This is a genomic window from Streptomyces sp. NPDC057682, from assembly GCF_042799575.1.
Classification (GTDB): Bacteria; Actinomycetota; Actinomycetes; order Streptomycetales; family Streptomycetaceae; genus Streptomyces.
Genome location: NZ_JBHVIN010000010.1, coordinates 1 through 56,670 on the forward strand (window position 1 = coordinate 1; position 56,670 = coordinate 56,670).

At 73.0% G+C, this 56,670-nt stretch carries 49 protein-coding genes and 2 pseudogenes (1 of these 51 only partly in view); 25 read left to right on the forward strand and 26 right to left on the reverse strand.

Going from position 1 to position 56,670, the window contains the following annotated elements:
- The first annotated feature begins 508 nt into the window (after nt 1–508).
- Nucleotides 509–2,896 carry a Helicase associated domain protein gene (locus ACFVDM_RS19530; RefSeq protein WP_383641041.1) on the forward strand — a complete coding sequence of 796 codons (2,388 nt, stop codon included), beginning with the start codon at nt 509–511 and terminating at the stop codon, nt 2,894–2,896.
- A gap of 69 nt (nt 2,897–2,965) precedes the next feature.
- Here ACFVDM_RS19530 and ACFVDM_RS19535 read toward each other — a convergent pair whose 3' ends face one another.
- Nucleotides 2,966–3,373, reverse strand: coding sequence for a Dabb family protein (locus tag ACFVDM_RS19535; protein ID WP_383641043.1), 408 nt, complete (start codon nt 3,371–3,373; stop codon nt 2,966–2,968).
- Between the two features lie 96 nt (nt 3,374–3,469).
- Between ACFVDM_RS19535 and ACFVDM_RS19540 the strand changes: the two genes are divergently transcribed.
- Nucleotides 3,470–4,120 carry a TetR/AcrR family transcriptional regulator gene (locus ACFVDM_RS19540; protein ID WP_383641045.1) on the forward strand — a complete coding sequence of 217 codons (651 nt, stop codon included), beginning with the start codon at nt 3,470–3,472 and terminating at the stop codon, nt 4,118–4,120.
- 110 nt (nt 4,121–4,230) lie between these two features.
- On the opposite strand, the gene ACFVDM_RS19545 is transcribed toward ACFVDM_RS19540, so the two are convergent.
- Nucleotides 4,231–5,097, reverse strand: a complete 867-nt coding sequence (locus ACFVDM_RS19545) for an aldo/keto reductase (protein WP_383641047.1) — start codon at nt 5,095–5,097, stop codon at nt 4,231–4,233.
- A 45-nt stretch (nt 5,098–5,142) separates the two neighbouring features.
- Between ACFVDM_RS19545 and ACFVDM_RS19550 the strand changes: the two genes are divergently transcribed.
- From ACFVDM_RS19550 to ACFVDM_RS19575, 6 genes and pseudogenes are all read left to right on the forward strand, one after another.
- Nucleotides 5,143–5,532 carry a MerR family transcriptional regulator gene (locus ACFVDM_RS19550; protein ID WP_383641050.1) on the forward strand — a complete coding sequence of 130 codons (390 nt, stop codon included), beginning with the start codon at nt 5,143–5,145 and terminating at the stop codon, nt 5,530–5,532.
- A 243-nt stretch (nt 5,533–5,775) separates the two neighbouring features.
- Nucleotides 5,776–6,786 carry a quinone oxidoreductase family protein gene (locus tag ACFVDM_RS19555; RefSeq protein WP_383641053.1) on the forward strand — a complete coding sequence of 337 codons (1,011 nt, stop codon included), beginning with the start codon at nt 5,776–5,778 and terminating at the stop codon, nt 6,784–6,786.
- Between the two features lie 261 nt (nt 6,787–7,047).
- Nucleotides 7,048–7,449, forward strand: a pseudogene (locus ACFVDM_RS19560) (DUF6233 domain-containing protein); the annotation flags it as partial.
- A 284-nt stretch (nt 7,450–7,733) separates the two neighbouring features.
- On the forward strand, nt 7,734–9,995 hold the full coding sequence (locus tag ACFVDM_RS19565) for an MMPL family transporter (RefSeq protein WP_383641056.1): 2,262 nt from the start codon (nt 7,734–7,736) through the stop codon (nt 9,993–9,995).
- A gap of 7 nt (nt 9,996–10,002) precedes the next feature.
- Complete coding sequence (locus ACFVDM_RS19570; protein ID WP_383641059.1) at nt 10,003–11,334, forward strand: histidine kinase; 1,332 nt, start codon at nt 10,003–10,005, stop codon at nt 11,332–11,334.
- Nucleotides 11,331–12,041: a response regulator gene (locus ACFVDM_RS19575; protein WP_383641062.1), complete on the forward strand. Its 711-nt coding sequence runs from the start codon at nt 11,331–11,333 to the stop codon at nt 12,039–12,041. Before ACFVDM_RS19570 ends, ACFVDM_RS19575 begins: the two co-directional genes overlap by 4 nt.
- Before the next feature lie 193 nt (nt 12,042–12,234).
- Here the strand turns inward: ACFVDM_RS19575 and ACFVDM_RS19580 are convergent, their stop codons facing one another.
- From ACFVDM_RS19580 to ACFVDM_RS19595, 4 genes are all read right to left on the reverse strand, one after another.
- Nucleotides 12,235–13,257 (reverse strand): zinc-binding dehydrogenase, encoded by a 1,023-nt coding sequence (locus tag ACFVDM_RS19580; RefSeq protein WP_383641065.1) that lies wholly within the window; start codon nt 13,255–13,257, stop codon nt 12,235–12,237.
- Between the two features lie 46 nt (nt 13,258–13,303).
- The gene (locus ACFVDM_RS19585; RefSeq protein ID WP_383641068.1) at nt 13,304–13,669 is read right to left on the reverse strand and encodes a MerR family transcriptional regulator; all 366 of its coding nucleotides are present in this window, start codon (nt 13,667–13,669) and stop codon (nt 13,304–13,306) included.
- Between the two features lie 247 nt (nt 13,670–13,916).
- The gene (locus tag ACFVDM_RS19590) at nt 13,917–15,119 is read right to left on the reverse strand and encodes an alpha/beta hydrolase family protein (RefSeq protein ID WP_383641071.1); all 1,203 of its coding nucleotides are present in this window, start codon (nt 15,117–15,119) and stop codon (nt 13,917–13,919) included.
- 523 nt (nt 15,120–15,642) lie between these two features.
- On the reverse strand, nt 15,643–16,104 hold the full coding sequence (locus tag ACFVDM_RS19595; protein ID WP_383641074.1) for a MarR family winged helix-turn-helix transcriptional regulator: 462 nt from the start codon (nt 16,102–16,104) through the stop codon (nt 15,643–15,645).
- Nucleotides 16,105–16,196: 92 nt separating this feature from the next.
- On the opposite strand from ACFVDM_RS19595, the gene ACFVDM_RS19600 reads away from it, so the two are divergent.
- The 6 genes from ACFVDM_RS19600 to ACFVDM_RS19625 all read left to right on the forward strand — a co-directional run bounded on the left by ACFVDM_RS19600 (nt 16,197) and on the right by ACFVDM_RS19625 (nt 19,584).
- Nucleotides 16,197–16,472, forward strand: a complete 276-nt coding sequence (locus tag ACFVDM_RS19600) for a hypothetical protein (RefSeq protein ID WP_383641077.1) — start codon at nt 16,197–16,199, stop codon at nt 16,470–16,472.
- 51 nt (nt 16,473–16,523) lie between these two features.
- Complete coding sequence (locus ACFVDM_RS19605; RefSeq protein WP_383641079.1) at nt 16,524–16,976, forward strand: SgcJ/EcaC family oxidoreductase; 453 nt, start codon at nt 16,524–16,526, stop codon at nt 16,974–16,976.
- A complete protein-coding gene (locus tag ACFVDM_RS19610) occupies nt 16,973–17,179 on the forward strand; it encodes a hypothetical protein (RefSeq protein ID WP_383641082.1) in 207 nt (68 codons plus the stop codon). Before ACFVDM_RS19605 ends, ACFVDM_RS19610 begins: the two co-directional genes overlap by 4 nt.
- A gap of 9 nt (nt 17,180–17,188) precedes the next feature.
- On the forward strand, nt 17,189–17,677 hold the full coding sequence (locus tag ACFVDM_RS19615) for an HIT family protein (protein ID WP_383641085.1): 489 nt from the start codon (nt 17,189–17,191) through the stop codon (nt 17,675–17,677).
- A gap of 123 nt (nt 17,678–17,800) precedes the next feature.
- The gene (locus ACFVDM_RS19620; protein WP_383641088.1) at nt 17,801–18,280 is read left to right on the forward strand and encodes a hypothetical protein; all 480 of its coding nucleotides are present in this window, start codon (nt 17,801–17,803) and stop codon (nt 18,278–18,280) included.
- Nucleotides 18,281–18,462: 182 nt separating this feature from the next.
- Nucleotides 18,463–19,584 carry an MFS transporter gene (locus tag ACFVDM_RS19625; protein WP_383641679.1) on the forward strand — a complete coding sequence of 374 codons (1,122 nt, stop codon included), beginning with the start codon at nt 18,463–18,465 and terminating at the stop codon, nt 19,582–19,584.
- 127 nt (nt 19,585–19,711) lie between these two features.
- Here ACFVDM_RS19625 and ACFVDM_RS19630 read toward each other — a convergent pair whose 3' ends face one another.
- Complete coding sequence (locus ACFVDM_RS19630) at nt 19,712–21,076, reverse strand: hypothetical protein (protein ID WP_383641091.1); 1,365 nt, start codon at nt 21,074–21,076, stop codon at nt 19,712–19,714.
- Nucleotides 21,077–21,195: 119 nt separating this feature from the next.
- Nucleotides 21,196–22,146, reverse strand: a complete 951-nt coding sequence (locus ACFVDM_RS19635; protein ID WP_383641095.1) for an NlpC/P60 family protein — start codon at nt 22,144–22,146, stop codon at nt 21,196–21,198.
- 394 nt (nt 22,147–22,540) lie between these two features.
- Between ACFVDM_RS19635 and ACFVDM_RS19640 the strand changes: the two genes are divergently transcribed.
- Nucleotides 22,541–22,975, forward strand: a complete 435-nt coding sequence (locus tag ACFVDM_RS19640; RefSeq protein ID WP_383641098.1) for a hypothetical protein — start codon at nt 22,541–22,543, stop codon at nt 22,973–22,975.
- Nucleotides 22,976–23,119: 144 nt separating this feature from the next.
- Complete coding sequence (locus ACFVDM_RS19645; protein ID WP_383641101.1) at nt 23,120–23,989, forward strand: hypothetical protein; 870 nt, start codon at nt 23,120–23,122, stop codon at nt 23,987–23,989.
- 83 nt (nt 23,990–24,072) lie between these two features.
- Here ACFVDM_RS19645 and ACFVDM_RS19650 read toward each other — a convergent pair whose 3' ends face one another.
- Nucleotides 24,073–24,450, reverse strand: a complete 378-nt coding sequence (locus ACFVDM_RS19650) for a DUF5655 domain-containing protein (protein WP_383641104.1) — start codon at nt 24,448–24,450, stop codon at nt 24,073–24,075.
- Nucleotides 24,451–24,741: 291 nt separating this feature from the next.
- On the reverse strand, nt 24,742–25,170 hold the full coding sequence (locus tag ACFVDM_RS19655; protein WP_383641107.1) for a DUF5959 family protein: 429 nt from the start codon (nt 25,168–25,170) through the stop codon (nt 24,742–24,744).
- Between the two features lie 358 nt (nt 25,171–25,528).
- On the opposite strand from ACFVDM_RS19655, the gene ACFVDM_RS19660 reads away from it, so the two are divergent.
- Complete coding sequence (locus tag ACFVDM_RS19660) at nt 25,529–26,518, forward strand: LuxR C-terminal-related transcriptional regulator (protein ID WP_383641110.1); 990 nt, start codon at nt 25,529–25,531, stop codon at nt 26,516–26,518.
- 88 nt (nt 26,519–26,606) lie between these two features.
- Here the strand turns inward: ACFVDM_RS19660 and ACFVDM_RS19665 are convergent, their stop codons facing one another.
- A complete protein-coding gene (locus ACFVDM_RS19665) occupies nt 26,607–27,530 on the reverse strand; it encodes an aminoglycoside phosphotransferase family protein (protein ID WP_383641113.1) in 924 nt (307 codons plus the stop codon).
- 86 nt (nt 27,531–27,616) lie between these two features.
- A complete protein-coding gene (locus tag ACFVDM_RS19670; RefSeq protein WP_383641117.1) occupies nt 27,617–28,294 on the reverse strand; it encodes a 4'-phosphopantetheinyl transferase in 678 nt (225 codons plus the stop codon).
- An 810-nt stretch (nt 28,295–29,104) separates the two neighbouring features.
- Here ACFVDM_RS19670 and ACFVDM_RS19675 point away from each other — a divergent pair.
- The 8 genes and pseudogenes from ACFVDM_RS19675 to ACFVDM_RS19710 all read left to right on the forward strand — a co-directional run.
- Entirely contained in the window at nt 29,105–30,661 is a 1,557-nt protein-coding gene (locus ACFVDM_RS19675) for an amino acid adenylation domain-containing protein (protein WP_383641120.1), read from the forward strand.
- Nucleotides 30,658–30,969, forward strand: coding sequence for a hypothetical protein (locus tag ACFVDM_RS19680; RefSeq protein WP_383641123.1), 312 nt, complete (start codon nt 30,658–30,660; stop codon nt 30,967–30,969). Before ACFVDM_RS19675 ends, ACFVDM_RS19680 begins: the two co-directional genes overlap by 4 nt.
- 74 nt (nt 30,970–31,043) lie before the next feature.
- On the forward strand, nt 31,044–34,139 hold the full coding sequence (locus tag ACFVDM_RS19685) for a condensation domain-containing protein (RefSeq protein ID WP_383641126.1): 3,096 nt from the start codon (nt 31,044–31,046) through the stop codon (nt 34,137–34,139).
- Nucleotides 34,132–35,988 carry a condensation domain-containing protein gene (locus tag ACFVDM_RS19690; RefSeq protein WP_383641129.1) on the forward strand — a complete coding sequence of 619 codons (1,857 nt, stop codon included), beginning with the start codon at nt 34,132–34,134 and terminating at the stop codon, nt 35,986–35,988. Before ACFVDM_RS19685 ends, ACFVDM_RS19690 begins: the two co-directional genes overlap by 8 nt.
- Nucleotides 35,985–36,950 (forward strand): phosphopantetheine-binding protein, encoded by a 966-nt coding sequence (locus tag ACFVDM_RS19695; RefSeq protein WP_383641132.1) that lies wholly within the window; start codon nt 35,985–35,987, stop codon nt 36,948–36,950. Before ACFVDM_RS19690 ends, ACFVDM_RS19695 begins: the two co-directional genes overlap by 4 nt.
- Nucleotides 36,940–38,355, forward strand: coding sequence for a condensation domain-containing protein (locus ACFVDM_RS19700; protein ID WP_383641135.1), 1,416 nt, complete (start codon nt 36,940–36,942; stop codon nt 38,353–38,355). Before ACFVDM_RS19695 ends, ACFVDM_RS19700 begins: the two co-directional genes overlap by 11 nt.
- Nucleotides 38,355–39,383, forward strand: coding sequence for a Rieske 2Fe-2S domain-containing protein (locus ACFVDM_RS19705; RefSeq protein WP_383641138.1), 1,029 nt, complete (start codon nt 38,355–38,357; stop codon nt 39,381–39,383). Before ACFVDM_RS19700 ends, ACFVDM_RS19705 begins: the two co-directional genes overlap by 1 nt.
- A gap of 57 nt (nt 39,384–39,440) precedes the next feature.
- Nucleotides 39,441–40,148, forward strand: a pseudogene (locus ACFVDM_RS19710) (BTAD domain-containing putative transcriptional regulator); the annotation flags it as partial.
- Between the two features lie 188 nt (nt 40,149–40,336).
- Here the strand turns inward: ACFVDM_RS19710 and ACFVDM_RS19715 are convergent.
- The 14 genes in view from ACFVDM_RS19715 to ACFVDM_RS19780 are tightly spaced (each overlapping or abutting the next) and all read right to left on the reverse strand, a layout consistent with a single transcriptional unit that may run on beyond the window.
- Nucleotides 40,337–41,275: a nucleoside hydrolase gene (locus tag ACFVDM_RS19715; protein WP_383641141.1), complete on the reverse strand. Its 939-nt coding sequence runs from the start codon at nt 41,273–41,275 to the stop codon at nt 40,337–40,339.
- Nucleotides 41,272–42,090 (reverse strand): HAD family hydrolase, encoded by an 819-nt coding sequence (locus ACFVDM_RS19720; protein ID WP_383641144.1) that lies wholly within the window; start codon nt 42,088–42,090, stop codon nt 41,272–41,274. The genes ACFVDM_RS19715 and ACFVDM_RS19720 overlap by 4 nt, the downstream gene beginning before the upstream one ends.
- Nucleotides 42,087–45,056 (reverse strand): condensation domain-containing protein, encoded by a 2,970-nt coding sequence (locus ACFVDM_RS19725; RefSeq protein WP_383641147.1) that lies wholly within the window; start codon nt 45,054–45,056, stop codon nt 42,087–42,089. The genes ACFVDM_RS19720 and ACFVDM_RS19725 overlap by 4 nt, the downstream gene beginning before the upstream one ends.
- The gene (locus ACFVDM_RS19730; protein ID WP_383641150.1) at nt 45,053–46,576 is read right to left on the reverse strand and encodes a cation:proton antiporter; all 1,524 of its coding nucleotides are present in this window, start codon (nt 46,574–46,576) and stop codon (nt 45,053–45,055) included. The genes ACFVDM_RS19725 and ACFVDM_RS19730 overlap by 4 nt, the downstream gene beginning before the upstream one ends.
- Complete coding sequence (locus tag ACFVDM_RS19735; protein WP_383641153.1) at nt 46,573–47,838, reverse strand: DegT/DnrJ/EryC1/StrS family aminotransferase; 1,266 nt, start codon at nt 47,836–47,838, stop codon at nt 46,573–46,575. Before ACFVDM_RS19735 ends, ACFVDM_RS19730 begins: the two co-directional genes overlap by 4 nt.
- Nucleotides 47,835–48,719, reverse strand: coding sequence for an orotidine-5'-phosphate decarboxylase (gene pyrF, locus ACFVDM_RS19740; RefSeq protein ID WP_383641156.1), 885 nt, complete (start codon nt 48,717–48,719; stop codon nt 47,835–47,837). The genes ACFVDM_RS19735 and pyrF overlap by 4 nt, the downstream gene beginning before the upstream one ends.
- Nucleotides 48,716–49,357 carry a class I SAM-dependent methyltransferase gene (locus ACFVDM_RS19745; protein WP_383641159.1) on the reverse strand — a complete coding sequence of 214 codons (642 nt, stop codon included), beginning with the start codon at nt 49,355–49,357 and terminating at the stop codon, nt 48,716–48,718. The genes pyrF and ACFVDM_RS19745 overlap by 4 nt, the downstream gene beginning before the upstream one ends.
- Nucleotides 49,354–50,139, reverse strand: a complete 786-nt coding sequence (locus ACFVDM_RS19750) for a thioesterase II family protein (protein ID WP_383641162.1) — start codon at nt 50,137–50,139, stop codon at nt 49,354–49,356. The genes ACFVDM_RS19745 and ACFVDM_RS19750 overlap by 4 nt, the downstream gene beginning before the upstream one ends.
- A complete protein-coding gene (locus ACFVDM_RS19755; RefSeq protein WP_383641165.1) occupies nt 50,136–51,485 on the reverse strand; it encodes an MFS transporter in 1,350 nt (449 codons plus the stop codon). The genes ACFVDM_RS19750 and ACFVDM_RS19755 overlap by 4 nt, the downstream gene beginning before the upstream one ends.
- Nucleotides 51,485–52,306 (reverse strand): dienelactone hydrolase family protein, encoded by an 822-nt coding sequence (locus tag ACFVDM_RS19760; RefSeq protein WP_383641168.1) that lies wholly within the window; start codon nt 52,304–52,306, stop codon nt 51,485–51,487. Before ACFVDM_RS19760 ends, ACFVDM_RS19755 begins: the two co-directional genes overlap by 1 nt.
- Nucleotides 52,303–54,198 carry an AMP-binding protein gene (locus ACFVDM_RS19765; protein WP_383641171.1) on the reverse strand — a complete coding sequence of 632 codons (1,896 nt, stop codon included), beginning with the start codon at nt 54,196–54,198 and terminating at the stop codon, nt 52,303–52,305. The genes ACFVDM_RS19760 and ACFVDM_RS19765 overlap by 4 nt, the downstream gene beginning before the upstream one ends.
- On the reverse strand, nt 54,188–54,961 hold the full coding sequence (locus ACFVDM_RS19770) for a thioesterase II family protein (protein ID WP_383641174.1): 774 nt from the start codon (nt 54,959–54,961) through the stop codon (nt 54,188–54,190). Before ACFVDM_RS19770 ends, ACFVDM_RS19765 begins: the two co-directional genes overlap by 11 nt.
- Entirely contained in the window at nt 54,958–56,199 is a 1,242-nt protein-coding gene (locus ACFVDM_RS19775; protein ID WP_383641177.1) for a cytochrome P450, read from the reverse strand. The genes ACFVDM_RS19770 and ACFVDM_RS19775 overlap by 4 nt, the downstream gene beginning before the upstream one ends.
- Nucleotides 56,180–56,670, reverse strand: partial view of a cytochrome P450 gene (locus ACFVDM_RS19780; RefSeq protein WP_383641180.1) — the end only. It continues 808 nt past the right edge of the window; only the last 491 of its 1,299 coding nucleotides appear in the window; the start codon falls outside the window, past its right edge — the gene reads right to left on this strand; it ends in the stop codon at nt 56,180–56,182. Before ACFVDM_RS19780 ends, ACFVDM_RS19775 begins: the two co-directional genes overlap by 20 nt.

Below are 56,670 nucleotides of genomic sequence, written 5' to 3' on the forward strand. Positions count from 1 at the left end.
GAGCGGGCTATGCAGCGGCTTGCCGCTGCATAGAGACAGAATTCCGCAAGCGGAATTCTTAAAGGCGGGATAATTCGCGCAAGCGCGAATTATTGGCGATCGCGCTTGCGCGATCGCGTGGCTGGTTACGGAGCGGGTGCATCGTGGCGGGCTTGTGTCGGGTCTGGGATTCTCTGCCGCTGTATCTGGCTTGGATGTGACGGGCTGTCTCCTTGGCGGGGTGCCGGCCCAGGGGTGGTGACGGGCTCCGCTGCGCTCCCCCCGTACGCCTCTCCTGCTGTTGGATCTGTCTCTTCTGCGTCGTCTGATGTGTGGTCGGTTAATGCATACTCTGACAGACTGTGGACCGGGGTCGGTTTCCTGGGTGAATCGTCTTGGTGAGTGATGCATCGTATGTTGGTGTCTGTGTAGTATCTGGGTTTAGATGCTGTCCCCATAACGTATCTTTCACCAGGCCGGACTTTCCTTGCTGGCTGTGCTCTGCATTCCGCGAAAGGAGAACACGCAAGTGTCCGTGAGACTGCGTGAACACCAGGTTGAGGCTGTTGCTGCTGTCGTACGTGGTCTCGACGCCCCGCCGGGCGGAATCCCCGTCAACGGCCTGCGTGGACAGGTACATGCCGCGTGCGGTACGGGAAAAACCGTCATCGCAGCGGCATCGGCCAAACGGATTGCTCCCAAGGGACGAGTTCTCGTCCTGGTGCCGACGCTGGACCTTCTCACCCAAACGGTACGGGCATGGCGGGAGGTGGGGCACTCGGGACCCACGGTTGCGGTGTGCTCGCTCCACGACGATCCGGAGCTGTGGGATCTGAAGGTGCGCTCGACAACAAACCCCGTGCAGCTGGCTCTGTGGCACGGCTCGGGGCCGGTGACCATGTTTGGTACGTACGCCTCGCTCGGGGTCCTGGCGGAGGCTTTCGAGGGCGCCTACGGGCAGCGGCTCGACTCCTTGGACCTGACGGTGGTCGACGAGGCCCACCGGACATCCGGGTCGATAGGGAAGGCCTGGGCCGATGTTCATCATCAGGGCGTCATCCCCTCGCGCCGGCGGCTGTACTTGACAGCCACGCCGCGGATCTGGGAGGAGCAACCGAGCCGCGAAGTCGCCGAAGGGGTTCGTGATCCGCTGCCACGCGAGATGGCAGCGAGCATGGACGACGAAGCGGTGTTCGGACCTGTCCTCTACAAACTCAGCCTGGCATCGGCCGTGTCACGGAAGCTGCTGGCCCGGTACCAGATCATTGTTCTGGAACTCCAGGACCCCGTCGTCACCCCTCAGCGGCTCATGGGCGAGGACCGGCACACCGAGGAGGTCCGCGGGCAACGCCTCGGCGCCCTTCAGGCCGCACTCCTCCACACCATGGCGCAGCACGGGCTGCAGTCGTGCATCACGTTCCATCACCGGACGATGGAGGCGCAGGCCTTCGCGGAGGGTCTGGGGCGTGTTGCGGGACGGTTGCACGCGGATCGGCCCGAAGTCTACCCGTCTCGGGTCTGGGCGGACTGGCTGTGCGGCGAGCACGTCCCCGAGCGCCGGCGCGAGGTCCTGGACGGCTTCGGTGCTGCGAGCCGGCGGGCGGTCCTGTCGAACTGCCGCGTCCTGGGGGAAGGCGTCGACATCCGGGCCGTGGACTCGGTGGCTCTGCTGGATCCGAAGGGGGCGCCGCACGACATCGTCCAGGCCGTTGGGCGGGCGCTGCGGCAGAAGCCCGGGGAAGGGAAACTCGCTTCCCTGATCGTGCCCGTATTCCTCCAGCCCGGGGAGGGCCCGGAGGACATGTTCACCTCTGGTTCGTACCGTCCGTTGGTGAAGGTTCTTGAGGGCTTGCGGGCTCATGATGAAGAGGCGGTGGAATTGCTCGCGATTCCGCAGGAGCCGCAGAAGAACGTGGCCCAGCCGTCCCTGCTAATCGGTTCCGTCCCGGAGGAAGGTGAACAGGAATCCCGGTTGTTGCTGCGTTTCGCTGCTCCGAGGGATCCTGTGATGGTCGCGGAGTGGGTGTCGTTCAACGTCATCGACACCGAACGGCAGGACTGGGCACGCGGCTGGGCCAAGCTCAAGGAATACACGGAGCGGACCGGGGACGCCCGGGTGCCCTACGAACACCGGGAAGGCGCCTTCCCTCTCGGACAGTGGGTCGCCGAGCAGCGGCGGGCCTACGGGACGGGGCAGATGACCGGACAGCGCGCGGCCCGGTTGGAGACGCTCGGGATGATCTGGTCGGCGGCCGATGCACGGTTCCAGGAGAACCTCGCCGCCGCGAGGGTCTACTACCAGGAACACTGGACGCTGTGCGCCCCGAGGTCCGCAGCCGCGCTCGGAAAGCCGGTCGGGCAGTGGCTGTCCAACCTCCGCCGGCCGGGCGTACTGGACGGGCATCCGGAATGGGAGGCGGCCCTCCGGGCGGTGGATGCGGACTGGAACCCGTCGTGGGCGCCGGTCTGGCAGCGGCACTACGCCGTCGTGAGGGAAATGCTCGCCGAGGAAACCATCCTCGGCTATATCGAACCCGGGGTTACTGTCCACGGCATGGACATCGGGAAATGGCTCGACCGACAACGCCGGCCCGAGGTCTGGACGGCCCTGTCGGACGGGCAGCGCCAACGCCTGGAAGCCGTCGGCGTCGTACCCGTGGAAAGAGAGTTGGAAGCCTTCATGGAGGCGCCGGTACGGGCCCAGAACGGCTTCGACAAAGGCATTGCGGCACTGGGGCAGTACAAAGCCCGCACCGGTTCGGCGACCGTCCCCAGGGGACACATCGAAGTACTGCCCGACGGAACCGAGATCAAACTCGGAGTATGGATCATGAACCAGAAGACCCGCCGGAACAAACTCACCCCCGACAAACTCACCGCACTCGCCAACCACGGACTCGACTGGGCAACCGGATGACAGTGCCGGGACAACGGAGATTGCAGTTGTGGCCAGGTCCGCCGTCCCGGGCTTCGCATCAGCCGTCCGTCACCTCTCGGCAGAAATGCGCACGTCGGGGATGGAGTCGAGGAGTCGACCCCACTTCGGGTACCGCTCCACCTTCTCCAGATGTAGCGCCATGATCTTTTCACTGAGCCCGGGATCCAGGTCATCGGAGAACCGCACGGCCGAAAGCCGCGCGAGACGAGGAAGGATGAGGAAGTCACCCTCAAGATGGACCGGGTCGTGCATGTAGCGTTCCAGCGCCGCGAGGTCCACGACTCCCGCGCAGTAGGTGTGGGTGAACCCGTCCGAAGGGTCGCCGAGGTCCTGGCCCACCACTCCGAACGCGGCCGACTCCACTGTTGACGTGCGCCGCATGGCGGCCAGCACCTGTTCCTTCTCTTCCTCGGTGGTTCCGTCCCTGAAGCTGAAGCGCAGAGTGTTGACGATCACTGGATTCCCTCTCGTGGGGCGAGCGTCACGATTGAACCGATGGGTTCATTTTAGAGGTCCAGTCGGTACAGAACAAGGCGGCGGTACCCTGCGGAGGTGACAGCAGCTACCACTCCGTCCGGGCGGGCGGCGCCCCGGGGGCGTATCGACAAGCGGCAGGCGATCCTGGATGCCGCTTTCGCGGTCTTCGCGCGTCTGGGGTACGAGAACGCGGGTGTGCGGGAGATCGCCGACGAGGCGGGGGTCGCCAAGCTGACGGTCTACAACCACTTCAAGGACAAGGAGAACTTGTTCCGCCACACTGTCGAGTCGGCAGCCGACAGTGTGATGGCGGAGAACCTCGCCGTGGCCGAACGGTTGCGCAGTCCTGGTGACGATCTGCGCGCCGCCCTGAAGGACATGGCGTGCCAGGTGCTCCAGGTCTGTTGCAGCGAACGCGCCCGCGCTCTGAAGTGGCTGATGTACGCCCAGGTCGGGGGCTTTGTCGACCTGATCGAGACCGTCCAGAAACGCACCTACGGCCGGCTCGCCGAGGCGCTGGCGGACCGGCTGGCGCGCCTCTCGCTGGATGGCCGGCTGCGACCGTGCGACCCGGCCCTGGCCGCGGAGCAGTTCCTCACCCTGCTCACCGGACCGATGGATGCACGATCCAGACTCGGCACCCGCGCGGTCCCCGCCGCGGAGACGCACGCGGTGGCCGAGGCCGCGGTGGACACATTCCTGCGGGCCTACGGGCCGGCCTCCTGAACTGTGGCGAAACCTCGGACCGAGCGCCCACGCCGGGCACGGTGTGGGCGCTCGAACCGACCCGCGCCGTCGCCCGTTCGTGGCAGGCCAGCGGCCTTGCAATTCGCCGGTCAGACGGCCGGGTGCCAGCCGTCGAGCCGTGCGAGTTGTCCGGGGGACAGCTCCAGCCGGGACGCGGAGAGGTTCTCGATCAGATGCCCCTTTGAGGTCGTCCCGGGAATCGGCAGAACGTGCTCGCCACGGCTCAGCAGCCAGGCGAGCTGAACGCGGGTGCGGCTCGCACCCGTCTCCTCGGCTACGGCCTCCAGCGGCGACCCGGCGACCGTGTCACCGGCCGAGACCGGGAAGAACGGCACAAAGGCGATGCCCAGTTCCGCCGTGCGCCGGAGAACCGGATCGTGGTCACGCGCTCCGTAGTTGTAGAGGTTCTGGACCGCGGCCAGCGGCGCCGCCGCATGCGCACGTACAAGCGTGTCGACGTCCACCTCGGAAACACCGATGCGTTCGACCTTGCCTTCCTCCTGTGCCCTCCGCAACGCACCGACCTGCTCCTCGACCGGCACATCGGGGTCGACCCGGTGCAGATACAGGAGATCTATGGTGTCGGTACGCAGGCGACGCAAGCTCTCCTCGATCTGCTGGCGCAGGAAGGCGGGACGGCCGAGCGGCACCCACTCCGATGGGCTGGGGCGGGTCATCCCGACCTTGGTCGCGACCGTGACATCGGCACCCTTCAGAGCCTCGGCGAGCAACCGTTCGCCCTCGCCGAGCGCGTAGGCGGCGGCAGTGTCGAAGTGGTCGACCCCGAGGTCGACGGCGCGGTGCACAAAGTCGATCAGCTCGTCCCGGTCGGTGGGCTGCTCCCAGATCGGGGCACTGGCGCCCCTGCGGAGCTCGGGCGCGTCGGCGAATCGCATCGTGCCGAGACCGATACGGGAGACAGGAAGCGTGATGTTCAGTTTCTTGTTCGTGGTCATGGCGCCGACACTAGGAACTGACACCGATGTGAGGGGCAAGTGGATATGACGCAGGTCACAGAGATGCGTATCGGGGCGCTCTCCGAGGCGACCGGTGTCAGCGTGCGGCTCCTGCGGTACTACGAGGAGCAAGGCCTCCTCGCTCCGCGCCGCACCACGTCGGGCCAGCGGCTCTACGCGGCGAGCGATGTCACGACCGTCGGCCGTATCCGGCGGCTCCTTGACGCCGGCCTGGGCACCCGCACCATTCGTACCGTCCTCGGTTGCATCTGCGGCGGGGAAGGGGACGTCGAGCCCTGCCTGGATCCGCTGCTGATCGAGGAGATATCACGGCTGGACACACAGCTCGCCCGGCTCACCGACCACCGCAGTGCTCTCACCGGCCTGATCAGCACCCAGACGCCCAGTCACGAACAGGCGGACGACGCGACGTGAGCCCAAGTCCTGCTCGGCCTCCCAAATCGCACCCGCTGCACCCCGCTTCCACACCCGGGAAGAGGACGTGCCAGGGCACGCCCTTTCCCGTACCCGTCCGGGAGCTCGATCTGGTGGCCCTCCACTCTCCGGCGGGTTGAGCAGGGCGAAAGACGGCTCCGCGTCAATCCAGCTGGTCTCCTGGCCGGGAATCGCCTCGCCATCAATGGGGTTGGTGGGAGACGAGCCGTAATTGGAGGGGTCATGCGAGCGATTCAGGTGTACGAAGTGGGCGGTCCCGAGGTGCTGCGGGAGGCCGAAGTGGACCAGCCGCGGCCGGGTCCGGGCGAGGCGGTCGTGGAAGTGGCCGCATCCGGGGTCAACTTCCTCGACGTGTATCACCGTGAGGGCCGGTACAGCGTCCCGCTGCCCTTCACCCCGGGCTCTGAGGGCGCCGGTACAGTCGTCGAAGTGGGGCCCGGCGTCGCTGACGTAGCGGTCGGGGACCGGGTCGGCTGGGTGGAGGTTCCCGGTACGTATGCCGAGCGGGCCGTCGTGGACTCCTCCCGGCTGGTGCCGCTGCCCGACGACATCGACTTCGAGACGGCGGCCGCCGTGCTCCTCCAAGGCATGACCGCTCACTACCTCATCAAGGACGCCTACCCGGTTCGGGCCGGCGACACGGTGCTCGTGCATGCGGCCGCCGGTGGCATGGGGCTGCTTCTGACCCAGCTCATCACCCATCTCGGCGGCAGGGTGATCGGCACGACGTCGACCACGGCGAAGGCCGAGCTGGCGAAGCGTGCCGGGGCTGCGGAGGTGATCCTCTCCTCCGCGGTCGACGATCTCGCAGCCGAGGTGAGGCGGCTCAACGGTGGTCAGGGACTGCCGGTCGTCTTCGACGGCGTCGGCGCGCACACCTTCGACGCGAGCCTCGCCAGCCTGCGCCCCCGCGGCCATCTCGTGCTCTTCGGCGCGGCAAGTGGCGCCGTGCCGCCGTTCGACCCGATCCGGCTCGCCCACGGCGGTTCGCTGACCCTGATCCGGCCCAGCCTCGGAGACTTCATCGCCGATCGGTCCGAACTGCTCCGACGGGCCGCCGATGTGTTCGAGTGGGTGCGCTCCAAGGCGCTTGAGGTCACCGTAACGGGCCGCTACGCATTGTCCGAGGCCGCCCGAGCCCACAGCGATCTGGAGGCTCGGCGTACCACCGGCAAGCTGCTCGTCGTACCCGCCGCGGCCGCTGTCGGAAGCCGTGAGGCAACGCAGAACTGATCGCGGGTCACACGGTCGGGGAGCGTGAGGACCGAGTCGTCCGTGCGCGGCCGGCGGGGCAGCGGTCACCGTACGCGGGCAGAACACCGCATTCGCCCATGACGATGATGCGGCGGCGCCGGCAGGGACGTCGCAGTGGCGGGGAATCGCCTGCTGGGGGTGAACCAGTCCCGGTAGGTGTGGAGTCGGCGGGGCCGGCTTCCTCTTCTTACGGGTGCGGTGGGCGGCGTGGGTGGCGTGCCGCAGGAGAACGCTTCGCAGTTGACGACCGGATTACGCACCTTCGGGATACTGCCCCTTCACCAGTTCGACGGCGGCGTGGAGGCCGCTGCGTACCGGGTATGGGTCCGGGCACCCGAGCATGTGCGGCCGGTCGACGGCGTCTACTACGGCCGGCTCCCCACCGAGCCTCTTCCGCCGGCGCCGTCGATGTCGGTGGCCCGCGAGGCCCTCGGGGAGCGCCGGCCTTCGGGCTGGGTCCTGGCGAAGGTCCGAGGGGGCCCGGCCCGCGGTGTGCTGCACGTGCCTGACTGCGAAGAGGCACCCGAGGGTGGGCCGCTGCTCGATGTCCAGCGGGCCCCGGACGTCGCGGAGAACCCGGGGACCCGGCTGTGCACGCTGTGCGGGTGTGCTCAGGAGCTGACGCCTCTGCTGCGCGGGTTCGTCGGGACCGGACTCGCGGGGAGCGGTGTCCGATCGGCAGGAAGAGTTCTTCCAGTCCGTGTTCCCGCTCGGAGTCCGGCCGGTCCCGCATCCGGGTCACCGTCAGCGCCCCGAGGCGGCATGTGGTGCGTACGCACCAGGTCACGGGCGGGGGTGGTCCGGGTGCACCAGGCGACGACGATGGCCGGGGACGATGCCCGGCACAGCGCCGCGGGGAAGGGTGGGAAGCCGCGTGGAACTCACGCGATTCCCTTGCCGGCGCGCGGTGTCTGGAGTGATCAACGGTGGCGACAATTCTTTACCGGATCGGACGGTGGGCCTTCCGGCGGCGCCGGCTCGTAAGCGGCCTCTGGCTCGGTGCCCTGCTGGTGGCCGTGGCCGCCGCGGCCCTGGCGCCGGCCGGCGAGGACGAGGACCTCGCCATGCCCGGCACCGAGTCGCAAAAGGCGTTCGACCTGCTGGACGAGCGCTTCCCGCAGAGCAACTCCCAGGGCGCCGAAGCCCGCCTGGTGTTCCGGGCCCCGGTCGGACAGAAGGTGACGGCCGGCACGAACAGGTCGGCCGTCGAGGACACGCTCGGCCGACTGGACGGGGGCGGCCAGGTGGCCTCGACCACCGACCCCTACGAGACCGGCGCGGTCAGCGAGGACGGCACCATCGCCTACTCCACGATCACCTACACCGCGAACGCCGTCGACCTGTCCGAGTCGACGAAGAGCACCCTCGAAGACGCCGCGAGCCGTGCCCGGGGCGCGGGGCTCACCGTGGAGATCGGCGGCTCGGCCCTGGACGCGGAAGAGGAACTGGGCGGTACGACAGAGATGGTCGGCGTCGCGGTCGCGGCCGTCGTGCTGGTCGTCGCCCTCGGCTCACTGGCGGCGGCCGGACTGTCGCTGCTGACCGCCTTCGTGGGCGTGGCCATCGCCTTCGGCCTGGTCTCCGCGCTGGCCGTACCGCTCGGCCTGACGTCCACCGTCGCCATCCTGGCACTGATGCTGGGCCTCGCGGTCGGCATCGACTACGCGCTCTTCATCACCTCCCGCTACCGCGACGAGCGCGCCCGAGGCAGCGAACCGGAGGAGGCCGCAGGCCGGGCGGTGGGCACGGCCGGATCCGCCGTCGTCTTCGCGGGCGCGACGGTCCTGATCGCCCTGGCCGGCCTGGGCATCGTCGGAATCCCCGAACTGACCAGGATGGGCCTGGGCGGCGCGGGCGCCGTGGCCCTGGCCGTGCTCGTCGCACTGACCCTGGTCCCCGCGCTGTTCGGATTCCTCGGCCGGCGGGTACTGTCCCGCGCCGTCCGCAAGTCCGCCCGGACGGGGCGTGACCACCCGCACCCGGCACCCGCCTCCGCCGACCGGCGGCCCGGCCTCGGTACCCGCTGGGCGCAGTTCGTACTGCGCCGGCCGGTCGCCGTGCTGCTGACCGCCGGGCTCGGTCTCGGCGCCGTGGCCCTGCCGGCGCTGAGCCTCGAACTCGGCCTGCCCGGCGACGAGTCCAAGTCGGTGGAGACCACCCAACGCCGTGCCTACGATCTGCTTTCGGAAGGCTTCGGCCCCGGCTTCAACGGCCCGCTGACCATCGTCGTGGACATGTCGGCACCCGCGTCCCCGGGCTCGCAGGACACCCAGGCCCTCACGGACCGGGTCGTCAGGACCGTACGGGCAGTGGACGGGGTCGCCTCGGTCGGCGATCCGGTTCTCAACCGGGCCAAGGACACCGCCGTCCTCACCGCCGTCCCGCAGACCGCACCGAACAGCGGCGAGACCAAGGACCTGGTGCACGCACTTCGCGGCGCGGTCCGGGCCGTCGAGTCCGACACAGGCGCCGGCGTCCTGGTGACCGGGACCACCGCGCTGAACATCGACATCTCCGAAGCCATGTCCGACGCCCTCATCCCGTATCTGAGCGTGGTCATCGGCCTGGCCCTGCTTCTGCTGACGGTGGTCTTCCGCTCGGTCCTGGTCCCGGTCAAGGCCGCGCTCGGCTTCCTGCTGTCGGTGGGCGCCGCCTTCGGCGTCCTCGTCGCCGTCTTCCAGTGGGGCTGGGCGGCGGACCTCATCGGCATCGAGCAGACCGGACCTGTCATGTCGCTGATGCCGATCCTCATCATTGGCATCATGTTCGGCCTCGCCATGGACTACGAGGTCTTCCTCCTCACCCGGATGCGGGAGGCCTACGCCCACGGCGCCTCCCCCGGCAACGCGATCGTCAGCGGTTTCCGGCACAGCGGACGTGTGGTGGCCGCGGCGGCGATCATCATGACCAGTGTGTTCGCCGGGTTCATCGGGATGAGCAGCACGACCATCCAGACGATGGGAGTCGGTCTGGCCGCCGCCGTCGCCTTCGACGCCTTCGTCGTGCGGATGGCGATCGCCCCCGCGGTCCTGGCACTGCTCGGCCACCGGGCCTGGTGGCTGCCCCGTATTCTGAACCGCGTGTTGCCGAACGTGGACATCGATGGTGAGGCACTGAGCAAGCAGGTCCCGGCCCCCGAAGCCGCGTGGGACCCCGCAGGGCGGCGGCTGCCCGTCGGCCGGGGCTGAGTCGGCCATGGCGGACACGGGTGGCGGTGGCCCGCGACCACGCGGCACGTGGTGGCGGGAGGCGGCGATCACGACGACGGCGTTCGCGTTGTGCCTGCTCGGCGGTGTGGTGCAGGACGACGGCCGCACGCTGTCACCGCCGTCCGCCGCCGCCTACTTCATCGCCGTGGTGTCCTGCTCGGTGCTGCCGATGCGGCATCGGGCGCCCCGGGCCGCCATGACGGTCACGACCGCAAGCGGCGTACTGGCTCCGTTCCTGGGCCTCCTGCTGAGCCCGCTCATCGTGGCCCCCGCCGTGATCACCGCCTATTCGTACTCGCTCGCCGCGCGCACCGAACGGCGCGCGGCGAGCGCCGTGGCGCTCATCTCCGTGGCGCTGCTCGTCGCCTCCGCTCCTTTGCTCGGTGCCCTCTCGTGGAAGGACGCGAGCAGGGTGGGGGCGGTGGCGGCGTTCCCGCTCGTGTCCGGCGTACTCGGTCACTCGGTGCGGAACCGACGCGCCTATCTGGCTGCCGTGGAAGAGCGGGCCCTGCGGGCCGAGAAGAGCCGGGACAGCGAGGCGCGCCGGAGAGTGGCCGAGGAACGGGTGCGCATCGCCCGGGAACTGCACGACCTCGTGGCCCATCAGATCACCCTGGCCAACGCGCAGGCCACGGTCGCGGCCCACCTCTTCGACACCCGCCCGGAGCAGACCCGCAAGAGCCTGCAGGAACTCGTCGAGACCACCCGCGACGCGCTCGACGACCTGCGGGCCACGGTCGGTCTGCTGCGTCAGTCCGGGGACGCGGCCACGCCCGCCGAACCGGCGCCCGGCCTTTCGCGGCTCCCCACGCTCCTTGAGTCGTTCCGCCGCGCGGGTCTGGAGGTGTCGACGGACCAGGAGGGTACGGTCAGGTCGCTGCCGCCGGGGGTCGACCTCACCGCGTACCGCATCGTCCAGGAGGCCCTGACCAACGTGACCAAGCACGCCGGTACGGGCAGCGCCCGGGTGCGCCTCGCCTGGAACCGCGACCGCGTGACCATCACCATCGCCGACGACGGACCCAGCACCCGCACTCCGTCGACCGCCTCCACGGGATCGGCTGCGTCCGCCGCGGGGGGCCGGGCGCCCGGTTTCGGTCTGATCGGCATGCGTGAGCGTGCCACCGCGGTAGGGGGGCGCCTCTCCGCCGGCAGGCGCCCCGAGGGCGGCTTCCTCGTCTCCACCCAACTGCCCCTGCCGCCTGTCAAGGACCCGACGCGGGGAACCGACGAAGCAACGACCACCGAGGGACGGATGACCGACGAATCGACCGGTGACGAAACGACGGGCGACCGGGAGACCGGGGGCACGCCGTGACGCTCCGGGTGTTGCTCGCCGACGATCAGGCCCTGCTGCGCGGTGCCTTCCGGATGCTGCTCGACAGCGCCGACGACATCACCGTGGTCGGCGAGGCCGCCGACGGCAGAGAAGCGGTGAGACTCACCCGGGAACTGCGCCCGGACGTGGTGATCATGGACATCCGTATGCCCGAAGTGGATGGCCTCACCGCGACGTCGGAGATCTGCGCGGACCCGGAACTGCGGGCCAGCCGCATTCTGATCCTCACCACGTACGAGACCGACGAGTACGTCGCCCAGGCGCTGCGCGCGGGGGCCGGCGGCTTCATCGGCAAGGGCATCGCCGCCGACGACCTCCTGGACGCCGTGCGTACGATCGCCGACGGCGACACCCTCCTGTCCCCCGCCGCGACCCGCTCCCTGGTCGCCCGTTTCCTGGCCACACAGGACGACGCCCCGCCGCACCGATCCGAACGGCTCGCCGTGCTCACCCCGCGCGAGCGCGAGATGGTGGCTCTGGTCGCGACCGGCCTGTCCAACCAGGAGATCGCCGAGCGGATGTACCTCAGCCCGTTCACCGTCCGCGCCCACGTACAGCGCGCCATGACGAAGCTCCAGGCCCGCGACCGGGCACAACTCGTCGTCATCGCGTACCAGACGGGCCTGGCCCGCGCCACCAACGACGGCTGCAGCGGCAGCGGCAGCGGCAGCGGCAGCCGGTCGTAGCCGGATCCGGAGCGGCTGAGGCATGTCCACCAAGTCCGGAGGATGCTTCTGGCCTACCCATATGACATCGGGCCAGTACCTCAGTGCCGCGATCACGTCCCCGCCGTCGCGCGGTCGGCAGTCTCCACGGCCACGCGCTCCCCCGGTCGAGGAACAGGCTCCCACGACCAGGCAAACGTTGTCCGATACGGCACTAACGCCAGGGATCGAGGGCGTGCTTGCCGTGGGTGGCGCCGGCTTCGAGTTGACGAAGCACCTCGGGCCCTTCGGCCAGGGGGTGGATCCGAGGGGTTCCCGGCGGGTAGACGCCGTTGGTGACGAGCGCCTCGATCTCGGTGAGCAGCGTCTGGTAGAGGGTCGGGGCCTCGGTCGCGAGTGCGCCGATGTGCAGTCCCTTGATCTGGGCGTGGTGGGTGAAGACCAGGTCGTGCGTGGTGACGGTGGCGTCGCCGGAGGCGGCGCCGAAGACGACGATGCGGCCGGTGAAGGGTTTGGTGACCGACAGGCTGGTGGCGAACGTGGCCTTGCCGACCGATTCCAGAACCAGGTCGACGCCGGCCCCGCCGGTCAGCCGGGTGATCTCCGCGGCGAGTCCGGGATGGCGGCTGTCCAGGACCTCGTCGGCACCGAGTGCTCTGACGGTTGCGTGCTTGGCCGGGGAGGCCGTGGCGATCACGCGGGCGCCGTAGTGGCGGGCGAGGCGGACCGCGGCCTGTCCCACGCCGCCGGCCGCGGCGTGGATGAGCACCACATCGCCGCTGGTGACCTCGCCCAGCGGCTTGAGGGCGGCCAGCGCGGTGGCCCAGTTCAGCACCATGCCGAGCGCTTCGGCGTCGCTCCAGCCGGCCGGTACGGGCAGGACGCCGGCGACCGGCATCGTCATGTACTGCGCGAAGGCGCCCGGACCGGCTCCGATGACATGGGTGCCGAGAGGAAGCGGATGTTCGACGTCCGTGCCGATCCCCACGATCTCGCCGGCGGCTTCGAAGCCCGCCGCGTAGGGCGCCTGCGGCCCTCCGCCATAGGTTCCGTAAGTCTGCATGACGTCGGCGAAGTTGACCCCGGCGGCGCCGACGCGGATCAGGTATTCGCCGGGCCCCGGAGCAGGACGGCGGTGACCGGTGGCAAGGGAGAGGTCCTTCGGTCCCCGGTGCGAGCGCTGGATCAGGGCCCGCATCGTCCGGTCGGAAGTCTGCTGTTCCTCGTTGGTCTTCATGCACCGAACGTAGGAACCTGACACTTACGTCAAGGTCAAGCGACTCTCACAGATCGGTGCCGCGGGCGTTCCGAAGGTAGGTGTCCAGGGCCGCCTGCTGATCGCTGAGAGCGGCGATGCGGGCAGCGAGCCGATCGCGGTAGCTCTGCACCTCCCGCAGGAACTCCTCGCACGCCGCCTCGGTCCCGGCATCCGTTCCGTCGGTGAGGCCGGGCAGGACTTCCCGGATCAGACGCACCGGCAGCCCCGACTCCAGCAGGGAACGGATGACGAGCACCCGGTCGATCGTGGATGGGCAGTAGTCGCGGAACCCGTTGCCGAAGCGGCCGGGGACGATCAGCCCTTCGTCCTCGTAGTGGCGCAACGAGCGTGCACTCACACCGCTGGCCCGGGAGGCTTCACCGATCTTCATGCTGGGAAGCAACGTCGGAGACCACCGCGTTCTTCCAGCACCTTCCTGCGGGCCTACGGGCCGGCCACCTGAACTGCGGCGACACTTCGGGCCTGGCGCTCGCCCCGGGCACGGTGCGGGCCCATGAACCGGCCCGCGCCGGCGACACGTCCGGGCGGCGATCCGTCCCGTCCCCCACGATCCTGCCGCGCCCCGCCACCGGCTCTCTGCTCACGGGTTCCGGGCATCGGGGCCCGGTCGGGATGTGTCAGCGGTGGAAGGAGACTTCCGGGTTGCCGGGGGTCGGGCCGGTGAGCAGGGGCTGGGGTCGGGCTTTGAGGTGCAGGTCGAAGAAGGCCGCGGTGTAGTCGCGGGTGATGCGGCTGGAGCGGTCGGCGGGGAGGGGCGCCGAGGGGTCGGGGAGGCCCAGTTGGGCGCCGAGGAGGGGCATGTCGGTGAAGGTGAAGTGGCCGGCGCCGGTGACGGTGAGCCAGCGTTTCCAGCCGTCGAGGCGGGGCCAGTCCCGGCTCCAGGTGGTGTCGGTGGTGCTGCCGGGGGTGTGCTGGGTCTCGGTGCCGAGGACCATGAACGGGCGGCCGTGGAGTCCGGTGGTGGGGAGCGGGTCGTAGAACGCGCCGTCCATGTTCACACCGGCACGCACGCGTGGATCGGCGGTCATCGTGGACGCGGCGGAGTTCCCGCCGATGGAGTGTCCGGCCATGCCGATCCGCCGTTGGTCGATCAGCGGGGCGTGGCGCCAGGCGGGACGGCTGCCGGTCAGGCGGTTCAGCAGGAACGAGACGTCGCGTGCGCGGCCCCGGGCGACCTCCGCCATCCCTGCGTCGCCGGTGCGCTCGACGTAGTCGCAGGCCGCGCAGGGCAGGACGCGTCCGCCGGGGAAGACCGTCGCGGTGGACTCGTGGGCGTGGTCGACCGATGCGACGACATAGCCGCGGGAAGCCAGGTCCGTCGCGAGGGACGTCAGGGTGAAGCGGCTCTGGCCGAACCCGGGTGAGAGCACGACCAGCGGGAACCGGCCGGCCGCGGGCGCCGCGCCGGTGCGGGCGTGGGTCCGGGTGGCCGCGACGGCTTCGGGCTCGACGAGCTCACCGAGGCCGCGGGACGCCAGCAGCAGTTGTGCTTCCCTGGTGCTCATGTACGGAGCGGGTGAGCCGCTAGCGGCCCGTGCCGGGTAGAACACGGATGCCAGCAGTTCGCGTGCGCCGGCGCCGGGCACGTACGGGTCGGCGCGCCCTGAGTCGCGCAGGTACAGGGTGTCCTCGCCGACGGCGTACGGCCCGCTCGGCACGGGAAGCCGCAGCACCGTGCTCTGCGGCGCGGTGAGCTGCTGGGTGGTGAGCGTGGGTTCGCTCCCGGGGCGGGCAGACGTTGCCGCGGCCGGGACGGCGGCCGTTGCCCCCAGGGCGAGGGCGAGAAGCGAGACGGCCATGGTGCGGTGACGAGTTCTCATGACCCGCACGCTAGGCGCGGGTCGGGTGGCGCAACGTCCGCCCACGGGCTTCGGTTCGCTACCTCCCAGGTCCCATAGGCGAGGCCGGTGTCGTACTACGGGCCTACCGGCGACGACCCCGCCCACGCGGCCCCGGAGGACAGCCCGCACAACTGGCGCCGACCGGACGAGTCCACGTGCCCGACCCCGCCCGAACGTGCGGCGGCCCGCACACGCGCGAGGGCGCCGATGGGTGAACTCGCGGTACAGCGGCCGGACGCGGGCGTGCGTGCTGTGTGCGGTTGTTGCGCGGTGTCCGGCGTTGCGGGGCTCGTACGGGGCGGGGGCACGGGTCGGCTGCGGTGCCGGCGGGATTCGAACCCGCGGACGGGCCGGGGCCGGCCCGCCCCGTATCCGTCAGTCGCCGTGAACGGGGCCTCGCCCACGGCGATCGCAATGGGCCGCTCTGCCACGGCTCCGCAGCCTGCGGGACATGCGCGCTGTCCCGCTCCGGACCACGGTAGGGGGCGGCGCGGGCGCCGGTTCAGGAGGAGCCGGTGGCGCGGAGCTGCTCGGCGGCGGCCTGGTAGGCGTCCGTTGCGCGGGTGAAGTAGTCGAAGAGCACCGCGAGTTGCTCGGGTGTGTAGGCGGCGAGGAGTTCGCCGATGCGTTGGCGGGCGGGGGCCACTGCCTCGTCCAGGCCCGCGGGTTTGCCGACGGGTTCGACGATCACTTTGCGCCGGTCGTCGGGGGACGGGGCGCGGCGGACGTAGCCGGCCGCTTCGAGCCGGTCGATCAGGCGGGTGGTGGGGCCGGTGGTCAGGCCGGTACGGGTGCCGAGTTCGCCGGGGGTCATCGGTCCGGTGAGTTCGAGGATGTTGAGGGCGTAGAGGTCGGTGGCGCCGAGGTCACATGCTTTGGCGCTCGCGTGGCCGTGGAGCATGACGGCGCTCAGGTAGCGGCGGTAGGTCTCTCCGGCTCCGGACGGCATGGCTGGCGTTGACAAGGGACCCCCCGCTCCATAATCTCTTCTTCAACGAAGAGACATCTTTTAGGAAGAAGATGCTCAACAGCATCTTCTGTGTCTGTGAAGTTACCATGGAGGGGAACCATGCACACGAACACCGCCACCGAACCCTCCCTGGCCGCCGAGCCCACCGCGCCCTGTTCAGCGGGTTCGTCAAGGGAACCGGCCTCGCCGAGGGGGACCGGCCCGGTGCCGCCGACCTGACCAAGACCCAGACCTACACCCTCGTGCGCGAAGGCGACGGCCACTGGCGCATCGCCGCGTTCCACAACACCCAGCGCAAGAACGTCATGGAACGCCTCTCCTTCCTCCGGGACCCGGCCACCGTCCCCGACGCCGAGAAGTGACCACCCCGCCCTGCCGTTCGCTCCACTCTCGCCTCCCGAAAGGACACCGTCATGGCCACCGAGGACACCACCGCCGTCCACGCCCTGCTGCACCGCAGCGCCGCCGCCTGGGCCGCCGGTGACGGAACCGCGTACGGGGACTGCTTCACCGAGGACGCCACCGACGTCACGTACGCGGGCACCGTCTACCGCGGCGGCACCGAGATCGGCCGCGCCCACCAGGCCCTGTTCGACAGCTTCCTCAAGAACACCCGCCTCGACCTCGACGTGGACGTCCTGACCTTCCACGGCCCGGACACCGCCGTCGCGCTCACCCGCGGAGCCGTACGCAAGCACGGCGCGAAGGCCGGACGGCCCGACAAGACCGCCACGTACACACTCGTACGCCGGGCCGACGGCTCCTGGCGCATCGCAGCCGTACAGAAGACCGCCCACCGCCGCCTGATGGAGGCGTTCTCCTTCCGCATGCAGCCCGCGACCCGCCCCGAGACGCGCCGGCCATGACACCGCGCACCGACGACCGCCCCACCGCGCTGGTCACCGGCACCGGCATCGGCCGCACCTTCGCGCAACACCTGGCTGCGGGCGGCTACGCCCCGCCCGCCGTCGTCCGCGACCCCGGCCGCCTCCAAGCCCTCACCGCACAACTCGGCTCGGTACTGCCCGGCCACCGACGGCGCCGACGCGCGGCGTCCGCGGTCCGGTAGGTTCCCCCCATGGTCGATGGCTGGCGGACGGACCGGATCGGAAGCGCCCTGCGAGGCGAAAACCCCACGGTTCTGCGGCGCCTGAACGCGGGCTTCGCGGTGATCGGGGACGTGCAGTTCCTGCCGGGCTACTCGGTGCTCCTGGTCGACGATCCCGCGGTGGACAGGCTGTCGGACCTGACCCGGGACAAACGGCTGGCCTTCCTCTCCGACATGGACCGGCTCGGGGAGGCCGTCGAGCGGGTGTCACGGCGTACGGATCCGGCATTCCGGCGGGTCAATCTGGAGATCCTGGGCAACACCGACGGATTTCTGCACGCACACGTGTGGCCCCGATTCGCATGGGAACCGGACGAGTTGGCGCGAGGGCCCGTCTGGCTCCACCCCAAGGGCAGGTGGACCGACAGGGAGTACGCACTCGGGCCCCGGCACGACCCGCTGCGCGAGGCGATCGGGGAGGAACTCGACCGTCTTCACTCGGCGGACGCAGCGCAGTGAGCGGACCCGGAAAGGGCTTGCCCCCCAGCCGGGAAGTCGTACGGGGCGCCCCGGACGGTGCGAGGGCCGTGTCACTCCCGTGGGTGATATCGGCACTGGTCGGGGGCTGGTTGGGTCGGGATCATGACCAAGCAGCTCAGGGTTTTCAGGGGCCTCGCCGTGGCCGTATCCACCGTTGCCGTGGTGGGGGCGGGGCCGCTCACCGGTGCCTCGACCGCCTCGTCGGTTCCTCGACTCGCGGACGCCGGGGTGTCCGTCCGTGCCGAGAGCGCCGCGGCGGCCCAGGTGGACGCGTTCTTCGGTGCGTACCGTCGTGCGTCGCTCGGGGGCGGTGAGGAAACGCCCGAGGAGGTACGCCGTCTGTATCTGGATCCGGCACTCGATGCCCGGCTGACGGACTGGGCCGCCGAGCACGACGCCGACCCCGTGTTCCGCGCCCAGAACATTCCGGACTCCTGGACGGTGGCGACGCGTACGGGGGACGAGGAGACCGAGACGGTGGTTCTCACCGAGCGCTGGGGGGACGGCTCGACCACCACCGTCTGGTACACCGTCAGGCTCGCCGACCTCCTCGTCGTCGGGATTGCCGACCCGCCTCGCTGATGTGCGCCGCAGCCGTTCCGTGGTGGTGAAAGCCCATGCGGTTGCCATGGGGGCGGTGGTCCCGGTGAGGTGTCTCCATGGGTGGTACCACGGAGCGGGCGCGAGGGGCCGGGACGGGCGGGAGCGGGGCGGTCGCGGGTCGGCCGGGCCGGTGGCAGGCGTCGATGGTGCTCGGGGCGCTGATGGTGGCGGCGTTCACGTTCAACACGGCGGAGAATCTGCCGGTGGGGCTTCTGGAGGCGATCTCCGAGAGCGTGCATGTGTCGCTGTCGGCGGTGGGACTTCTGGTCACCGGGTACGGGGTGACGGTCGCGGTGGCGTCGGTTCCGCTCGCGCACGTGGTGCGGGCCGTGCCCCGACGCCATGTGCTCACGATAGTGCTGGCCGTCCTGGTCGTGGCGAGTGCGGGTGCGGCGCTGTCGGTCTCCTACGGGCCGCTGCTCGTGGCACGGCTCCTCACCGCACTCGCCCAGGCACTGTTCTGGGCCGTGATGGGGCCGGTAGCGGTCGGCCTGTTCCCGGCCGAGGTCCGCGGGCGGGTGGTCGGCGCCCTGTCCGTCGCCGGTTCGCTGGCCCTGGTCCTCGGGATTCCCGCCGGTACCTGGCTGGGGCAGCACAGCGACTGGCGGGTGCCGGTCGCCGCGCTGGTGGTTCCGGGCCTCGTCTCGCTGGTGACGATCGCCGCACTGCTGCCGACCTCGCGCCCGGAGGAAGAGCCCGCCGCCTACGGAACAAGCCCGGACGCCCGCCGGTTCGCGACCGTGCTCGCGGCCGGAGCGCTGTCCGCAGCCGGGGCGTTCACGGGCTACACGTACATCGTGACGTTCCTGGGTGAAGTGAGCGGGTTCTCGCCGGACATGGTGAGCGTCCTGTTCGTCGCCTTCGGCGTCGCGTGTCTGGCCGGCGTGACCCTCACGGGGGCATTGCTCGACCGCTTTCCGTGGGCCGCCCTGACGGTGGCCGTGGCCACGCAGGCCGTGGGCATGCTGGGTCTGTACGCGGCCGGCACCGAGCCGGTGGCCTCGGTGGTGTTCCTGACGCTCATGGGCGCAGCCCTGGGGCCGGTGTTCATGACGACCCAGAACGCGATGCTCCACTGGGCGCCGGGGCGCACCGACCTCGCGCTCGCCGCCAACTCCGGCTCGTACAACGCCGGAATCGCGACGGGTGCCGCGGTCGGAGGGCTGATCCTGCCGCTCTGCGGCGTACGGCACACCTTCCTCGCCGGCGGACTGCTCACCGCCGGGGGCTGTGTGGTGCTGCTGGCCGCCGGAGGCCGCGGCGTCTCGGGCGGTGGGAGGTAGGCGGGTGGTAGGCGGCAGCGGTGGGCGGGGCGTCCGTCGGCAGGACCCCCGGCCAAGTTCCCCGGCCAGAATCCCGGCGCGGACCTGCGAACACTTCGTGTCGGCCGGCGTCCCCGCCGCCGAGCGTTCAGGATGCGGTGACGCGGAAGGTCTGGTCGTCGGTGCCGGTGCAGTTCTGCTGGATGGCCTCCGCACCGCTCGTACGGGGAGTGAGAATGCCGACGCAGAGACCGCTGTGCACCGGGCGGAGCCGGAACCCTCCGGCGACGGGCTCAAAACGGTACTTCTGACTGGCGGCATCGGTGCAGCCGCGCGGCGCCAGGAGAGCGCCGGGGCTGGTGGAAGCGCCGTCGACCGCAAGACAGCCGATGCCCTGGGCGGGGTTGTCCCACTGGATCAGATAGGTCTGGGCACCAGCCGGAACCAAGGAAACCGTCGGCAGTGAATCCTGGGCACACGGGTTCTGGACGGCGATCTCACGCTGGGTACGGCCGTTGCGCTCCCGGCCCTCGGTGAGACAGAGAGCCGGATCGTCCACGGGGTGGATCTGCACCACTCCGGTCGGGGGTGTCCGCGCCGGTTGAGGGGTTCTTCGGGGCGACGGTGACGGTGGAGCGGAGCGCTTCGTCGTGGGGCGGGTTGTGGGGGTGCCGGAAGACTCCTCGGTGCCGGCCCCCACCGGATCCGCCGTAGGGGTCGGGGTGGAAGCCGTCGGGCTGGAGACCGTGGGGGGTGTGGAGTTCGCCGGGCTGGGGGCCGGGGTGTCCCCGGGGCGGGTGCTGACCGGCTTGTCGGCGCCCGGCCAGAGTGCGATCAGGAGGACGCCTGCCGCGGCAAGGGCGCCGGTGAGTGTCATCGGCAGGTAGCGGGGGCGGGTGTCCTGGTCGCGCGGAGAGGGCGGGGGCTCTGCCCGTTCGGCGGTCGTGGGGGTGGACGGATCTGCCGGGTGGGTGGTGGAAGGCGGAGCCGCCGGCTCGGCCGCCGAAGACGCCTCCGCCGAAGACGCCTCCGAGTCCGAGTCCGATGACGGCTCCGGGGCCGAAGACAGCTGCCCGTCCAAGGGCGGCTGCGGGTCCGGGGACGGCTCCGCAGCCTCCGTCCCGGACGGAGACGTCACACCGTCGGCTTCCTGGGGGACTGCCCCAGGTGGTACGTCGTCGTGGGTGTGGTCACGGGGCTGGGGCTGGGGCGGTTGGGGTGGGGCCGTGGGTTCCGCGGTGATCGCCAGTTCCCGGCGGGCGGTCAGCCAGGTGTCGACCGTGGTGGTGTCGCCCCCGCACGCGCGGACGAACGCGGCGAGGAGTTCTTCGCGGGGCAGGTCCGTACGGGCCAGGGCGCCGGAGATCGTGGCGCGGGGGAGGACGTCGCCGGCCTGGGTGGCGTTGCGTTCGATCTGGCGGTAGCTGAGATCGGACCACAGGCGTAACTGGCGCATGGTGGCGACGAATTCGGCCGGTGTGCGCGCGGCCGTCGGGTCGGGCCCCGTCCCCATACTTCCCCCTGATCGCTCATGTGTCGCAAGGAGACTAGTACGGAGGTGCAGGGCCCGAAGCCACGAAGGGAGAAGACGGCTGACAAGTGAGGCGCGTGGGGTGTTTCCGGGCCGCCCGGTCATGCGGTGATGTGGCGGTAGGCGACCACACCCGAGGTGGAGAGGGGGGCGACGGTGACCGTGCGTCCGGGACGCGGGGCGTGAATGACCTTGCCGTTGCCGATGTAGAGCTGGACGTGCCCGCCGCCGCTGGTGATCACCAGATCGCCGGGGACGAGTGCCGAGCGGGTGGTCGCCCGGCCCGCCTTGATCTGGCCCCAGGTGGTACGCGGGAGCCGCACCCCGGCCTTCTCCCAGGCGCGCAGCACCAGGCCCGAGCAGTCGAAGCCACGCGGTCCGGTGCCGCCCCAGACGTAGGGCTTGCCGAGCTGCGCCCGCGCGTAGGCCGTCACGGTGTCGCGGGCCGTCCGTCCTGTGCCCTTGCGGGACTTCGCGGCCGGCGGAGCGGGGGCGGCGACCGACCGGGCCGGTGCCGTGGAGGGGTGTGCCGTGGTGGGGACGCGCAGGGCGTGTCCGGCGTAGATCAGGGTCGAGGTGCCGAGGCCGTTGAGCCGTTGCAGGGTCCTGACGGTGGTGGTGTGCGTACGGGCCAGGGCGTAGAGGGTGTCGCCGGGCTTGAGGGTGACGGTGCTGACGGCCGGCTTCGGTTTCTTCTTCGGGGCGCGCGGTGGGGTGGTCGTGTCGGGGGTCCCGGGTTCGGAGGGCCGGGGTCCGGCCGGTGCGTCCGGCTGGAGGACCAACGGGCTGCCGCTCCCTGCGCCGGAGGACGACTGTGCGGGGCCGTGCACGGCGACCAGTACGCCGGCGAGCAGCGACAGCAGGAGAAGGACGATCAGGCTCGTCACGGTCCACAGCCAGGAACCGTTGCGGGCGGGCCGCCCGGCCGGGCGGCGCGGGGTGGTGGTGCGGTGTGCCGGGGCGACGGGGGCGCGGTGCCGGCCCCGGCTCCGGGTGGGTTGCGGTGTGAGCTTCTTCCGGGTGACGGGCTTGGTCAGCGTCTGCGGTGACATGCGGGCCTCCTTGATCCGGGGCCGGTGTTTCCGGGCCCGTTCGGAGGCTGTTCGAGGGCGGGGGTGTCCGGCCAGGGGTTCGGGCGTCCGGGACAGTCCGGCTCCGTCCGCACTGTCCGGCGGGGCCCGCACGGTCCGTTCGTGATTCCTGGAAACCCTTCCTGACCTGCTCGGACAGTGCCGGACTGTCCGAGCCGCCGGAAACCGTTCCCTCCACCGGGGTCCGCCCGCGACGCTCTTCCCATCGCCCCGCATCACCGGCCGGTACCGCTTCCTCGCGGCACCCGGCGGCCCGGGGCCTCTCCCGCCGCACCACCCGCCCACGGCCAGGGACCTCACCCTGTCGCCCTCCGGGCGGGCAGCGGCTCAATCCGCTTCCACAAGGAGGAGCAGCATGCTCGGTTCACGCAGGAACAGGATCCGGATGGCGGCCCTCGCGCTCGCCGCGACCGGCGTCGCGGGCGGCGTGTTCGCCGTCGCGGCCGGCTCGCCGGACCCCGGACCGGCCGCCGCCGCCGGCCGGGACACGGTCGTACAGGTCGCGGCCGGATCGGCCGGCTCGGCGTACCGCGGCACCTTCCGCAGCGCGGACGGCTGCCCGTACCTGGTCACCCGGGGCGGCACGCACTACTACCTGCCCGGCTACACGATCGGCGGCAACGGCGCCCTCTACAAGAAGGGCGGCGGCTTCATCGCCTACCCCGGCTGGAAGATCCAGGCCAACGGCACCAAGCAGTACAAGTCCCTGCGCAACCACACGACCCTGTGCACGACCTGGGGCGACGAGCACCGCATCAAGGCGCGGTCCATTTACGCCCTCCAGCACTGATCACCCCGGCACCGGCCTCCCGCACCGCTCACGCCGGTGGGCGCGGTCCGGTGCCCCGGGGCGGACCCCCATGGTTCGCACCCGGGCACCGGGCCCGCCCCGGCGGGCGCGGTCCCGCACATTCGTCTCCTGAGGAGCATCACCATGCGTACCACGCACATCAGAAGGCCCCGTCTCGCCGTCATCGCCCTGGCGGCCGCCGTTGTCGCCGGCGGTCTCGGGTACGGGGCGGCCCAGGGCATGCTGTCCACCGCCGGATCCGCACATGCCGGCTCCGGTTCCGGTTCCGGCATGGCCGATACGGTCGTCAACGCGGCGGCCGAGCAGTCGCAGAAGCGGTTCTCCGGCACCTTCCGCAGCGCGGACGGCTGCCCGTACCTGGTCACCCGGGGCGGCACGCACTACTACCTGCCCGGCTACACGATCGGCGGCAACGGCGCCCTCTACAAGAAGGGCGGCGGCTTCATCGCCTACCCCGGCTGGAGGATCCAGGCCAACGGGACCTCGTACCGTACGACCGGGGGAACCGCCTGTGCCACCTGGGGCACCGTTCACCGCATCAAGGCAAAGTCGATCTACGCGACGACCACGCAGCCGCCCTCGGGCACCTCGAAGGAGGGGTGCCGGACCTCGACCTCCGCGTGGCAGGTCCGCAATCACATGGTCAGAATCAAGACCGCCGACGTCCGGGTGCGCATCACCCGGTGCGTGGACGCGTCCGGGGCGCTGACGTCGCAGACCACGTCCCGGATCCACGCCACCACCACGACCGCGGGCGACCTGCTCTACGGAGTGACGGTCACACCGGAGTCGACGCCCTCCGTGATCAAGGCGTCCGGCACCCGGTACGTCCTGAAGCAGGACGTCGAGCACAAGACCTGCCTGGGGACCAAGGCCGGACCGTTCTGCAGCCACAACAACATCACGTTCACCATCACGGTGAACAGGACGGGTACGGCGTGGGAGGTGAGTGCCAAGAGCCGGAGCGCCGACGACGACGTCGTACCGGCCTGACCACAGACCGCCCCCGCAGCCGTCCGTGTGCCGGTGCGTCCGTCCGCACGGCCCTCCACGCGCGGGCGGACGGATCAGGAGGCCTACTGCTTGAGGAGGTGCGCGCCTTCCCCGACGAGGTAGGCCTCCTCGATCCAGCCGGCGACGGTCTCGTCGAGCTGGTCGAGGGTGCCGATGCTGACGTGGTGGACGTAGAGGCGTTTGGTGTAGGGGACGGCGCGGGTGATGCGGGGGTCCTCGACGGCGCGCTGGAGGTCGAGGTAGGCACGCAGGCCGGTGGGGACGGGGTGACAGCCGGCGAAGCCGCGGCGCACGCCCTTGAAGGTGACGGTGCTCTTGGAGACGGAGTAGACGAAGGGGCCGCACCGTTCAACGAGTTCGACGAACCGCCAGAACATGGCGACGGAGGAGTCCGGCTTACCGGCGAGGTGGTCCTCGACCGTCCATTCCGTGGGTGTCATCCGGCGACCATATAAGCGGGGCGGGCGGGGCAGCGAGGCCTTGGCCGCTTGCTGCCACGGCGACGGCCGCATCGTGCCGCGGCGCGTCCGCGGGCGGGCGTCGCATGGGCGGGGTCCGTACGCCCGGCCCGCCCGCCGCCGTCCCGCCGCCCCGACGGCGGCGGGCGCGGTGACGTCGCCCCGCCCGTGCCGCTGCTCGAACCGGTCCCGCCGGTTCGGGCAGCGGGACCGTCCCGGGTGCCGGTCCGGCATCGTCGTGCGTGCGCTCATCCGTCGGCGACGGCCTGTCTCCTACGCCGACAGCATCGGAACCCAGTGCCGCGTCACCTCGCGCAGGCGTCGCCGATGGTCGGCGATCCAGTCGTCCGCGGGGACGAGCGGCACCCGCACGGTGACCATGGACCCCGACTCGTCCTCCACGACCACCTCGGGGCAGCCGCGTTCGCCGGTGAGCTGGACGGAGACGGACGGCCCTCTGTCCCACTCCATCCAGACCGCGTCTTCGCCGGCGTCGAGGCTGTTCAACGCGGCGGCCCAGCCTCCCAGCTTCGAGGACGACAGCACCAGGCCGATACGGCCGGACACGAACGGCGTCCTGACGACGATCTCGGCGTCGAGCCCGGCGCTCCATCCGGGGCTGCGCCCCAGAACGCTGACGGTGACGCTGTTCCCCTCGTCGTCGGCGAGGAAGATGAGTTCCCTCGCAGCGATGTCGCCCATGGCCGCCCCTTCATCGCCGCGTACCGGCAGATCGTCGCCCGGCCGGGAGTACGGCCGCACCGGTGACAGCCTGCCGCATGGGCCGGCCCGGCGCGGACGCCCCCGGCGACGGCCCCGGCACAGCCACTGCCGACGCCGTTCCACCGGCGAACCCGCTGGACCGATCACGAAACCGCACGTGAGAACTAAGGGAACTTCCAGACCCGCACGCAATTCTGTTACGGATCTTTCGCGACAACTAACTTCGGATATAAGGCAGTTGAGGAGCACACCCTGCCGCCGGGCGGCTCGCCGGGAATCCCGGGCGCACCACCCGGCACTCATCCTCCGAACGACTGGGACCGCGAAGAAGCAGTCAGTGGGAGAACGCATGTTGCGGCGGCTCGGACTCGACCAGACCACGGAGGCCGTCTACCGGCTGATGCTGCGGAACCCGCGGCTGGGGGTGGTGGATCTGGCCGGTGAGCTGGGGGTCGGTGAGGATGTCGTACGGGCGGGCCTGGACCGTCTGGCGGATCTGTCCCTGCTGCGGCCGACCGATGCTCCGGCGGGGGTCACCCCGGTCAGCCCGCATGTCGGGCTGGAGACGCTGATCGCGGGCAAGCAGGCCGAGCTGGCCCGGATGCAGCAGGTGGTGGAGGAGAGCCGGGAGGCGGTGACCCGGTTCGTCGCGGAGTTCAGCTCGGCCATGGGCACCCGGGAGCTGAGCACGCTGGAGCGGCTGATCGGGGTGGACTCGGTGCGGCTGTGTCTGGAGGAGCTGTCGGCGGAGGCCACCTCGCAGACGTGTTCCCTGGCGCCCGGCGGGCCGCAGACCAGGTCCAACCGGGATGCGAGCCATCCGATCACGTCGGGGCTGCTGGCCCGGGGGGTGCGGGTGCGGACGGTCTACCTGGACAGTGTGCGCAACGATCAGGCGAGCCTCCAGCACGCGTTGTGGCTGCACGAGATGGGCGGCGAGGTCCGCACGGCGCCGACGCTTCCGCTGCGGCTCCAGATCATCGACGCGAAGGCGGCCCTGCTGCCGCTGGACCCGCTGAACACGGCCGCGGGCGCGGTCCTCGTACGGGAGCCGGGGGTCGTCCACATGGTGGCGGCGCTGTTCGAGCAGATCTGGGACCTCGCCAAACCGACGGAGAGTCCGCCGGAATCCGTACCGGTGCTCAGCGCACGCGAGCAGGAGGTGCTGAAGATGCTGTCCCGGGGGATGACGGACCAGGCGATCGCCCGGCACCTCGCGGTGTCGCTGCGCACCGAGCGGCGGATCATCTCCGATCTGATGGAACGGCTGGACGCCCAGACCCGTTTCCAGCTGGGCCAGCAGGCCGTGCGGCACGGCCATCTCTGACCGAGCGGGAGCATGACGGGTGTCGCGTCAGCAGGTTTGCCGTCACCGGCCCTCACCGGCCCGTCACTGGCCCGCCGTCGGCCGGAGGTCACCGGGTGCGCAGCGCGTCCGCGATCGCGACGGATGACGGAGCGAGCCGGGTCGCACCGTCGTCGATGTCCCAGAGTGCGTTCTGCAGCAGCCGTCCCAGGGTCCAGCCGGTCGCGCGTGCGCGGTCCAGGGCGAGGGCGTCGGTGAGCAGGTCGAAGCGGCGCCGCACGATGCGCGGGGTGTCGCCCTTCGCCACGACGTCGTCCCATCTGCTGTCCAGGGCGGGCCACAGATCGAATCCCGGGTCCCCGGCGAGTGGCTCCGGATCGATGGCGATCCACGGCTCGCGCCGCGCGGCGAGAACGTTGTCGTAGTGCAGATCCCAGTGCAGCATCCGGTCCCCGGGCTCACCGGCCAGTTCGGCCACGGCCGATGCCCAACCGCGCAGGAGCCGGCGGTCGGCCGGGGCGGCCAGCCTCGTGATCGCCCGGGGGGTCCGGTCCAGCATCTCGGAGGCGATGGCGCCGAGACCGCGCAGTCCCGGCGGCGCGGGGACTGCGACCAGCCGGGCGTGAAGGGCGGCAAGGGTGCTCATCGCCACGTCGTCATCGGTGAGCGAGGCCAGCGTGCGGGCGCTGTTCAGGCGCTCCAGGAGCATGCTGCTGCTCAGGGGGTCGTGGTCGAGCAGGCGCACCGTTCCGTTGCCGTTCCAGGTGCGGAGGCCGATCAGTGCGGCGGTGGTCTCCTGCCGGGGCATCTGGAGTCTCAGGACCGCCGGCGTACGGTCGGGGCGCAGCACCGGCAGTACCAGTGAGGCTTCTCCGGCTCCCGCGGTGCCGTCCCGTTCCAGATCCCAGCGTTCCAGCATCTCTGTCGCGAGAGCCGGCAGTCCGGCGATCCAGGCCCTTCCCTCCTCGCCGAAGCCGGTGGCGTACGACGCCGCCAGGTGATGCGGGACCTCGGCTTCTTCCAGCGTGTTCACATCGCATCTCCTTCGCCGGAATGCGGGTTCGCGCCGCAACCTACCGGAGGCCGACGGCCGGTCCTGCCATCGCGGCGTACGCGCTTTCACACCACGACCGCGGTGAGGATCAGGCCGTTCCGTACGCACCAGCGGCCGTTCATGGCCGTGAGCGGTGTCCCGCCGACCGGCGGTCCGGTGCGGTGCAGGGCTGCGGTGAAGGTGCCGTCCGGTGCGAGCCGGACGGTGGCGTCCTCGTGGTCCAGCCAGCGGCGGGCCAGCGGGAACCATGCCTTGTAGACGGACTCCTTGGCGCTGAAGAGGAGCCGGTCCCAGCAGATGTCCGGACGGTCCGCGGCCCAGGCGGCGAGGGCCAGGCGTTCCTCGGGGCGGGCCACCCTGGTGAGGATCCGGTCCGGGACGGGCTCGTGCGGCTCGGCGTCGATGCCCAGGGAGGCGACCGTGCTCTCCCTGGTCAGTGCGGCGACCCGGTAGCCGTCGCAGTGCGTCATGCTGCCGAGGATGCCGGGGGGCCACAGCGGCTCGCGGTGGCGGCCGTTGGGGATGGCGACGGGGGGATGGCCCAGCCGGGCCAGGGCCTCGCGGGCGCAGTGGCGGACGGTGGCGTACTCCCGGCGGCGCTGTTCCACGGCCCCGGTGAGTGCGGCCGCCTCCTGCGGGAACAGGGTCGCCCCCGGGACGTCCCCGAAGACCTCGACCACCGCGGTGCCCGGCGGGAGCAGCGGCTCCATCGCGGGGCCCGGAGGCCGATCGTCCTGCGGCATCCGTGCCCTCGCCTTCTGGCCCGCGCGCTCGGCGGATGTGAACGGAGAATGTGAACTGCGGTCCGTGGCTCGGGCGTTGACGTGGACTGGTGTTGACACCGATTGGTGTTGACACCGATTGGTGTTGACACCGACTGGTGTTGACACCGACTGGTGTTGACACCGACTGGTGTTGGTGGGGGGTGCCGGGCGGCGCCGGGGACACTACATCGTGGTGGCCGCCGGGTGCGCAAGGAGGCCCGCGCGCCCCGTGATGCCGTTCGCCGCACCCCGTATCCCGTGTCCTCCGCTCGTATCCCCCGCCCCGCACCCCCGTATCCCGTACGGAACCGCGTGAGATTTGACGAAGTGCGGGGTTTGAGGATCGCCGGAGTGAGACTCGGGTGCCGCTCGAACCGGCACAGAGGTGCCATGCGTACTTCGTGTCACCGCTCAGCCCTTTCACGCGGTTCCTCCTTCCGGCCAGCATCTGACTCGGCGCCCCGGGGCTCTCCCCAGGTCACAGGCTCTGGGGTGCCCGGGTATGCCGCCCACCCGGCCGCGAGGCCGGGCCCCCCGACACGGGAGCTGTTCCTGATGAGGAGTTTGACCAGCGTGTTTCCGATGACGTCGTCCACGTCCCCGAAGCACACCGGCGCCCGCTTCGCGCCGGGCCGCACCGCCCCGGCACTCGCCGGCGGCGGCCGCCGTTCCGACGACGACATGGGCTGGCAGTAGCCGCGGCGCATCTGCTCCCTCGTCCGGTCCGAAGCTGTCCGCCGGGCGCGTTCCACGTCCCGCGTACGCGCCACAGAGAACGGGGAAAATGCGGTGAACACCACCACGGCCACCATGCGACACCCTGAATTCCAGCGCGTCGAGGCCCTCTTCGCCCAGCAGGTCCTTCGCACGCCGGACCGCGTCGCCCTCGTCGACGGGGACCGGAACCTCACCTATGCCCAGGTGGACGAGAGGTCCCGCCGCATCGCCGGGCTCCTTGCCGGCAACGGCGTGGTCACCGGCGATCCGGTGGGCGTCGACGTGGACCGGACCGCCGATCTGCCGATCGCCCTGCTGGGCGTGTTGCGGGCGGGCGGCGGTTACGTACCGCTGGACCGTTCGTATCCGGCGGAACGGCTCGGCCGGACGGCCCGTGCGGCGCGTCTCCGGCTGGTCCTGTCCGACGGCGACGAGCCGCCGGAGTGGGTCCCCGAGGGGGTCCGCGTCCTGCCGCTGCGTGCGGACGACGACCTGGCCAGGTTCGACGGGCGGGCCCGGCCCGTCGATCCGGGGACCGACTCCATCGCGTACGTCCTGTTCACCTCGGGCTCGACCGGCCGGCCGAAGGGGGTGGCCATGCCGCACCGGGGGCTGGCGAACCTGCTTCCCGGGCAGGGCGGGCCGAGCGGGCTGGACGGGCCGGCGCGCACTCTGCAGTTCGCGCCGGCCGGGTTCGACGTGGCGTCCCAGGAGATCTTCCCGACCTGGCTGTCCGGGGGAACGCTGGTGATGCTGCCGGCCGCTACGCGGCTCGGTCCGTTCGCCCTGCTCGACCATCTGGTGCGCCACCGGGTGGAGCGCATGATCCTGCCGGTGGTCGCGCTGGACATGCTCTGCCGGGCCATCTGCCGCCGGAAGCCCGATCTGTCCGCGCTGAAGGATGTCGCCGTCGCCGGGGAGCAGTTGCGGATCACGGCGGCGATGCGGGCCGCGTTCGGTACGCATCTGCGGGCGCGGCTGCACAACCAGTACGGCCCCACCGAGACCCATATGGCGACCGCCCACACCCTGTCCGGGGATCCGGCCGCGTGGCCGCTGCTGCCGCCGATCGGCCCGGCCGTGCCGGGGATGTCCGTGCTGGTGGCGGGCCCCGACCGCACGCCGCTGCCGCCGGGCGAGGCGGGTGAACTCCTGATCGGCGGGAAGCAGGTGGCGCTGGGCTATCTGCACCAGCCCGAGCTGACCGCGGAGCGGTTCGTCGTCGTGGAGGGGCACGGGCGGATGTACCGCAGCGGGGATCTGGTGCGTCAGGAGGTGGACGGCACCGTGCACTTCCTGGGCCGGCTCGACGACCAGGTGAAGATCCGCGGGTTCCGGGTGGAGCTCGGGGAGGTGGAAGCGGTGGCCGAGGAGGTACCGGGGGTGGGCGCGGCAGCGGCGGTGGCCCGCGTGGACAGTACGGGGCGTTCGTCGCTGGTCCTGTTCGTCACCGGGGACCTTCCCGACGAGGACACCGCGGAGCGTGTCGTACGGGCCCGTCTCACGGCCGCCCTGCCCGACTACATGCTCCCCGCCCGGATCCGGCTGGTGGACCGGCTGCCGCTGACCGGCAACGGCAAGGTCGACCGCAAGGGGCTGCTGGCCTCCCTGACGGCGGCGGCCGTATGAGGACGCTGAAGATCGGGCTGGTCCCGGACGGGTCCCCGGCGGCCGCGGTCCCGTCGCCGGACGGCCTGGCCGCCGGTCTGTCGAAGGTGCTCACCGGCCTCGGTGTCGAGCATGTGCACGTGGTGCGCGGTGCGGGCCGGCTGGACGCCATCCTCTACTTCCTGGCGGAGGACCCGCTCGGCGCGGAGCGGGAGATATGCCGGGCGCTGCGGCGGTCGGTGGGGAGCGGTGAGCTGCGCGGCCTGAAGGTCGACGTGTGCGAACTCGACTTCTACCTGTCCGTGGGACTGACGTCGGCGGAGGACTGACCGGCCGTACCCGGCCTTGAGCGCCGACGCACCACCTCCCTGTCCGTGGAAGCCGTCGCAAGGTGAGGATCACTGTGCCCGAATCGACCGAGCAGCGTCTGCTGCGTCTCGGTCCCGGTGAGCGCCGGGAGCTGCTGAGACGTCTGCGTGAACGGGCCGCCCCCGCGGCCCCGGAGCCCTCCCCGTCCGAGGGGCGGCTGCTGCCCGCCTCCCCGATGCAGGCGTCGCAGTGGTTCCTGTGGAACGTCGACCGGGGCGGCAACAGCTACCACATCCTTCATCTGCACGAGCTGTCCGGCGCGCTCGACGAGGCGGCGCTGCACCGGGCGCTGCGGGGCGTCCTCGCCCTGCACGACGGGGTGCGGGTCCACTTCCTCCAACGGGAGGGGCGGGTGTGGCAGAGCGTCCGGCCGGTCCCCGATGAGGTCCTGGAGACCACGACGGCCCCGGACCGCGCCACGGCGCGGGAGGAACTGGTACGCGGGCACTCCCGGGCGTTCGACCTGCGCGACGGGCCGCTGTACCGGTTCTCGCTGTGCCGGTTCGGGACGGGCCGGTATCTGCTGATGCTGTCGTTCCACCACAGCGTGATCGACGACCAGTCGGCCGTGGTGTTCCACCGGGACCTGTCGGCCCTGTACGCCCGCGAGTCGGGTGGGCGGGGGCCCGTACCGGTGCGGGGCCCGCAGTACCAGGACGTGGTGCGGGCCTGGAGCGAACGGGACGGCGGGCTGGACCACTGGGTGCGGACGCTGGCCGGTTCGCGGCCCACGACCGCTCCGGCCGACCGTGTGCCGGCTCCGGGGCAGCGGCTGCGGCTGCGCCTGGAGGTGCCGCTGCCCGACGGGGACGACGCCGCGCTGCGCCGTCTCGCCGCCTCCTGCGGGACGACGGTGTACGTGGTGGCGCTGGCCCTGTGCTGGCTGTTCCTGGCCAGGGTGTCGGGCGACCGTGATGTCACGGTCGGCTCACCGGTCTCGCTGCGGGAGGGCTCGCGCGATCAGGACGTGGTGGGGTTCTTCCTCAACTCGCTCGCCCTGCGCGGGCGGATCCGGCCGGAGCGGTCGCTGCGCGACCTCGTCGGCCAGGCCCACCGGGTGTTCGGCGAGGCGATGGCCCACCGCCGGGACGCGCTCGACGACGTCACGGCGGCCGTGGCACGGGCGACCGGCCGTCACGGACAGCCCCTGTTCCGGCCGCTGTTCGCCTATATCCGGGGGACCAAGGGCGAGGACGGGCTGCTCCGGCTGCCCGGTCTGGTGGTGACCCACGACCCCGTCAACACCGACGGTTCGTCGTTCGAGCTGGGGGTGACGGTCCTCGACGAGGGCGACCGGCTGTACGTCCTGCTGGACCGCGCCGCGGAGGTCTACTCGCAGGCGTCCGCCGAGCGGTGGCGGGCGGTGTGGCTGCGGCTCGCGGAGGCGGCCCGTGAACCGGACCTGCCGGTGGGCCGGCTGCTGTACGACGACCGGCCCGCGCCCTCCGGCGGGGCGGCGGACCATCGGGGGCCGGTGACCGATCCGGTCGGCGCGAACGACCCCGCCGTCCTCGGCGGGGGCCTGGCGGTGACGCGCGGGGAACTGGAGCGGGCCGTCGGGGTGCTGGCGGGCCGGCTGGCCCGCCGAGGTGTGGGGCGCGGCGGCGCGGTGGCGGTGGAGCTGCCGGCCGGTCCGGCGGCGGTCGCCGCCGTGTTCGCGGTGTGGCGCCTGGGCGCGACGGTGACGGCGCCGGGCCCGGGGGTGGTGCGTGTCCTCGCGGAGGGCGGGGAGGGCGCGGCGGGCACAGATGAGGTGGACGGCGCGGACGGGGTGGTGGTGTCGCCCGAGTTGGCCGCGTGGCGGGGCGAACCGGCCGCCCCGGTCGGCCGTGTTCCCGATGCCGCCTGTGCCTGGGACGCATGCGGAGATCCCGGACAGCGGGTCTCGTACGGCGAGCTGCGGCGGTACCGGGCGCTGCTGAACGAGCTGCGCGGGGAGTGGACGGAGCGGCTGGGACGGGTTCCCCGGGCCGGGGTGGGCGCGCCGGTGTCCTCGCCGTTGTTCGTGGCGCAGGCGCTCGGCCGGGCGGCGGGCTGGATCGCGGTGTGCGGTCCCGGGGACGGTGGTGCGGCGGGCGTCGATCTGGTGCACTGCGCGACCGACCGGCTGGAGGCGTGGGCCGCCGTACCGGATGACGTCCCGCTGCCCGCCCTGCTGCTGACCGCCGGGCGGCCACCGTCCGCGCGCGCCCTGGAGCGGCTGCGCGAACGGGGCACCGAGGTGCGGTCGCTGGGGCCCGTCGCCGGGGTGCGGGGTGATCCGCTGGGGCGGCGGAGCGGCTGGCTGCCGGTGGGCCCCGAGGGGCGGGCGGCTCCGGTGGGGACACCGGGTGAGCTGGTGGTGCCCGCGGGCCCCTGCGCGACGGCGGGGAGGACGGGTGAGCTGGTGCTGCCCGCACGGCCCCGCGCGACAGCCGACACGACGGGGACGCCGGGTGAGCTCGTGCTGCCCGCACGGCCCCGCGCCACGGCGGCCACGCCGGGGAGGACGGGGGAGCAGGTGCTGCCCGCACGGCCCCGCACGACAGCCGACACGACGGGGACGCCGGGTGAGCTCGTGCTGCCCGCACGGCCCCGCGCCACGGCGGCCACGCCAGGGAGGGCAGGTGACCAGGCGCCGCCCGCAGAAACCCGCGCGGCAGCGGGCACAGCGGGCAGGACGGCGGCGCTTCTGGTGCCCGATCCCTCGGCGGACGTGCCGGGTGGCCGGGTGCTGCGGACCGGTCTGCGCGGCCGGACCGGTCCGGCGGACGTCCCGGACCCGCTGCACTGGACCGATCCGCGCGTCCCGGAGGAGGTCCGGCGCGTCGAGGCGGCGCTGCGGGCCGGGCCCGGAGTGGCCCAGGTCGTGGCCGTGCCTCCGGTGGACGGCACGGGCGGACCGCTCACCGTCTTCCTCGTGCGTGAGCGGGGGGCGCGGGTGACCGAGGGCGAGTTGCGCGGTGCCCTTCCCGCGCGGCAGTCCTCCCGGGCCTCGGTCCGGCTGGTGGCACTGCCCCGGATGCCCCTGACCGCCGCCGGGGACGTGGACCGCGAGGCCCTCGCCCGGCTCGCCGGATCCGCCCGGCAGAACAGCACCGCACGGCAGTCCGCGTCACCGAACCAGAAGGAGGCAGCCCCCCGTGTCTGATCAGCATGTCATCGGCGCCACCCCGCAGGCCCCGGCCGGCGATCGGCTGGCAGAACTGGCCGCCGCCGTCCAGTGGGAGGGTGCGGGCACCCCGTCCCCCGCCGCGCCCCCGGGCGAGGAGCCCGCGGGGCTGCTGGGCCCGGTGCGGGTGGTACCCGCGGCGCCGGCCCAGGTCCAGCTGTGGCTGGCGCACACCCTGGCCCCCTCGGGGCTGCTCAACGACCGGATCATTCTGAGGATCGAGGGGGAGCTGCGGACGGATGCGCTGCGCTCGGCCGCGGCCGGCGTGGTGGCGGCGCACTCCGCGTTGCGCACCGTGTTCCGTTTCGAGGACGACCAGGTGCGCCAGCACGTGTACGCCGGGGTCGAGGACCCGCTCGTCGTACGGGACCTGCCGGCCGAGCTCGGTGGCCCGGTCGACGAGGACACGGCGCTGCGCGTGGCCCAGGAGGAGGGGTCCGGGGAGTTCGCGCTGGAGCACCGGCCGCCCGTACGTATGACGCTGGTGCGGGTACGTGAGGGGCTGCAGTTGCTGGTGGTGGCGCTGCATCACATCAGCAGTGACCAGGACTCGCCCCGGCTGCTGCTGACGGAACTCTCCGCCCGCTACCGGGCCGAGACGGGCGGTACGGCGTACGCGCTGCCGCCGGCCCTCGGCTACGACGCGCTGGCGGACCGTCTGCTGGCGGAGCTGGGGGAGGCCGGGACGGACGCGTTGGCGCGTCACTGGTCGGGCCGGCTCCAGGGGGTGGGCCGGGCGCGGCCGCTGCCGCTGGGGACCGCGACGGCCGCGGACTCCCGGGGCGGCGGCGGGAGCGTGGAGACGGCGGCGGACCCGGCGTTCGGCGAGGCGCTGCGCCGGACGGCCGCCGGGCTGAGGGTGTCCGTCTTCGCGTTCACGCTGGCCGCGCTGCGCGTGGCCCTGTGGCAGCTCACCGGCGAGCGCGACCTGCTGGTGGCGTCGCCGTTCGGCCAGCGTCACGGGGCCGACGCGGACCGGGAGATCGGCCCGCTGATCAGCACGCTGGCGCTGCGCAACCCGGTGGACCCGGAGGCGTCGTTCGCCCGTCTCGTCCAGGCCGAACGGGGCGAGGTGCTCACCGCGATGGCGTACAGCCGGCTGCCGCACGGGACGCTGGCCGAGCGGGCGGCGCTCCTGGGTCTGCCGGCTCTGCCCGCGCTGCCGGACCTGCTGTTCTCGTACGAGGAGAGCGAACCGGGTCCGGTGGAGTTCGCGGGGCTGCCCTGCGAGGCGCTGCCCATCGGGCCGATCGGGACCGCGTTCGCGCTGTCCGTGAAGGCGGTGACCGGGGCCGACGGCGCGCCGGCGATCCGCTGGATCCATGGGGCGTACGGGCGGGAACCGGTGCGGGCGCTGGCCGAGGGGTATCTGGAGCTGCTGCGGCGGCTGGTCGACGATCCGGGGCGGCCCGTGGGTTCGCTGGACAGCCCGTTCGACGCCGCGTCGTTCCCGCTGCCGGCCGAGGTGCCCGGCCGGGGGCCCGCCCGGGAGGGTGCCCGCCCGCCCCACTCCCCCACCGAGCACGCGGTCGCCGCGGTCTGGGCGGAGCTGCTGGGGATCGCGGCCGTGACGGACGCCGGGCAGAACCTGTTCGAACTGGGCGCGCATTCGCTGTCCGTGGCCCGTGCCGCCGCCCGGCTGACCGACGAGTTCGGCGTCGAGGTGCTCACCACCGATCTGTTCGTCCGGGGCACGGTCGCCGAGCAGGCCGAACTGCTCGACGAGCTCCAGCTGAGCGGTTTCGACGCCGCGGACGAGGAGGAACTCGCCGCCGCGCTGGACCTGATGGAACGCGGTGGGGCGTCGGCCGAGGGGGGTTCCCGGTGAACGGGCGCGTACGGTCGGCCTTCGATCTGTTCTCCGATACGGCGGACACCGGCCCCGGTTCGCCGGCGGTGGAGGCCGGGGACGGGACCGCGTCCTACGCGGAACTCCGCGCGATGGCCGAGCGTCTGGCGGCCCGGCTCGACGGTGCCGGTGCGGTCGGTGTCGCGGCGGGCGGAGGTCTCGCCCTGAGCGTCTGCCTGCTGGCGGTGGTGCGGGCGGGGACGACCGCGGTGGTGCTCGCCCCGGACGGCCCGCGGGGCCGGGAGTCCACCGCGGGCGTCCGGCTCGACGTCGTCCTCACCGACGCCGGCGACCGGGGCGAGTGGCCGGGGGTCCCCCATTGGGACGCCCTGGTCGCCGCCTCCGAGGACGCCCCGGAGCGGTACGCGCTGCCGGCCGCGCCCTCCGGTACGGGGGCGGACCCGGTGCTGGTCGTCCCGGACGGCGGCGGGGCCCTCACGCTGCGCGCGGACGGTCTGGCGGAGGCGGTGGCCGAGCAGGCCGGACGCCTCGCCGTCCCGGCCGGGGCGGCGGTCGACCCGTGGCGCGAGCACTCCGTCCCCGGCGCGCTCACCGCCATGCTCGCGGCCTGGTCCCTGGGCGCCGTCGTCCGGACCGGGCTGCCCCCGGCCGCGGCCGTGGCGGTGGACCGCGACGTGCTGGAGGAACGGCTCACGGTCTTCTTCCGGGAGACCCTGGGCGACCCCGGCGTCGGCCTCGACGACGACTTCTTCGAACGGGGCGGCCACTCCCTGCTCGCCCTCGACCTGGTGTTCCGGATCTACGACGAGTTCGGTCTGGAACTCTCCGCCCAGGACGTGTTCGAGGCGACCACGGCCCGGCGGCTCGCCGCCCTGGCCGACTCCCGCGCCCACGGCGACGACGGGGACTACGACTCCCTCGTCGACGAGATCGCGAGCCTCTCCGACGACGAGGTGGAGAGGATGCTCCGTGAGCTCTGAGGTGCTGTCCCCCGAGCGCATGGCGCTGCTGAAGGCCCGTCTGGCCCGCCGCGCCGCCCCCGCGGACCCCGTCCCCCGTCTCACCGGGCTGCCGCGCACCCCCGCGACCGTGCTGCCGCTCTCCCACCAGCAGGAGGAGCTCTGGTTCCTGCAGCGCCTGGCCCCCGAGAGCACCGCCTACAACACCCCGGTGCTGTGGCGGATCGCCGGATCCGTGGACCAGATCGCCGTCTCGGCCGCGCTGAGCCGGCTGACCGCCCGTCACGAGGTGCTGCGGACCTCGTTCCCCGAACGGGACGGCGAACCGGTGCAGCAGCCGCACCCGCCGGCCGTGCGGCGGCTCAAGGTCCGCCGCACCGCGGACCGGGAAGCCACGGACCGCCTGGTCCGGCGGGCCGGCGAGCGCCCCTTCGACCTCACCGCCCCCGGTCTGCTGCGCCCCCTGCTGGCGCTGGACCCGGACGGGGCGACCCTCCTGCTCGATCTGCACCACATCGCGTCCGACGAATGGTCCGAGCGGGTGCTGTGGCGGGACTTCCGCCACTTCTACCTCGCCGAACGCGGCCCGGCCGACGGCCGGCTGCCCGAACTGCCCGTGCAGTTCGCCGACTACGCCGCCTGGCAGCGCGACCGCCTCCGGGGCGAGCGGCTGGACCGGCTGACCGCCCACTGGCGTTCCCGGCTGGGCGGTCTCGCCCCGCTGCGGCTGCCGCTCGACCGGCCCCGGCCCCGGACGCAGACCTTCGGCGGGGCGGTCCACACCTTCGACCTGCCCTCCGGCCCCGCCGCCGGACTGGCCGCCCTCGCCCGCGCCCACGGGGCGACGCCCTTCATGGCGTACCTGGCCGTCTTCGTCCTCCTGCTGTCGCGGGTGAGCGACCAGGACGACGTGACGGTCGGCACGATCACCTCGGGCCGCGACCATCCGCACCTCCGCGATCTGGTCGGCTTCTTCGTCGGCACGCTCGCCCTGCGCACCGACGTGCGCGGCGCGGCCGACTTCCCCGAGGTGCTGCGCCGGGTCCGCGCCACCGTCCTGGACGCCCAGGCCCACGAGGCGCTGCCCTTCCGGAAGGTGGTCGAGGCGGTCCGCCCGCCCCGGACGCCCGGGGTGCCGCCGCTGGTGCAGGTCCTCTACTCGTACACCGCGGCCGGCCGGGAGGACGCCCGCGAGCTGGCGGGCGCCGAGGTGACCACCGGCGGGGTGGAGATGCCCGTCGCCCGCTTCGACCTCGTCCTGAACGTGTGGGAGACGCCCACCGGGGCGCTCGCCGCCTTCGAGTACAACACCGCCCTGTTCCGGGAGCGCACCGTGCGCCGCCTCGCCGGCCTGTACGGCGATCTGCTGCGCCGGATCTGCGCGGCTCCCGGCACCCCCCTGAACGACATCCGTGAGGAGTCCTGATGGAAGAAACCGAACACCGGCTGCTGCGCCGCACCTGGTTCCCCCTCGCCCGGATCGAGGACATCGGCGAGTCCACGGTGACGGCGGCGAACATCCTGGGCACCGAGCTGGTCGTCCACCGGGCCGGCGGCCGGATCACCGTCGCGGACGGGCACTGCCCGCACCGGGGCATGGCCCTGCGGCTCGGCACCGTACGCGACGGCTGTCTGGAATGTCCCTACCACGGCTGGCTGTTCGAGCCCGGGACGGGCCGCTGTGTGGAGATCCCGTCCCTGCCCGCCGGGACCCGGCCCTCGGGGATCTCCCTGCGGACGTATCCGGTGAAGGAGGCGTACGGGCATGTGTGGAGCTGTCTGGAGGACGACCCCTATCTGCCCTTCCCGGAACTCCTCGGATACGGGGAGGAGGGATGGAGCTACGCCTACGGCAACCCCACCGAACTGGCCTGCGGGATGCGGCAGATCACCGAGAACCTCCGCGACATGGCGCACTTCCCGTTCGTCCACACGGGCACGATGGGCCCTCATGTGCGCCGGGAGGTGAGCCCGTACGAGATCAAGCGCGACCGCTGGGACATGGAGTGGGCGCTGGAGACCGAGCTGGGCGGTACGGCGCTCGGCGGCCACGAGGCCCTGGCCAACCGTCAGACCCTGACCTACCGGCTCACCCTGCCGATGGCCGCCTACGTGCGCACCTCGTTCCCCGACGGGGCCGGCCGGTTCATCGCCCAGTTCGCCACCCCGGTCAACGCGGAGGGCACCCGGATCCGCCACTTCTGGATCGTCGGCATCGACCGGAAGGTGTCCACCGGTCCGCACGCCGTGTCCCTGGAGGAGATGTGGGAGTACGAACGCCAGATCTTCGAGGAGGACTTCCCGATCGTGGAGAACCAGGTGCCCGCGGAGTCGCCCCTGGACGTCCACTCGCAGGTGCACACGCGGGCCGACAAGTACGCCATCGTCTTCCGCCGTCTCTACCGCGAACTCCTCGACGAGTTCGCCGCCGCGGGGGAACCCCCCTCCTCCTGAACCGCACGGCCGGCGTCCGTCACCGGGCGTCCGCGCGAAGCTCTCGTAGGAGAACTCATGCGTTTGCGATTCCAGATACTCGGACCGCTTGAGGTCCACGGCAGCACCGGCCGCATCCCGCTGACCGGAACGAAGATCCACACGGTGCTCGCGGCCCTGCTGCTCGCCGAGGGCGAGGTGGTGTCCGACGGCAGGATCAGCAGCCTGCTGTGGGGCGGGGATCCGCCCGCGACGGCGGACGCCCAGATCTATACGAACATCTCGCGGCTGAGGAAGGTGCTGGGGCCCGGGGTGGTCATCGAGCGGCGCTGGCCCGGCTACCGCATCGACGCGCAGACCGTGGACCTGGACTACCGCCGGTTCGCCTCGCTGAGCGCCGCCGGTCACCGTCAGCTTCAGAACCGCCACTTCGAGGCCGCCTCGGCCTCCTTCCACGAGGCCCTCGCGCTGTGGAAGGGCAGCGCCCTGTGTTCGGTCACCGATTTCATGACGAACTGCGAGGCGCCCCGGCTGCACGAGACCCGGCTGTCCGTCGTCGACGGGCGCATCACCGCGGACCTGGAGCTGGGGCGCCACGCCGAACTGGTCTCCGAACTGCGCCTGCTGGTCGACCAGCATCCGCTGCGGGAGCTGCTGCGGTCCCAGCTGATGCGGGCCCTGCACCGCTGCGGCCGGCGGGGCGAGGCGGTGGAGACGTTCCACCAGGGGCGCAGGATCCTCGACGACGAGCTGGGGGTGGGCGCGGGGGCGCTGCTGAACGAGGCGTACGCCGAGATCATCCGGGAGCGGCCGGCGCAGGCGCCGCCCGCCGGCGCGCATCCGCTGCCCCCGCTGTTCCAGGGGGCCCTGCGGTCGATGGCCGGCCGGGCGCTGCTGCCCGAGGAGGTGCTGCGGTCCCTGGTGGCGGCCAAGTTCATCCGGCCGACCCGGCACGGGGTGGACGGGCGGGTGCGTTACGTGGTGCGGACGCAGGCCGACCCGGCCGACGCCGCCCCGTCCCACGGCTCGTCGGCCAGGCCGCGGGCGAGGGCGGACATGCTGGCCCAGACCACCTCGCGCACCTCCGCCACGTTGACGTCGACGGCCACGGAGGCGGTGGGCCGGTCCGAGGGCAGGCATTCGGTCATGCCGCGCAGCGGGCCGGGGCCGGTCTCGCAGGACGCGGCGTAGTCACGCCAGGCGAACAGTTCGGGCCGCAGGAAGGCGACGGCGGCGACCGCGTCGGGCAGGGTCACGGGCCCGTGGCGCAGCAGGGCCCGGCAGGCCCCGGCGGCCAGCGTGCCGGGGCCGCCGAGCGCGTCGAAGGCGTCGAGGTCGGCCGCGTCCCAGGTCACCAGGTCGGTGACGTCGAGGGGCACCACGGCCGTGGACCGGGGGGCGCGCAGCACCTCGTCGGCGGCCTCCGGGTCGAGCCAGGCGTTGAACTCGGCGACGGCGGTGGCGTTTCCGTCGCATTCCCGGGCGCCGCCCATCCAGGTGATGTCCAGGGGGTCGCCGCGGCGCAGGGCCGGTACGACGTGGCTGAGCGGTGAGGTGACGAGGTAGCGCCCGGCGGGCGGCTCGGGGTCGCCGGCGGCCGGCGGCCACGGCCAGGGGTGCGGGCCGGGTGCGGGGGCCCGGCCGCCGAGGCCGTCGTCGCCGTGGATGCCGAGGCCCTGGCCGGGGTAGGGGCCGCCGACCGCCCGGTCGCAGCCGGCGCCGAGGGTGATGCCGTCGGTGACGGGGCGGAGCCGTTGGAGGAGGCCCGCGGTGTTGCGGACGGCCGCGGCGAGGTCCACGTTGCCGGCGGTGGCGATGACCTGGGCCGGTGGGGCGCCCGCGCCGCAGAGCACCATGAGGGCGACCATGTCGTCGATGCCCGGATCGCAGAGCAGGGTGTAGGGCCGGTTCATGGCAGGTACTCCAGTACGTCGGCCCAGCCGCCCCGGGACGCGGGAGCGACCGTGGCGGTGGCGTGGGCCAGGGCGGCGGGGTCGCCGTCGGCGGGGACCAGGGCGACGGCGGCTTCGGACAGCAGGTCGAGGTCGTTGGCGCCGTCGCCGAGGGCGAGGACTCCGGCGGGGTCGAGGCCGCTGCGGGCGCAGTAGGCGCGTACGGCCTGCCATTTGCCGGTGCCGGGGCGGCGCAGGGACAGGGCGGCGCCGCCGTAGACGGTGTCGCGGGTGAGGGAGGTCCGGGCGAGGGCGGTGGTCCGGGCGGCGAGTGCGGCGAGCGGTTGGGGGTCGCCGCCGCAGACGACGAGGGAGAGGACCGGCAGCGTGGGGGCCTCGGCGGCGAGGTCGCAGCGCCGGACGTGGGCGGCGTTGGCGGCGAGGTGGCGGGGGTGGGTGGAGGGCCGTTCGCCGATCAGCAGATCGTGGTCCGGGCCGTCGACGACCACGCAGGGTTCGACGCCGTGGTGGTGGCACAGGGCGAGGAGTGCGGTGACGGTGCCGGGGTCGAGGGTGCTGCGGTGGAAGACCTTCCCGTCGGTTCCCTCGCGGCCGAGGGCGCCGTCGAGGTAGACGGACGCGGCGGGGGTGAGGCCGTTGGCCCTGAGGAGGGGCGCGGCGGTGGCGGGGCGCCGTCCGGTGACCGTGAGGACCGGTACGCCCCGCGCGCGCAGGTGGGCGAGGGCGTCAGCGGTGCGGGGGTGAATGCGGCCGTCGCGGTCCCAGAGGGTGCCGTCGAGGTCGGTGGCGACCAGCGCGACCGGCGGGGCGGTCACCGGTGGTCGCCTTCCGTTCCGGTGCGGAGCCGGGCGAGCATGGCGTCGAGGAGCCGGTCGGCGGCGGCGGCGGAGAGCGCGTCGGTGCGGTGGTCGATGTCCCAGCGCAGTCCTCCTTCGCGGGTGCGGACGACGCTGAGTTCGAGGTCCTTGCGGAGGGCGGCGGGGGCGTCGAGGAACCGGGTGCGCAGGGGGTGGCCGGGCAGGTGCGGGGCGAGGGCCTGTTCGTCGCGGGCGTCGACGACGATCCGCAGCCAGGCGTCGCGGGGGTGGCCGGGGCCGGTCAGCGAGAGGATCTCGGTGGTGGGGACGGTCTGTCCCTCGTAGGCGTCGAGTACGGCGTCGCGGGTCCGGGCGAGGAGTTCGCCGAGGCCGGGGGCGCCCCGCAGGTCGATGGCCAGGGGGACGGTGTTGACGAGGCAGGTGACGACGGAGTCGGTGCCGGGGGGCCGGTTGTCGGTGAGGGTGGCGAGGACCGGCCGTTCGGTGCCGCAGAGTTCGCCGAGGGCGTCGGCGAGCAGGGCGGCGCCGACCATGAAGGCGCTGGTGCGGTGCGTGGTCATGAGGTGGCGGACGCGGTCCGCGTCGGCGGGTGGGAGGTCGAGGCCGCGGGTGAGGGCGCGGGCGGTGTCCGGGCCGTCCTCGGCGCGGTCGGCGGGCAGCGGCAGGGGCTCGTGGTCCCGGAGCAGGCGGGCCCAGGCCTCGCGCGCGGGGGCGGGGGCGGGGGCGCGGTCGGTGTCGACGGCGCGGGCGAGGGCGGCGCGGTTCTCGTCGAGGCGCGTCCCGGTCCGTCCGCGGTAGCGGTCGGCGGTCTCCTGGAGGAGGACGCCGACGGCACGCATGTCGGCGGCGATGTGGTGCAGGACGAGGACGAGGGTGGCACCGTCCGCCTTCCGGTCGAACACCATGGCCCGGACGGGTGGCTGCCGCTCCAGGTCGAAGGGGCGGGCCGCCGCGTCCCGTTCGGCGTCGCGCTGTTCGTCGGGGCCGGCGGGGGTGAGGACGGGGACGGGGACCGGTCCGGCGGCGGTCTGTTCGCGCTGGACGGGGCCCTGGGGGCCGAGGGGGAACACCGAGCGGAGCGCGGGGTGGGCGGCGAGGGTGGCGGAGGCGGCGTCGGCGAGCCGGGCGGCGTCGACGGGGCCGGTGAGGTCCACGGCGAGCGGGATGGTGAAGCGGGTGCTCCCGGGGTGGAACCGGTCGTACATCCAGATGTCCTGCTGGGCGTGGGTGAGCGGCAGTCCGTCGGACCGGTCCGGGACGGGTACAGGGGCGGGCGGGGCGGCCGCGGTGCCGGTGGGCGGGGTGTCGGCGGGCGGGGTGTCGGCGAGCAGCCGGGCGGCCAGTGCCCGGGGGGTGGTGCAGTCGAACAGCCTGCGCAGCGGCACGGTGAGGGAGAGTTCGGCCTCCAGGCGGCGGCGGACGCCGACGGCGGTGAGGGAGGTGCCGCCGACCGCGAAGAAGTCGTCGTCGGGGCCTGCGGGGCGGGCGAGTTCGAGGTGGCTGGTCCAGACTCCGGCGATGGTCCGGGCCAGTGCGTGGGTCCGGGGGTCGTCGGGGGTGTCCTCGCCGGAGGTGCGGGACGGGGCGTCGCCGGCGGGCGGGGTGCCGGGCCGGGGCGTGGTGCGGGGGTGGATGCCGGTGTCCCGGGCGAGCAGGGCGAGCGGGGTGCGGGGGGCGTCGGCGGCGGCTTCGAGGAGGCGTGCGCAGTCGGCGGTCAGCCGCAGGACGTCGGGGCGGGTGAGCAGGCCGGTGTCGTATTCGACGAGCAGGGTCTCCCGGCCGGGGGCCAGGTCGGCCTGGAGCATGAGGTCGAAGCGGTTGCGGCCGCGCGGGACGGGGAGGCGGCGGGCGGGCAGTCCGGCGAGGTGGTCCGGTCCGGTGAGGGTGGCCTCGGCCACCACGGTCCGCACCAGGGGGCGCGGCCGGCCGCGTTCGGCGGGTGCCGCGGCGCCGACGACGGCCTCGAAGGGGACCTGGCGGTGTTCCACGGTGTCGAGGAGCCGCTCGCCGGTCTCCTCGGCCAGGCGGGCGAAGCCGGTGTCCGGGGCGAGGCCGAGCCGGACGGGCAGCAGGTTGGCGAAGTGGCCCCAGGTGTCGCGGAACCGGCGGGTGCGGGTGTCGGCGGCGGTGCCCAGGAGCAGGTCGGTGCGGCCGGTCCATACGGACAGGACGGCGGCGGACGCCGCGAACAGCACGGTGAACGGGCGGACATGGGCGTCGGCCGCCAGCCGGTGCAGGGCGTGTGCGGCCGGCCGGGGCAGCGGGAGGTGCAGGGTCTCGCCCGGGTGCGCGGTGTCCTCCGGGCGCCGGGCGCCGTCGTGCGCGGGGTGTCCGGGGGTGGTGGGCACGGCGCCGGCGAGGGCGCGGGTCCAGTGCTGGAGGGATTCCCGGTAGGCGTCGGTGCTCCGGTGGTTCGCGTGCCAGGCGGCATAGGCGTGCGCGCCCTCGTCCGGGGTGTCGCCCGGGGCGCCCGGGGTGCGGAGTTCGGTGTCGAGGGCGGCGAACAGCAGGTCGGCGGTGCGGCCGTCGGCGACGAGGTGGTGCATGCCGAGCAGGAGCAGGGTGCGGCCATCGGGGAGCGGGGCGAGGGCGGCGCGCAGCAGCGGGGGCGTGTCGAGCCGGTAGGGGCGTTCGGCGAAGGCGGCGGCGAGGCGGGCGAGTCCGGTGTCGGTGGTGTCCCGGGGCGGCGGCAGGGTCTCGACGTGGAGGCCGTCGGCGTTCGGGGCGACGTGTCCGGCGGCCCCGTCGCCGTCGGGGACGACGGCGGTGAGGAGGGAGGGGTGGCGGGCGGCCACGGTCCGCAGGGCGTGCTGGAGGCGGTCGGGCGCGAGTGTTCCGTCGAGGACGAGCGCGGTCAGTTCGTGGTAGTCGGGCTGCCCGGGGTCGGCCTGTTCGCCGATCCACAGCTGGGTCTGGAGGTCGGTCAGGGGGACGGTCGTGGCGGGGAGGACCGGTGCGGTCATGACGGGGTCACCTCTTTCGGGGTCCGGCGGGCCGGGGCCGGCCCGGTCGCCGTACCGGCCCCTCTGCCGTGGATCAGGCGCAGCAGCGGGGCGGTGACGACGGTGGTGACGGTGGTCACGGCGACGAGCAGGGCGAAGGCGGCGGGGGTGATGACTCCGAGGCCCAGGCCGATGCTGAGGACGACGAGTTCGGTCAGGCCGCGGCAGTTCATGAGGGCGGCGAGGGCGAGGGAGTCCCTGGTGCCGAGGCCCGCCCAGCGGGCGGAGCCGACGGCGCCCGCGCCCTTGGTGAGCACGGCGGCGGCGAGGGCGAGCAGGAACCAGCCCGCGGTGGCCCAGTCGGCGGGCAGCAGGTCGAAGCGGGTCTGCAGTCCGGTGTGGACGAAGAACAGCGGCAGCAGTACGGCGGTGGCGAAGCCCTCGACGTGGGCCACCGGGCGTTCGGCCGCGGGGGTGCCGCGCGGGGTGACGAGTCCGAAGAGGAAGGCGCCGAAGACGGCGTGGACGCCGATGGCATCGGTGGCGTACGCGGACAGCAGCAGTCCGGCCACGAGCACCGGGAGCGCGGAGCCCTCCGGGCGTCCGCCGCGGGCCGAGGAGTTGAGGAGGCGGGCCAGCAGGGGCCGTACCAGGAGGAACATGGCGGTGGCGAAGGCGGCGGTGAGCAGGACGGTGGTCAGTCCGGCCCCGGCCGCCTGGAGGGGGTCCGCGGCGGAGCTGCCGGCGATGGCGACGACCACGGCCAGCAGGCACCAGGCGAGGACGTCGCCGAAGGCTGCGCAGGCCAGGGCGAGGGAGCCGACCGGTGTGCGTTCCAGGGCGCGGTCGCGCAGGATCCTGGCCAGGACGGGGAAGGCGGTGATGCTCAGGGCCACGCCGAGGAAGAGCGCGAACGCGGTGAAGCCGACGCCGTCGCCCGCGAACGGCCGATACATGGGCAGGGAGAGCAGCACGCCGCCGCAGAACGGCACCACCAGGCAGGCGGTGGCCACGACCAGGACGGTGGCCCTGCTGCCGCGCAGGGCCCGCAGGTCGAGTTCGTAGCCGATCAGGAACATGAAGCAGATCAGCCCGAGCTGCCCGAGGGCGTCGAGGACGGGGAGCACCTGGGAGGGGAACAGCCAGGCGGACGCCTCGGGCCACACGGTGCCGAGCAGGGACGGGCCGAGCGACAGGCCGACGACGATCTCGCCCATGACGGGGGGCTGTCCGACGCGCGCGGCGAGGCGTCCGGCGAGGTGGCAGGCGGCGAGGACCAGCGGCAGGGCGACGAGCATGCGCAGGACGGGGTCGGTGCCGTGGCCGTCCGGGCCGGCCGTACCCGAACGGGATCCGGTGTCCGCGCCGAGCCATTCCTCGCCCGCCCAGAGGAGCAGGACCAGGACCGCGGCGGCGGCGAGCAGCAGCGCGCCGCCGACGGTCTTGGCGCCGGGGCGGCGGCGGGGCGCGGCAGCGGGTGCCGGGGCCGTCCGGTGCCGCGTGGTGCGGCGCGGGTCCCGGTGTTCGGTGGTGGTGCTCATCGGCCGCTCCTGGTCGGGGTGGCGGGGGCGCGTTCGCGCAGGTCCGCGACGACCGCGGTGATCCGTTCGGCGTAGGCGTCGACGAGCGTGCTGTTCTCCTCGTACAGGTGGGTCGCGGGCAGGGCGATCCAGCTGTCCCACAGGGCGTCGGCCCTGGGGTGGGGGCCGGTGGGGCGCACGGGGCGGCCCGGCCGGACGCCGGGGTGCAGGGCCCAGCCGCCGGGCGGCCCGGAGGCGAACAGCGGGTCGCGGTGGAGCGGTGCGGTGGTGGGCGGGCGCACCTTCAGTCCGGTGGCGCGCAGGGCGGCGACCACCTCGTCGCGGCGCCCTTCGAGCGCTCCGGTGACCGCGAGGTGCAGTCCGTAGCGGGCTCCTGGGTCGCAGCCGGGGTCGGTGGTCAGCGGGACGAGGTCGGGGCAGTCGGCGAGCAGGCTCTCCAGGCGGCGGAAGTTGCCGGCCTTGGCCCGCAGCAGCCGGTCCAGGTCGTCGAGATGGGACTGGGCGAGCACGCAGGCCAGGGGGCTCATGCGGAGGTTGGCCCCGAGTCCGGTCCCGATGTACGGGGTGAGCGCCGGGTCCTCGACGGTGGCGCGGGAGCGCTGGCGGAAGGCGGTGAGCAGGGAGGCCATTTCGTGGACCCTGCGGTGGGGGGTGACCAGGACGCCGCCCATGCCGCCCGAGACGGTCTTCACGCCGCCGAGGCTGAAGACGGCGGCGTCGCCGAATCCGCCGACGGGGCGGCCCCGGTAGGTGGAGCCGTGGGCGTGCGAGCAGTCCTCGATCAGGAGCAGGCCGTTGGCGCGGGCGAGTTCGACGACCGGGTCCATGTCGACGGGGTGGCCCCACAGATGGGTGACGCCGATGGCGCGGGTGCGTGGGGTGAGGTGGGGTCGCAGGGTGTCGGCGGTGACGTTGCCGTGGGCGTCGCCGGCGTCGCACAGGACGGGGACGGCTCCCAGGAGCAGCAGCGGGGTCACCGTGGTGGGGAAGGTCAGGGTGGGCACCAGGACCTCGTCGCCGGGGCCGATGCCGAGGGCGAAGTAGGCGCTGTACAGGGCGCTGGTGCCGGAGTTGACGGCGAGGCAGTGGGGTCGGCCGGTGAGACGGGCCATGGTCTCTTCGAGCCGGGAGATCTCCGGCCCGTGCCCGTAGTCGAAGGTGCGGCCCCGGCCGACGAGCCGGGCCGTCTCCCGCTGGGCCCGTTCCGTGTAGACGGGCCATTCGGGAGGGTGGACGAGCCGGTGGCGGAAGCGGGTGGTCATGACGCGGTCCTCTCCTCGGCCGGGCGGTGCGCCGGTTCGCGGGCGTCGCAGGCGTCGCGGACCGCGAGGGTCCAGCCGGTCAGGGAGGCCGCCAGGTGCCGGCGGCCGTGGCGCAGCAGGCCGGAGGTGACGGGGAAGACGGCGCGGTCCAGGTGGTCTCCGGCGGCGGCGACCACGTTCTCGGGGGTGCGTCCGGGCCGGCCGAGTCCGGGCAGGGAGACGAGTCCCGTGCCGGTGCGGGCCACGAGGTCGCGGGCCTCGTCGGGGCGGGCGCCGACGACGGCGCCGAGGTGGTCGGTGCGGTGGGCCCGGTTCCATGCCGCAGCTTCGTCGGCCAGGGCCTGTCCGACGGTGCGTCCGGCGGTGTCCCGGGCGTGCTGGACGGTGTCGGACGCGTGGTTGGACGTACGGGTCATCAGCAGGATTCCGCAGTTCCGGCGGCCCGCCTCGGTGAGGGCGGGTTCCAGGGGGGCGAGTCCCATCCAGGGGACCAGGGTGACCGCGTCGCCGCCCAAAACGCTGTCCGGGCCGAGGTAGAGACCGGCCAGGGTGTCGGCGACGTCGGGGGCGTCGCAGCGTTTGGCGTCCAGGACGACGAGGGCGCCGCCCTCGTGGACGCGGTCCACGACCTCGCGGAGCAGGCCGAGTCCGGGGCCGCCGAACCGTTCGAAGAACGGGGTCTGGATCTTGACGAGGGACACCCGGTCGGCGACGGCGTCGGCGACGGTCAGCGCGTGGTCGCGGGCGGCGGCCAGGGTGTCGGGCAGCCCCCACCAGTCCAGGCGTTCGGCGGACGGGCCCATGCCGACGGCGAGCCGGGAGGTGGCCTCGGCCCTGGCCCGCCAGCGGGCGAGAAACCCCGCGGGCGGGGCCGTGGTCACCGCGGCCTCCTGGCGACGATCCGGGTCATGGAGTGGATGTGCGGGCCTTCGCCGGGGTGTTCGTCGTGCAGGTCGGTGTCGGTGGCCCGGACGATCTCCCAGCCGGCGTAGAGGTCCAGGTGCTCCTGGTGGCCGAGCAGGGTGGGCTGCTGGGTGCCGGTGTGCGGGTAGGGGACCCGGGCGTTGAAGGCGCAGTACAGGTGGAGTCCGCCGGGGGCGGTGGCCGCGCGCAGCCGGCCGGTGAGTGCCGCGACGGCCGCGGGCCCGTCGAGCCAGTGGGTCAGGCTGTAGGCGACGACCAGGTCGTACCAGTCGTCGGTCAGGGGGCGGGTGGTGATGTCGGCCCGCTCCCAGGTGACATGGGGGACGTGGCCGCACAGGGAGGCGGCGCGGGCGAGGGCGGCCTCGGAGACGTCCATGGCGTGGACGCGGGCGCCGTGGCGGGCGAGGTGGCGGGCGTTGCGTCCCTCGCCGCAGCCCGCGTCGAGCGCCTTGAGGCCGTCGACGGGCCGTTCGGCGCACAGGTCGCGGACGAGGGAGGTGGGTCCGGTGCCCCAGAAGCTGGGGCTGGGCGAGGTGTAGATCTCCTCGCACCGGGTGGTGCCCGAGGGGGTGGGGGCGGACGCGGTCGTGGTCATCGTTGCCGTTCCCTTCGTGGGGCCGGGCGGCCGTGCCGGGCGGACAGCTCGTCCGCCACGACGCCGCCGAGTTCGCGGATGAAGAAGTGCGGTCCGCCGAAGCGCAGCGAGCGGAACGCGCCGGTGGTGTGCCGCTGCCAGGCGGCGATCCCGTCCGGGGTGGTGAGCGGGTCGTCGGAGCTCCACAGCGCGGTGACCGGGCTGGTGAGCGGCGGGCGGGGCTCCCAGCGGTAGCGCTCGCAGAGGGTGAAGTCGGCGCGGGCGGTGGGCAGGAGCGCGGCGACCAGGTCGTACAGGGGGCCCGAGTGCGGCACCTCCATGATCGTGGCGAGTTCCTGGAGGAGTTCCAGGTCGGTGACCTTCTCCAGGGGTTTGCCGGGCAGCGGGGTGTCGGGCGAGCAGAGCCCCGAGACGACGAGGCGGGCCGGTTCGGGAAGGCCCCGGGCGCGCAGTCCGCAGGCGATCTCGTAGCCGAGGAGCGCGCCCATGCTGTGCCCGAACACCGCGTAGGGGCCGGTCCGGACGGCGTCGGCGCAGGCGTCGAGGAGGTCGGGGAGGAGGGCGTCGAGGTGGTCGCGGGCCGGTTCGCGCATCCGCTGGTCCCGGCCGGGCAGGGTGACGTAAGCGAGCCGGGCCCACGGCCGGAACAGCGGTTCCCACTCCCGGAAGAAGGAGCGTCCGCCGCCCGCGAAGGGCGGGACGAGGATCAGCGGGCCGTCCGGGGGGCCGTCGCAGACGCTGAGCCAGGCGGTCCCCCGGCCGGTGGCGGTGGTGGCGGTCATGCCCGCTCTCCGGCGCTCTCCTGCGCCGTTCCGGCCGTCCCGGACTGTTCGGCCAGGGCGTCCTCGGGGGTGGCGAGCCGGGTGACGGGCGAGCGCACCAGCGCGAGCAGGGACAGCGGCACGATGAGCGCGCCGACGGTCATGGCCCAGCGCACCCCGAGCGTCTCGCCGAGCAGACCGGCGGTGAGGGCGGCCAGCGGCAGCACCCCTCCGGTGACGAAGAGTTCGGCGGAGGCGGCGCGGCCCATCATCTCGTTGGGGGTGAGGCACTGGCGCAGGACGGCGGTGCAGATGCTGGCCACGACCACGCCGAACAGGGTGGTGAAGAAGCTCAGCACGATCATCGGCATGACCAGCAGGTCCGGTTCGGTGAACAGGACGGTCGCGATCGGGCCCATCCCCGCGACGACGGCGGCGCGGACCAGGGTGCGGCCCAGCCCCAGCCGCTGGACGATCTTCGGCATCAGCATGGCGCCGGCGAGTCCGCCGACGGAGCCGATCGTCATGGCGAGGCCCAGCTGGGCGGTGGACAGGCCCGCGGTGCGGGTCCCGTAGAGCAGGAAGAGGGTGAGGAAGATCTGGATGCCGAAGTTGAAGACGGCGGCCTCGATGGTCAGGGCGCGCAGCGACCGGTTGCCGAAGACGAGCCGCAGTCCGGACATCAGCTCGGTGCGCAGGGCGGGGCGTTTGCCCTCGCGGGGCGCGGGCGCCTCGTCGGGGGTCTTCATCAGGCCGAGCGTCACGGCGGAGACCAGGTAGCTGGCCATGTCGATGAGGAGGGCGCCCTGTGCCCTGACGATTCCGACGAGGCCGCCGGCGAGGCCGGGCCCGGCGATCCGGGCGACGTTGAGGCTGGTCTCCAGGCGGCTGTTGGCGGCGGTGAGGCCTTCGCTGGGGACGACCTTGGGGAGCATCGCCTGGTTGGCGATGTCGAAGACGATGGCGAAGGAGCCGAGCAGGAAGCCGAGCGCGCACAGCGCGGCGACGGACAGTCCGTTGGTCCAGGCGAGCAGGACGACGGCGCCGATGGTGGCGCTGCGCAGCAGGTTCGCCATCAGCATGGCGCGCCTGCGGCGCATCCGGTCGACGGCGACGCCCGCGAGCAGGGTGACGGCGATGGCCGGGAGGGTGCGGGCGGCGCTGATCAGGCCGAGGTCCCCGGCGGAGGCGTTGAGGGTGAGGATGGCCAGCAGCGGGAAGGCGACCTCGGTGATCTCGGAGCCGACCAGGGAGACGGTCTGCCCGGACCACAGCAGGGTGAAGTCGCGGTTGCCGGACAGCGGTGAGCGGCCCGGCTTCTCGTCGGGTGCGGCCGGTTCGGCGCTGGTGTCGAGAGAGGCGGTCATCACGGCTCCTGTCGTACGGATGGGGTCGTGGCCCGGGGACGGGCCAGGTGGGCGGTGAGGAAGGAGACGGCCGCGGCGTAGCCGGTCTGGGCGGCCGCGGGGCGGAATCGGTCGGCGCGGAGGAAGTTCATGAAGGCGTGTCCGGCGCCCTCGGCGACGGTGACGCGCACCGGGTGGCGGGCGTGCTCGGTGTGCCGGGCGAGCCGGCGCAGATCGTCGGGGGACGGGCTGGTGTCCTCGCGGCCGCCGACGACGAGGACGGGGCACCGGGTGCGGTCGGCGCGGGTGCCGGGGCCGTCGCCGGGGCCCCAGGCCTGGAAGAGCCGGCCGCCGTAGAAGGAGACGGCGGCGTCGCAGAACGCGGTGTCGACGGCGGCGAGGAGCGCGATGCGTCCGCCCATGCAGTGGCCGACGACCCCGGTGGGCAGTCCGGCTCCGCCGTCCGCGTCCTCCTCCAGCAGGGCGTGGCAGCGGTTCAGATCGCTGACGATCCGGGCGTCGCGGAGGGTCTCCTTCTTCTCCGCGGGCGACAGTCCGGGGTCGGTGACCCGGCTGAACAGGTCCGGGGCGGCGGCGAGGAAGCCGGTGTCGGCCAGGGTGCGGCAGACGGATTCGGTGAAGGCGTCGATGCCGTCCCGGTGGTGGGCGACGACGATCCGGGCGACGGGCTCCCGGTCCAGGGGGCGGGCGACGAGGACCCGCATCCGCGGGTCGGCCCCTTCGGCGGGTGCGGTACGCCACCGGAGGTCCGCGGCCGGGGTCTCGTCGTGGTCCGGGAGGAGCCGGGTCAGCCCGTGGTCGAGGGCGGGTGCGCTGGTCATGTGCGGTTCCTTCCGGCCGGCACGGTCTGGGGGGAGGGTGCGGCCAGGGCCGTGAGGTGCGCGGCGAGCCGGCGGGGGGTGGGGCGGGTGAACACGTCGCGCAGCCGCACCCGCAGGCCCAGGTCCTCGGCGAGGGCCTCGGTGAGGACGGCGGCGGTCAGGGAGTCCCCGCCCAGGTCGAAGAAGTCGTCGTCGGCGGAGCAGGCGGGGTTGCGCAGCGCCTCCCGCCAGGCGGCCAGGACGGGTTCCAGGAGCCGGCCGTCCGCTTCCCCGGTGCCGGATGCGGCCGGTGGGGCTGCGGCGGGCCCGGCCGGCAGGGGGCGGGCGCCGGGCGCGGTGGCTAGGAGGTCGCGGGCGACCTTGCCGTTGGCGGTGCGCGGCAGTTCGGCCCATGCGGTCCAGACGGCGGGGACCGCGTGGGCGGGCAGGGCGGCGGCGGCCGCGGTGCGCAACTGTCCGGCGGTGACGTCGGGGGCGGCGACCAGGTGGGCGGCCAGCCGGGCGGTGCCGTCCGGGCCGGGTTCGGCGGTGACCACGGCGTCGGTGACGCCGGGGCGGTCGAGGAGGACGGCCTCGACCTCGGCGGGGTCGACGCGGTGGCCGCGGATCTTGATCTGCCGGTCGGTGCGGCCGTGGTGGCGCAGCAGCCCGTCCTCCGGCAGGGTGCACAGGTCGCCGGTGCGGTAGAGGCGGGCTCCGGGGGTCGTGCCGAACGGGTCGGGGACGAACCGTACGGCGGTGCGGGCCGGGTCGCCGAGGTAGCCGAGGGCGATCTCGGGTCCGGTGACGGCGAGTTCGCCGCGGTGTCCGGGGGCGGCCTCGCGCAGTCCGGGGGTGGTGACGCGGACCGTGACGTCGGGCCAGGGCCGGCCGACCGGGGGGCGTGCGGCGCGCAGCGCCGGGCTCGCGGTGTGCGAGGTGATCCGCTCGGGCCAGGGGGTCAGGGAGCTGCTGATGCCGTTGGCCTCGGCGGAGCCGAAGCTGACGGCGACCTCGAAGGGGAGGTGCGGGCGGGCCCAGCGGCGTACGACATCGCTGCCCACGGTCATCAGCCGCAGCGGGGTGTCCTCGGGCCAGTCCAGGGAGTGGAGGCGTTCGGCGAGCGGCATGCTCACGTACGCGGTGGTGACGCCCTGTTCGAGGATCCAGCGGCGGGTCGCCGCGGGGGAGGCGGTGGTGTCCTCGGGCGGGACGACGACGCTCGCTCCGGCGGCGAGGTAGGGCCAGATCTCGCCCACGGCGGACGAGGCGCCGGGCGGGGCCATCCAGGCGGAGCGGTCGCCGGGCACGACGCGGTGCGCGGCGCCGTGGGTGGCGGTGCTGTGGGCGACGGAGCGGTGGGTGACGGCCACGGCCTTCGGTTCGCCGGTCGAGCCGGAGGTGAGGACGGCGTAGGCGAGGGCGTCGGGGTGGAGGTGGGGTGCGCCGCCGGTGGCTCCGGCGTCTTCCGGGTCCCCGCCGTCGTGGGCGGGGTCGTCGGCGTGGTCCAGGTCGCCGGGGCCCACGCCGAGGACGCGGGCGCCGGCGCACGGGGTGCCGGGCGGTGCGATCACGACGGCGGGGGCGCCCGCTGCCCGCAGCGCCGCCTCGGTCCGTGCCGGGGGCCAGGCGGGATCGAGGAGGACGGTGTACGCGCCGCGCCGCCAGACCGCCAGATAGGCGGCGAGCAGTTCGCAGCTCTTGGGGAGAGCGACGCCCACCGGATCGCCTCGGCGCACCCCCGTGGCGGCGAGGCGTGCGGCGAGCAGGCCGGCCGCGCGGTGCAGCCGGCGGTGGGACCAGGACGTCCTCGGGTCGGTGACGGCCACGGCGTGGGGTGTTGCCCCGGCGGCGGCGGTCAGCGGCCCGGTGACCGGTCCCCGGTGGGGGAAGACCGGGGTGTCAGCCGGCATCGCGCATCAGCTCCCCGACTTCCTCCGCGATCAGGTCCTTGAGCTCCTCGGTGCAGGCGATGAAGTCGTCGTGGACCCCGGGCAGGGTGCGGACCCGTACGTCGCCGTCGAGTTCCTCCCAGCCGGACCGGGCGACGGGCCCGGGGACGACCGTGTCGTGGGTCCAGCCGACGGCGGTCACCGGCAGGGGCAGGCCGCGCGAGGCGTCGAAGCGGTAGCCGCGCATGGCCCGGAGGTCGTCCATGAGCACGTCGCCGTAGATCTCGGCGAGTTCGGGGTCCACGGTGGCGCCGCGGGCCCGCATCATGGCGATCACCTCGGCGGCCGGGTCGATCGTGTCCAGGGGGCGCTGGTTGAGCGGCCCGTAGATGTCCCGGTGCGGTGCGCCCCAGGAGGAGGACAGCAGCCGCATGGAGGAGGCCGGTACGCCTTCGTCGCGCAGCAGCCGGGCCGTCTCCAGGGCGTACGGCACCGAGCCGCAGTGGCCGATGAACAGCAGGGGGCGGCTGCCCAGCCGCAGGAGGGCGGGGGCCAGTCCCCGGGCGAACTCCTCGACGGACCGGGGCGCCCGCTCGCGGCCCCGGCTCTCGCGTCCCGGCGGCTGCACGGGCAGGACCCGGGCGCCGCCGATGCCCACGGGCCAGCCGGCGAAGGCGGAGGCGCCGATGCCGGCGTAGGGGACGCAGACCGCGACGGGCTCGTTGCGGACCGGGACGCGGGTGAGCCAGAGGGAACGCGGGTCGGCCGCGGTGGTGGTGGTCATGCCCGGACCTCCAGGGGCAGTGAGGTGATGCCGTTGATGAAGTTGGAGCGCAGGTGGCGGACCTCACCGGCGAGTTCCAGGCCGGTGACGCGTTCCCTGATGCGGTCCAGGGCGAGCCGGATGACGGTGCGGGCGCTGAGGGCGCCCACGCAGATGTGCGCGCCGACGCCGAAGGCGATGTGCGGATTGGGGCGGCGGCCGGGGTCGAAGGTGTACGGGTCGTCGAAGACGGCGGCGTCGCGGTTGGCGGAGGCCACCCACGCGCAGACCAGTTCGCCGGGTTCCAGGTCGACTCCGTGGAGGGTCACCGGTTCGGTGACCCGGCGCATCAGGTGGTTGGTGGGGGTGGCCCAGCGCAGCGCCTCCTCGACCACGGTGGCGGGGCGGTCCTCCCCCAGCAGGACGCGTTTGCCGAGGTCCTGGCGGGCCGCCAGCAGGTGGAGCAGCTGGGTGGCGACGTGCGGGGTGGTGGTGTTGGCCCCCATCAGGAAGCTGTAGCAGTTGAGGAGGATGTCGTCGTCGCTGAGCTTGCGGCCCTCGACCTCCACCGTCAGCAGCAGGGAGATGAGGTCGTCGCCGGGCTTCCGGCGGCGTTCGGCGACCGTCTCGCGCAGATAGCCGAAGAGTTCGACGTGGGCGAAGTGGAGCGTCTCGCCGACGTCGCCGTCGGTGTACGCGGTGTCGGAGGGCGCGACGCCCGCCATCGCGGCGCGGGCGATCAGCGGCCACATGTCCTCGGGGATGCGGATGACGGGGCCCATGGCGGCCATGGCGAGGGCGAGGAAGTGCTCGGCGGCGTCGTGGACGCCCGGTTCGAGGAGCGGGGCGATCATCCGGTCGACGTTGGCCCGGACGGTCGGTCCGAGGCGGCGCAGGGCCTGGGTGGTCATGGCCTTGCTGGTGGGGACGCGCAGGGCGCGGTGGCGGGGCGGGTCCGTGAGGTTGATGGTGTGTCCGCCGGCCGGGTCCCCGTGCCGGACGTCGAGGATGGTGCCGTACTCCGAGCCGAAGCGGCGGGTGTCGCGCAGGACGCGCACCACGTCGGGGAAGGCGGTCACCGACCAGATCCGCACCCCGTCCGGGGTGTGTCCCTCGTACGGCGCCGGAAGCGCGCGCATCAGCCGCCAGGCGGCGTGCGGGGAGCCGTGCTCCCAGGGGGTGTCGTAGGCGTCCGCGTCGAGGATGCGGTGCTCCGACAGGTCGAGGTCGTCGCGCAGGTCAGTTCTGAGGAGATCCATCGCCGTCGACCTCCATGGTCATCGTCATGTGGGAAATGCCGTTGATGAACGTCGACGCCAGGTGGCGCACCGGGCCGGTGACCGTGAACCGGCTCACGGAGACGGCGAGTTCCTCCACCAGGACGCGCAGGGCGACCCGGGCGTAGTGCATGCCGACGCAGATATGGGGTCCGGCGCCGTAGCCGAGGTGGGCGCCGGTGCGTTCGGCGTCGAACCGGTCGGGCTGCCGGTGGCGGCCGGGGTCGCGGTTGGCGGCGGCGGTCCACAGGCAGACCCAGTCGCCCGCCTTCATGGCGCGCCCGGCGACGCTGGTGTCCCGGTTGACCCGGCGCACCAGGTGGTTGGTGGGGCAGATCCAGCGGACGGCCTCGTCGACGAGGAGGCGGGGCTGGACCTCCCCGGTGCGGACCCGGTCCCACAGCGCGGGCCGGCGGGCGCACAGCAGCAGCAGGTGCGCGGCGACGTGCGGGG

Bases quoted from the DNA above. Each gene is read 5' to 3' on its own strand.
- ACFVDM_RS19775 (WP_383641177.1), bottom strand. From the start codon at position 56,199: ATGGATCTCCTCAGAACTGACCTGCGCGACGACCTCGACCTGTCGGAG.
- ACFVDM_RS19725 (WP_383641147.1), bottom strand. From the start codon at position 45,056: ATGACCGCACCGGTCCTCCCCGCCACGACCGTCCCCCTGACCGACCTC.
- ACFVDM_RS19570 (WP_383641059.1), top strand. From the start codon at position 10,003: ATGGCGGACACGGGTGGCGGTGGCCCGCGACCACGCGGCACGTGGTGG.
- ACFVDM_RS19760 (WP_383641168.1), bottom strand. From the start codon at position 52,306: ATGACCAGCGCACCCGCCCTCGACCACGGGCTGACCCGGCTCCTCCCG.
- ACFVDM_RS19670 (WP_383641117.1), bottom strand. From the start codon at position 28,294: ATGCCGCAGGACGATCGGCCTCCGGGCCCCGCGATGGAGCCGCTGCTC.
- ACFVDM_RS19605 (WP_383641079.1), top strand. From the start codon at position 16,524: ATGGCCACCGAGGACACCACCGCCGTCCACGCCCTGCTGCACCGCAGC.
- ACFVDM_RS19545 (WP_383641047.1), bottom strand. From the start codon at position 5,097: ATGACCACGAACAAGAAACTGAACATCACGCTTCCTGTCTCCCGTATC.
- ACFVDM_RS19580 (WP_383641065.1), bottom strand. From the start codon at position 13,257: ATGAAGACCAACGAGGAACAGCAGACTTCCGACCGGACGATGCGGGCC.
- ACFVDM_RS19715 (WP_383641141.1), bottom strand. From the start codon at position 41,275: ATGAACCGGCCCTACACCCTGCTCTGCGATCCGGGCATCGACGACATG.
- ACFVDM_RS19640 (WP_383641098.1), top strand. From the start codon at position 22,541: ATGCTCGGTTCACGCAGGAACAGGATCCGGATGGCGGCCCTCGCGCTC.
- ACFVDM_RS19770 (WP_383641174.1), bottom strand. From the start codon at position 54,961: ATGACCACCACCACCGCGGCCGACCCGCGTTCCCTCTGGCTCACCCGC.
- ACFVDM_RS19705 (WP_383641138.1), top strand. From the start codon at position 38,355: ATGGAAGAAACCGAACACCGGCTGCTGCGCCGCACCTGGTTCCCCCTC.
- ACFVDM_RS19755 (WP_383641165.1), bottom strand. From the start codon at position 51,485: ATGACCGCCTCTCTCGACACCAGCGCCGAACCGGCCGCACCCGACGAG.
- ACFVDM_RS19550 (WP_383641050.1), top strand. From the start codon at position 5,143: ATGACGCAGGTCACAGAGATGCGTATCGGGGCGCTCTCCGAGGCGACC.
- ACFVDM_RS19745 (WP_383641159.1), bottom strand. From the start codon at position 49,357: ATGACCACGACCGCGTCCGCCCCCACCCCCTCGGGCACCACCCGGTGC.
- ACFVDM_RS19610 (WP_383641082.1), top strand. From the start codon at position 16,973: ATGACACCGCGCACCGACGACCGCCCCACCGCGCTGGTCACCGGCACC.
- ACFVDM_RS19555 (WP_383641053.1), top strand. From the start codon at position 5,776: ATGCGAGCGATTCAGGTGTACGAAGTGGGCGGTCCCGAGGTGCTGCGG.
- ACFVDM_RS19730 (WP_383641150.1), bottom strand. From the start codon at position 46,576: ATGAGCACCACCACCGAACACCGGGACCCGCGCCGCACCACGCGGCAC.
- ACFVDM_RS19600 (WP_383641077.1), top strand. From the start codon at position 16,197: ATGGAGGGGAACCATGCACACGAACACCGCCACCGAACCCTCCCTGGC.
- ACFVDM_RS19625 (WP_383641679.1), top strand. From the start codon at position 18,463: ATGGTGGCGGCGTTCACGTTCAACACGGCGGAGAATCTGCCGGTGGGG.
- ACFVDM_RS19750 (WP_383641162.1), bottom strand. From the start codon at position 50,139: ATGACCGCCACCACCGCCACCGGCCGGGGGACCGCCTGGCTCAGCGTC.
- ACFVDM_RS19735 (WP_383641153.1), bottom strand. From the start codon at position 47,838: ATGACCACCCGCTTCCGCCACCGGCTCGTCCACCCTCCCGAATGGCCC.
- ACFVDM_RS19655 (WP_383641107.1), bottom strand. From the start codon at position 25,170: ATGGGCGACATCGCTGCGAGGGAACTCATCTTCCTCGCCGACGACGAG.
- ACFVDM_RS19650 (WP_383641104.1), bottom strand. From the start codon at position 24,450: ATGACACCCACGGAATGGACGGTCGAGGACCACCTCGCCGGTAAGCCG.
- ACFVDM_RS19620 (WP_383641088.1), top strand. From the start codon at position 17,801: ATGACCAAGCAGCTCAGGGTTTTCAGGGGCCTCGCCGTGGCCGTATCC.
- ACFVDM_RS19635 (WP_383641095.1), bottom strand. From the start codon at position 22,146: ATGTCACCGCAGACGCTGACCAAGCCCGTCACCCGGAAGAAGCTCACA.
- ACFVDM_RS19645 (WP_383641101.1), top strand. From the start codon at position 23,120: ATGCGTACCACGCACATCAGAAGGCCCCGTCTCGCCGTCATCGCCCTG.
- ACFVDM_RS19615 (WP_383641085.1), top strand. From the start codon at position 17,189: ATGGTCGATGGCTGGCGGACGGACCGGATCGGAAGCGCCCTGCGAGGC.
- ACFVDM_RS19630 (WP_383641091.1), bottom strand. From the start codon at position 21,076: ATGGGGACGGGGCCCGACCCGACGGCCGCGCGCACACCGGCCGAATTC.
- ACFVDM_RS19680 (WP_383641123.1), top strand. From the start codon at position 30,658: ATGAGGACGCTGAAGATCGGGCTGGTCCCGGACGGGTCCCCGGCGGCC.
- ACFVDM_RS19590 (WP_383641071.1), bottom strand. From the start codon at position 15,119: ATGAGAACTCGTCACCGCACCATGGCCGTCTCGCTTCTCGCCCTCGCC.
- ACFVDM_RS19765 (WP_383641171.1), bottom strand. From the start codon at position 54,198: ATGCCGGCTGACACCCCGGTCTTCCCCCACCGGGGACCGGTCACCGGG.
- ACFVDM_RS19585 (WP_383641068.1), bottom strand. From the start codon at position 13,669: ATGAAGATCGGTGAAGCCTCCCGGGCCAGCGGTGTGAGTGCACGCTCG.